We start from the raw sequence: 57671 nt of genomic DNA, 5'->3' as shown, positions 1-57671 counted from the left end.
ACATTGACTAGATAACATAAAAGAGTGGATACACGGGAATGAATTATCAAAATGATGACCTTAAAATAACACAAATTAATGAACTTTTACCGCCTGTTGCTTTATTGGAAAAGTTTCCAGCGACTGATAATGCGGCTTTTACAGTTCGTCATGCCCGTGAAGCTATTCATCAAATCCTGGCTGGAAAAGATGATCGTCTATTAGTGGTAATTGGACCTTGTTCTATTCATGATCCAAAAGCTGCGATGGAGTATGCACAACGTTTAAGCCTCATTCGGGAAGAGCTTAAAGATAAACTTGAAATCGTGATGCGGGTTTATTTTGAAAAACCACGTACAACAGTGGGTTGGAAAGGTTTAATTAACGATCCTCATATGGATCATACCTTTGATATTAATGAAGGTTTACGTATTGCCCGTAATCTTTTATTAACCATCAATGATAGTGGCTTGCCAACTGCTGGTGAGTTCTTAGATATGATAACGCCTCAATATGTTGCTGATTTAATGAGTTGGGGTGCAATTGGTGCACGGACGACAGAGTCTCAAGTACACCGTGAGCTGTCATCTGGTCTATCTTGTCCGGTTGGTTTTAAAAATGGTACAGATGGAACAATTAAAGTTGCTATTGATGCAATCAATGCGGCCGGATCGCCACACTGTTTTCTTTCTGTCACTAAATGGGGTCATTCAGCCATTGTGCGCACAGCAGGTAATGGTGATTGCCATATTATTTTGCGTGGTGGTAAAGAGCCAAATTACAGCGCTGAACATGTCGCAGCGGTAAAAGAAGGGCTTAAAAAAGCAGGTTTACCACAAAATGTTATGGTAGATTTCAGTCACGCCAATAGTTGCAAGAAATTTGAGAAACAAATGGAAGTTGGTGCTGATATTTGCCAACAAATTAGTTCAGGTGAAAAAGCATTAATCGGCGTTATGATTGAAAGCCATTTAGTGGAAGGTAGCCAGTCATTAGAAAGCGGTGAACCTTTGGTTTACGGTAAGAGTATCACCGATGCCTGTATTGGTTGGGACGATACTGAAACGCTGTTACGTCAATTAGCAGATGCGGTTGTAGCTCGTCGTAATAAAGCGTAATAATTAAATTTAGAATATAAAAAATGCCACTTTTGAAGTGGCATTTTTTTATGTAATTCAAAATAAATGTAAAATTATTTTGCTTTACCTTGGTTAGCAACAGCGGCTGCTTTTGCTGCGATTTCGTCAGCATTACCTAAGTAGTAACGTTTGATCGGTTTCATATTTTCATCAAATTCGTAAACTAAAGGCACAGCTGTTGGAATATTCAGCTCAAGAATTTCATCTTCACCCATGTTGTCTAGGTATTTAACCAGAGCACGTAGTGAGTTACCGTGAGCTGCAATAATAACTTTCTCACCAGAAGCAACACGTGGTTTAATCACTTCTTCCCAGTATGGTGTTACACGATCGATAGTTAATGCTAGGCTTTCTGTTAATGGCAGTTCTGCCGCAGTTAAAGATGCATAACGAGGATCTTTACCTGGGAAACGTTCATCATCTTTAGTTAATTCTGGTGGAGTGATAGCAAAACCACGACGCCATTGCTTAACTTGTTCGTCACCGTATTTTTCAGCAGTTTCAGCTTTGTTTAAGCCTTGCAGTGCACCGTAATGACGTTCGTTTAATTTCCAGCATTTTTCAACTGGCAGCCATTGTTGATCAACTTGATCAAGAATGTTCCACAGGGTGTGAATTGCGCGTTTCAGAACAGAAGTATATGCATAGTCAAAAACGAAACCTTCCGCTTTCAGCAGTTTACCTGCTTCTTGCGCTTCATTACGGCCTTTTTCGGACAACTCAACGTCAGTCCAGCCTGTAAAACGGTTTTCTTTGTTCCATACACTTTCACCGTGTCGAACTAGCACAAGCTTAGTTACTGCCATAGTTTAGACTCCTATAATTACTTTCTTAATATAAGTTTAAAATTAGCACTTCAATCATTATATGGATCATCGACAAGAACGCCAAACATAAGTGACAAAACAAGAGGGATTAAGTCAAAAATATCGTTTGTTCGATGAATTATTGCACAGTTGTCACACCTTTTGCTTAATCGTTCAAGCTATTAATCTAGCGGGATCGGCGTAAAAAAACAAAATATCCATTTTGTATGAAAAATAGACGAAAATAGCGTCTGTAAAAAAGACACATTTTTCATTTATTATTGTTCGAATAACAAGCAAAAAAGTGTCGGTTTAAATAAAAAAGTAAAGCTAAGTTTACCGTTAATTTCTAAAATCATTGCCCTGATTATGACAGTAAAAATCAACATTTAACAAATTTCTTGCTGGTAACGATAAATTTCGCCTTTTTTAATAAATGTCAATCGATGAGTAATACACGATGGCGCATCTTCTTGATGATGGCTCACAAATAAAAGTTGCGTATTACTGTGGCTTATCATGATATCAATAAAACGTTGGACTAAGAGCCGATTCGTTGTATCTAATCCTTGCAGTGGTTCATCAAGAATGAGCAAAGTAGGGTGCTTAACTAAGGCTCTAACAATTAACACTAAGCGTTGCTGGCCCCAAGATAAGGCATGAAATGGATGGTTAGCATGTGCGGTTAAGCCAATTAACGCTAACCATTCATCAGCGAGTTTAAGTTGCTTATCTGTAATCGCTTGATAAATACCAATAGAGTCATGAAAACCTGAAATAATGACATTCTTTACTGTTGAAGAAACTCGATAACTCTGATGCAGGGCATTACTGACATAGCCAATATGGCGTTTAATTTCCCATATTGTTTCACCACTTCCTCTTTTGCGACCAAATAGTGTTAAGTCATTGCTGTAACCTTGAGGATGATCACCTGTAATTAAACTCAATAATGTCGATTTCCCTGCACCATTAGGGCCTAAAATTTGCCAATGCTGTTGAGGCTTTACTTCCCAGCTTAAATGGTGAAGAACAGGTTTGTCGTTATAGCTCACTACACCATCTTTTAGCACAATAGGGGAAAGTGTCGGTGATAATTGAGGTATGGCATCCGGTGTATCTTGTTCAGGTAATGTGAGATTTTCCAGTGTTTCACTGTGAGATAATTGCCCTATTACAGAATCAGACAAAACCTGTTCTTTCTCACCGTTGGCGACTAATTCGCAATTAATTAGTAGACCTGCATACTGAATAAAATCAGGAATATCATTAAAACGATTTAAAATAAGTACGATAGTCAGATTTTGTTGATGTAATAGCGTTAATAACTCATTTAAAGCGTGCCGAGAATCAACATCCAATCCATCAAAAGGCTCATCTAAAATGATTAAATCAGGTTTATTCATTAAAAGCTGAATAAGTAATATTTTCCGAGACTCACCAGTAGAAAGATATTTAAACCGTCTTGATAGCAAGTATTCAACGCCAAATTGTTTAGCTAATAAAAAGCACCTATCATCATCTTTTACCTGCATTTGGATAACTTGAGCTACGGTTAAGCCAGTGTCTTCTTCACCTTCACTTAATAAATCTGTGTTATTACGACGCCACTCTTCTTCAATCATTTTTTGTAGTTTTTCAAAAGAGAGACTAATTGGACGAGAAAATGTATTGATAAACTCACCAGAGAGCAAGATACCTTCTTGGCATAATGCATTTGCTAAGGTGGTTTTGCCACTTCCATTACTGCCTACAAATGCCCAACATTCACCTTCATTTATGGCTAAATTATCAATTTGTAAACAGAGTTTATCGCTTAAGCGAAATTGTGTTTTGTTGAGTTGCAAGTGTTTCATTATTATTAGCCTTATTTTTTTAATGTAAGCTAAGCACAAGTTAAGTATCTAGCAATATAGGGTTAATAGAAACTTGTCAATAATTGTTGAGAGAACTTTTCCTAAATCCTTATACATCTACTATTTAATGATAATCTTTAAAATACGCTTCTTATGTAAATATATAAACATCTCTTTAAGGATGATTTATATATGCTTAAATTTAAAAAAATTAACCTATTCTACCTTGTACTTTTACTCTTTAGTAAAAATAGTTTTTCTTTGAATAATGAAAATGTAAACAGTAATTGCTTTCTTATTGATAAGATTGATCTTAAAGGAAGTAATCTATTAGATTATAGAAGTAAATCTAAAATAATTTCACCGTATCTACAACAGTGTCTAACATTAAATGAGATACAAAAGATAGCTGAATCAATTACTAATAATTATATTTAAAAAGGTTATATCACCTCGCAAGCGATTATTCCAGAGCAATACCTTTCTGATCATAGATTAGTAATAAAGGTAATTGAAGGCAGAATAAAAGATATTGTTATTGATGATGTTCCCTCTAAATTAGTTGATATTATTTTTCCCTCTTTTAAAGGGAAAGTTTTAAATCTACGAGATTTAGAACATGGCTTAGAACAACTAAATCGGTTACCAACAGCACAATATACCTTGGATATTAAACCAAACGATAATGTGGGATATTCATCTGTAAGCATTAATCGAAAATTTAAAAAGTTTCCTTTAAAAAATCAATTAACAATTGATAATTCAGGAGCAGAAACAACAGGAAAAATCTTACTGACTAACACTACAACAATAGATTCTTTATTTGGCTTAGGTGAACAGTGGATTTTTTCACTAAAAACAAATACAGATTTTCTTCGTGAACACTATTCTCGTTCTTATTTTGCAAGTGTGAATATTCCTTATGGTTATTGGTTTTATCAATACCAGTTATTTCACAGTGCCTCATCTTATTTCTTCCAAAATAATCAGAAATATAGTTATAAAAATAAAAATAGAGATCAACAATTTGATATTAGTCGTTTAGTCTATCGTGATAATAAACAACGAATAACTCTAAAAGGAACGTTAAAACATAAGAAAGCTAAAACACAATTGGCACAACAAAAATTATTAATAAATAGCCCTACATTAACTTCTTTATCATTTAGTCCTGAATATAATTTAAGTATCCATAATGGATATTTTAGCATTAATCCAATTGCCGAGTTTGGAATTTCTCTTTTTGGTGCGACACCTGATTATATTGCTGATAATTCACCTCGTAGTCATTATAGAAAATTGAGTTTAAATTTAAGTTATCAATATTTATTGACTGATCAGTTTTCCTATCTCTCTTCATTTCATAGTCAATATACGCCTGATAATCTTTATGGCTCAGAAAAAATAGCAATAGATGGAATAAAAGCTGTTCGTGGGTATAAAGAAAAAAATTTTAATGCTAATAGCGGATTTTATTGGCGTAATGAAATAAATATATCACCAATAACTTCTTCTTTAGGAAAGTGGAATTTTATTTTTGCACTTGATTATGGGGCCGTTAATTCAGATAAATATGAAACAAAAAAGGATAGCATAATTGGCAGTGCAATAGGCGCTTCTTTCTATCATTCCTTTTTTTCTTTTCAGATGCTAATTAATAAGCCTGTGTTTTATCCCGCCTCATTAAAGCCAGATTACTGGTCTTTTTATTGGTCCATTTCTTTTGCTATTTAAAATTTGGAGTTTTTATGTACGAAAAGGATATTTCTCGGAAACAGCGTTTAATTAGTTATAGTATTATTTATTTAACCGCTATTTATCCATTACATCCCGCTTGGAGTTCTACTATTACTCCAGCCGATAAAACGATAAAAATAAGTCAGCAAAATAAAGTTCCTATTATTAATATTTCAACACCCAATGATATTGGTATTTCTCATAATAAGTTTCATTCGTTCAATATTAGCAAACAAGGTGTTGTACTTAATAATGCAATAACATCTGTTAATACACAATTAGCCAAACAAGTGAATGCGAATACCCAGTTAAAAGGTAATACAGCTAATTTAATTATTAATGAAGTGGTGGGAAATGGACGCTCACAGTTATTAGGTAAATTAGAAGTTGCAGGACAACAAGCAGATGTTTTAATAGCCAATCCAAATGGCATTACGTGTGATGGTTGTTCGTTTATTAATACCCCTGCCATTACGCTAACAACAGGAAAACCTCTTTTTGGCCCTCAAGGTGCCTATTCGGCAATAGAAGTGAAAAAAGGCAGTGTTGTTATTGGCACGCAAGGTATAGATCTCCAAGCTCAGAATTATGCCGATATTATTAGTCGTAGTATTGAGTTAAATGGAAAAATTAACGCCAAAACACTCTCTTTGATGCAAGGGAATAACCGTATTGATTTTGATAAAGGAACAGTAAATAGCATTAATGGTGAAGGTGTTAAACCCACACTTTCTATTGATACGAAAGCGCTAGGTGGAATGTATGCCAATCAAATTCGTCTAGTCAGTACAGAAAAAGGTGTTGGTGTTAATTTAAGTAATATTCAGACAAATCAAAATAGTGTGAATTTAACCGTTGATGGAAAAATTATCTTTAATGGTAATATTCAATCTGATCAAAATATTAATGTTAGCAGTAAAGCGCTACAAATTAATAGTAATGCAAAGTTAAAAGCGAAAAGGGATATTACTTTAGCAACGAATACGCTGACTAATCATAGTGAAATTATCTCAGAAAAAGATATGCGTTTATTTGTAGATAAACTCACTAATAAAGGTGAAAAGGCACTTATTCAAGTAAAAGATAATTTATGGATACAGAAAAATGCCAAAGGTGAGCCAAGTAGTTTAATTGAAAATCAATCAGCTACGATAAAAACAGAAAAGGGTGATTTGATTATTCGAACCAAGAAATTGGTTAATACGTCTTTAAATGAATTGCCAATTTTTTCAAATGTTGAAGCAAACTCTATTGCTAGCAGACGTTTTGTTGCATCATATTGGGGAAGTAGCCAAGGTGTTGTTTCTATAAATACATATTATCCTGAATTGGAAAATTTTCCATATAAAAAATGGTTTGGTTATCTGGATTTAACAAGTACGGATATTATTAATACTGAAAGGTATAAATATAAGTATGATAATTTTATAGGATATATAGATTCAGGAAAAAATATTTATATTAATGCTAATGAATTGGTTAATAGATTAGGTGTGATACGTAGTAATGAAAATACTATATTAACAGGGAATAATGCTATAATTTCAAATTTAGGATCTGGAGAATTTAATTTATGGTATAGATATAAGACTACGTATGATCATTTAGGGATATATGTAGATGAAGAAGATGATGAAAGTGATTACGATATTCTTTATATAAGAGAACCATTGAAGTTTGAGTTAGTCAATAAGTTTTACTCTTGGTTACCTGATAGAAATAATAATTCAACAATATCATCAAAAAATAATTTAATTCTAGATTTTAAAAATAGTATTAATATAGAAACAACCTCCCCATCTAAATATTCACCAATAAAAAAATTAATAAATAAGTTACACTCAAGTTATAATATTTCAGCTAATAATATACTGCTTAATTCTGATTTTATTAATATATCTTCAGATGTCAAATCAAATAATGATCTATCTATTATCTCTAGTGGAGAGATTATAGTAAAAGATGCACATCTCTCATCTGAAAATTCATTAAGCTTAATTTCAAATAAAAATATAGCGCTTAATCAAGTAGATTTAACAGCAAAAGATGGTGTTGTTCTTGCTAAGAATGGAAATATTAATTATACATTAAATCCTATTTCTGCATTTAATGAAAATAATGTTTTAATCCCTCCTGTTATTAATGTTTCTAATTCTATTTTATTTCAATCTGGAGGGGGTGTTACTTTTAATAATATTGAGGTTAATAATGCTAACTCTTTAAATTTAATTTCATCTGGTGATATAAAAATCCAGAGAGATGAATCAGAACTTTTTAAAATATTACCATATTTTCATTTATATACTAAAGAGCCTGCATTATTCAAAACGGAAAGCTGGAAAACGCGAGGTGATATTACATTTACGGCTGGTAAAGATATTATTAGTCAAGGAATAAAATATCACAGCGATAAAGGAATAACCTTTAATGCAGGGCAGGATATTTTCCTTGCCTCAAAATCAATAAAAGAAGCCGATCCTTTTTTCAGTGATATTCATTACCCCCAACTACAATCTAAATTATTTTCAGATAATAACCTTATTTTAAATGCCGCGCGTGATATTGATTTAAGTTCAACAGTATTAAATTCAAAAGATAAAGTCATTGTATTAGCGGGTAGAAATATAAAACTGGGTGCAAATGCTTATTCCGCCATCAAAGATCCCCACGAAGATGCTCAAGACATTCAATATGTCACCACATCCATTATAGGAAATAAAGGCATTTCTATTGCGTCATCAGGTGCATTAATAACAGAAGGAAGCTCACTCAAATCAGAGGGGGATATTACGATATCCAGTGGTGGTAATATTCAATTGGGATCAGTAAGAACACATTTTCGTAAAGAGTCGGGTTCAGAGTTAGAAGAACTTCGTAAACAAGTCAGTACTGAAATTAATAGCGGTAATCATCTAACACTATTATCTGAGGGCAGTATTTTATTTCAGGCGTCAAATTTAACTGCCAATAAAAAGATGGATATTGCTGCTAAAGGTGGATTTCTTTATGCACAGGCAATGGAAGAATTTAGTTACTATGAAGAAGAAAAGAAAAAATGTAATTGGTGGACACTGTGTGCGACTAAAAAGAAATATACCAAAACATTTAATAACACAACGAATAAAGTTACCGAGTTTATTGCTAGTGACGATATTAATTTAATTGCTAAAGATGATATCACTTTAGAAGCAACTAAAATTGATACAGCAAAAAATGCCAAGCTAACAAGTAAAACAGGAAAAATTAATTTTAACGCAGTAAAAAATACTGCCTTTAAACAAGTTATTACCAATTCAAAAGATATTTATATCACTCAACGTAATCAGGGGTACATAAAAGGAACGTGGGTATTACCTGAACTCTATATTGGCGGAAAACTGACTATTGATGCCCCTAAAGGTATATCTGCTGATATTAAAGCTCAAAAAGGACAATCACTAGAACAAGCATTAACCGCTTTAAGTAACACTCCAGAATATGCATGGCTTAAAGATCTTCAACATCATCAAAACGTTAATTGGAATTTAGTTAAAGATACCTATTCTGATTGGGATGATAAAACAAAACAATTAAATCCTGTTGTCGGTGCCATTATTGCTATCGCAGTAGGGGTTGCCACTTACGGTACTGCAACAGCGGCAACCGTTGGTGGAATGGCAAGCAAAGCAACCATTGCGGCAGGTGCTTCAGCAAGCGTGGCTTCAACGGCATCAGTTGCAGCACAAGCAGGTTTTGCCTCTTTAGTTTCGCAAGCGGCGGTCTCTTTAGCTGAAAACCAAGGCAATATCTCTAAAACACTTGAATCACTGGGGCGTAGCGACACGGTCAAGTCAGTGGTGACGAGTATGGTGGTTGCGGGGGCACTTCAGGGTCTTGACCAATTTATGGGTTGGGATCAGGCAATCCAAGGTGGAACATTACCTTCAACAGGCAAGTTACTTGCGACCGATAGCGCAACATGGAATCAAGTTGCACAACGCGTAGCCTCTCATTCAGTCGTTAGTTCAACATTGGGTACTGCCATTCAAGGTGGCAGTTTTATTGAAAATTTTAAAACGGCGCTATTAAGCAATATCGGTAGTCAGCTTCATGCCGAAGGCGCCAATTTAATTGGTAATAATGGCGCTGTATTAGGTCATGCAGGAAAGGTTTTAAGTCATTCGGTAGTAGCAGGTGTTAGTGCAGAAATTGCGGGAGGTAGTGTAACAGGTGCAGTAGCTGGTGCCTTGGCTACAGAGATAGCGGCAATATCGCTCAACGATAATTTAGTTAAGACAGAACAGTGGAGAGAACAGCAAGCTCAAAGAAGTCGTCTAGTTGGTGCTTTTGCTGGCTTACTAGCAACAGGTAAAGCGGAGGGGGTTATTAGTGCTGCTAATTCAGCAGAGTTAGTAGAACGTTATAATCGACAACTTCATTTAGAAGAAACAAATGCAATTAATAAATTAGCAAATGGAGATAAAAATAAATTAGAGCGCTTATTAGCTTCTTCTTGCCGAAAAGTTTATTGCATTGCTCAGGAATCATTAGATTCATCTGAAAGGAATTATTATGAATCATTAATGAAAAAATACCCATATACACATGTAGAAGATTCATTACTTTCAGATTATTGGATTACAAAAGAGAGAACAAGAATAGGTGGAAACTAACCACTATTTAGTGGTTATGAAAAAATTAAATTATTTACTTACACTGAAGCCGATAAATTAACAGATAGTGAAACATTTTCAAGAAATCAATGGATTGAAAATGCGAGTAAGTTTACTGGATGGGATAAAAAAACACTTGAAAACTTAACTTCAGTAATTGCAATAGGTGCGTCAATAACTAGGCGTAATGGTAATAGGATTTATGGTCCTATAAGTTTTAATGCCAATAAAACGCAGTTTATACCAATAAATGATATTTATTTTATTGACAAATCAGGAAATAAAATCACAATGAAATGGATGTATCAAGGTACAATAGTAGAGCAAGGAATGACATTTGAGAATTACATTGGTCTATCAAATAAACGGCTTACACGATTACATCTTAATGCTAAAACTTTCGACTATTATGATGATAGGACAGATGAATACATTAGTGTAAAGACATTAAATACCCAAACAGCCTCAAGGATTAAAAATCCAAAATCAATAGAAAACACATTAAATACATATATTTCAACTATAGATAAATATAGTGGTGATCAAAAAGGGCTAATAAGAATTTCACCAAAACAAATTAAACAGAAAATATTGGAATTAGGTGTTCCTGAAAGAACAAACAAAGAACAATGGGATGCTATTAATGATTCTATTAAAAATGCATCTTCAAAAAATATAAAAGTTAACATCACTATTATTGAGGAATAATTAATGCTTTTATCTAAAAAAAATGAACTAGAGGCAAGTGTTTACTACAATGGTGATTACTATATTTTAGTCACCTTTTCTGGATGCTCAATTTATATAATTGATTTAAAAAAAGGCTATAAGGTTTTACCTAATGATATTATTGATGACGAATTAGGTTATTATGCCAAACTCGCTCTGATTAAAAGTGAACAAATAAAAGGAAATTCAGATAAGTTTCATCAAATGTATAATGATAAAAAAACTTATCAAGACTGGATAAAAAAAATTGTCAAAGAGTATGGTTATAAAAATAAAACAGCTCTATTTGAAAATATGAATTTGTGTAGTTTAAGTGTTGTAGGTAATGAAATTATCATTAGACCTCAAAATCATTTACGTATGGATCATTGGGTAGGTGAGGGAATATCTGATAGTGCAATTATTACATTAAAAACCAATTGTAGTGATGAGGTTTTAGGTGCTTCAATAAAAAAAGCTTTTACACGTTGTATTAGCAGTAGAGTTTAAATGGATATTAAATAAAATCACCTTATACTAATTATGGGGAAGGTGATTTTTTATTATCTATAAGATATTATTTTCGCTATATAGATAAAAATAATAATAATCCAAATAGGTATCATTGTAAAAATAAAATATAAATTATTTTTATAGAGGTGAATGTTAAAATAAAAAACAAATTTATTTTCTCGGAAAATGGAAATTTCAGGAGTTATTAATGCTAATGTATTTTATAATGTTGTAAAGAATAAAAATTTAAAAATTATAAAACAGATCTCAACAAGTGTGCGAGGGATAATGTATATTGAATATAAAATACCTGCGAAGCATCCCAAAACTGGAGAAATAACTCATTATAAAGGTAATGGTGCTCAACCTTTTAAAAAAACAATTTATGATCCCAAGATTTTTTCTGACCAAAAAATACTTGAATTAGGTCAAAAAGCGGCAGCTAATGAGTATAAGAATGCGTTAGATAAAAATTTGCAATCCTATGATGCAATGTCAGAAGGCATAACTTTTAGAGTATATTTAGATAAAGAAACAAAGATGGTTACTAATTTCCATCCTAAGTAGGAGCATTATTGATGAAATATTTATTTGAATTACCCTATGAAAAGAGTGAGCCTAATTGGACTATAAAAAGTTATTTTGATCTTATATATAATGATGGTTGTTTTTTAGATGCTGTTTCTAATATTGTACAAAAAGAATCTTTTGTCCTCGATGGAATATATTGCTTTTTTCCAGATATGAATAGCGCTGATGTATCTGATCATTTTTTAGGTGTTAAGTTTGGAATAGGATATCCTCTAACAGATAAAGATATTGTTATTGTAAGCGAAGATACTTGTTATCAATTTATTAGATTGTCTTGTGAAAAATATTTGTTAATGCATCCTGAAGATAAGATAAAAATTAAAATGATACTATCAAAAAATAGATTAAATCACGTTAGTTTATAAATAAAAAACCATTTACGTATGGATCATTGGGTAGGTGAGGGAATATCTGATAGTGCAATTATTACATTAAAAACCAATTGTAGTGATGAGGTTTTAGGTGCTTCAATAAAAAAAGCTTTTACACGTTGTATTAGTCGTAAAATTTAAATGGATACTAAGTAAAATTACCTTATGCTAATTATGGGTAAGGTGATTTTTCATTATATGAATTTATCTATGAATAATAATCAATTAATAAATTATTTACATACTGTCTATCCAGAGCTCCCTATCAATATTCATAAAATAAAGGGGTATTCTGATAATGAGATGAAAAAAATTGAACGTCTTTATGATATTAAAGTAACTGATCAACTTTATGATTTTTTGAATTATATAGGGCGTTGTAGTGGAGATTTTTTTGGGGATGATCCTCTCATTTTTTACAAAGAATGGTTTATACGAGGGCATGTTTTATTCCAATACGGCTTAAGAGAGGAGTTATATAATCTAGAGTTGTGGGATATGTTAGAGCAAAAGCCATTTTTTATTTCAATAGAATCAGAAACTCAATATTATTTTCTATTAACATACTCAGATCAGCCTAACTTAGTTTATCATTATGATGAAAATGAAGATAAGGTAAGAGCATTAGATAAGAATTTTAATGAATATCTAGGACATATAATTAGCTCTTATAACGAAAGCTTTATAACTCCTACACCAGTTTATTTTTCGGGTGATTTGTTGAGATTATAAAAAAATTAGCTTTGATATTGAGTGCAAATCACAAATAACATCTTACGTATGGATCATTGGGTCGGTAAGGGAATACCTGATAGTGCAATTATTACATTAAAAAGCAATTGTAGTGATGAGGTTTTAGGTGACTCAATAAAAGAAGCATTTACGCGTTGTATTAGTCGAAAAGTTTAAATGTATTATTTCTACTGATATTACTAAATAATTATTCTAAGAAATAGAACTAATTAGTATTAGCAATATATAGTTATTTTCTGCCATGTTAAATATAAAAAATAATCAATCAGTGAAGGGATATATATGTACAGCCTGCGTTTTTTAATTATTTTATTTCTACCTTATTTGCTATTTTCTTTTGTCTATGCAACGGATAAGCCTTTATTGATAAATAATGAAATTAATCCATTGTCTATAGTTAGGAACCATGATCGTGTGAATTACATGGTGTCATTAACGGATAATAATGGAGAAAAAACTCAACATTGGCATTCTGTTGATTGTAAGCAGAACAAGGCTCAGTTTTTATATAAGGATGTATTGAATGAAGATGGGCTAACCAAAGCTCGTTATTACGGTAATAGTTATTTTCGCTATGCACCAGCTCAAGATAATAAGCTGATGACATCAGAGAATATTCGTATGATTTGTCAATTTCCAATAAAAGAAGCGCTATGGGAAAAATTATCTGACACATCTATGAGTGGTATAACGGATCTTGTTGATATTAATAGTATTCAGCATATTGGCGACATATTATCAGTACGTACAGGATATGATTTTGCAGAAACCATCTGGGAACCTCCTTATGATGCACCTCTTGAGCTAAAGATTGAGCACTATTTATATAATTGTAAAACTCATCGGGGCGACGCTATAGTTGCAATGAACTTAGATCGTGAAGGGTACGTTACTGATTCGCTGATCACTGATGATATTATTCGTCGTAAAGATAGTTTCAAAATAGATCTTAAAATGAGACAACTTTTCAATCAATTATGTCAGTTGCCAGAAGGAAAAAAGTTCACTGCTGAAGGACACTTTGTACCTGCTATTAATAAGCCTGCATCAACATTGATGAGGTTAACAATGCCTGATTTAAGTAATAATAACCCGTACTGGTTTAATAAATTCCCACTTTCTACGGCAATTAATAATAAAACTCAATCATTGGTAAAACCATTGGCTCTTCCTCATTTTAAACAGATCAGTTATACCATAGTAAACGAGTACGCTAAGATTAATGTACAACTGGTTGCACAACCAGATGGCTATATACGTAAGCTAGAAGATTATGGTATCTGGACAGTGCAACGTTTAACACTAGTTAATCAATTACAATTAAAGTTTGCCATGTCTATTAGCCATGATGTTTCAGTGCTCCGTAAGTTGCAGACAGATCTGAGATTCCCATTAGTAGTTGGTCAACAATATCAAGCACAGTGGGAAAGCATTGATTCCAAAAAAAAAGTAATAGCTTCGTCAATACGTTGTAATGTGATAAGCGAAGGAGATGCACGTAACATAGCATCTGAGTTTAGTGGAAAATATCTGTTAGTTCAGTGTCACGAAACTCATCAAGGACAATTGAAAATCAGTAGCAAACAAGCTTGGTTACAAGACTTTAATGTTTTTGTTCCTGTTATCATACAATTAGGCGATAGACCTGAAAGTTCAGTCAAGCTGGAAAACGTTAACATCATACGTTAATTAGAAGCTTATTAGAATAAAATTGATTTATGTAAATGTTATTCCTAATCAAAAACCATCACTTAATATTTTTGTTAAAATAATCACTAAGTGATGGTTTTATTTTTTATTTAAAAGTCATCATATTAATGATTAACACAGTGTTGCGACAATCACCTGATCAGCATTAAATAAAGCCGTTACGCTGTCATTAATATGTAAATTTTGCTCTTTAACATGCTGATTAGAACATGTGGCACAAACTTCTTGTCCACCTTCTAATGTCACCACTAATTCGCTGTTTTCATTACCCGTCTCAATTTGAGTGAGTGTGCCTGAAAGCGCATTGTCATATTGCTGTGTTAAAGAAGTCCCTTTTTCAATATTGACCCAAGGTGCCTTAATTAAAATCAGTACTTCTTTACCTTTTTTAAGTCCTAGGCGATCAGCGCTTTTCTCTGTCAAAGCAGCATGAATGGTCGTTTTTCTATCTGCAAGTTGAACATTAACATGTTGTTGAACTTGCAGGTTATCACGCTCAATAATGGTACCAAAAAATTGGTTTCTGGCACTGGTTTGTAATGAAAAACGAGAAATAGCGGCTAAAAGACTATCCAGAGGGAGTGAATCATCTTTCAATACATCAAAGGCTTTTTGTTGAATTTGACCTAACAGATCGTAAAGTTGAAGTAAGCGCTCACAATAATGTGTGAGAGTTGCACCACCGCCACCTTTACCGCCTGTTGCTCTATCAACAAGAAGTTCGTCTGCGAGTTGATTCATTTCATTAATGGCGTCCCAGGCACTTTTATAACTAATACCCGCCATTTTTGCCCCTTGACTAATTGAACCCGTCGCTTTGATTTGTTTTAACAGCGCAACACGGCGAGGATCGGCAAAGAGCTTATCTTGAAGTTTAAGAGTTAATAATATTTCTGCTTGCATAATGATAGGCTTCTTCTTTTTTGTGTGTTTATCGCATTTTTTGTGCCGACACAAAGCGATAATTCTCTAGAATATAAACATCTATAGCGTTATTATTCGTCATTCGTGAAGAAATGCCAACTCTGGCTTTCCGAATATACCATGATAAAGAGGTTATCATGCTTGAATTGTTGAAAAGTTTAGGGTTTGCTCTCTTGATGGTACCTGTTGTAATGGTACTGATTATGGGCATCATTTATGGTTTAGGTGAAGTGTTTAACTTGATTTCACCAAGTCAGCCAAAAGCAGACAAAAAATCATAATTTCTCCCTCCCTGATTTAGAGCAGCCCTTTATTTTGTAAAGGGCTGTTTTTTTATCTACTCGTCATACTTCAAACCACAGCGTTGTTGACTGCGATTCTATCTCTATTTTTTTGCCCCTATTTTTATGGTTATATTTATTGATATATAACCAGTTTCTAACATCTAATCCTTTCATTTTACGCTATGTCTTGCTATATACAGCGTGTCATCCTTTAATTTAAGTGGAATTAGAACATGAAAAAATTATCAAGCAAGTTACTTGCTGGCGCAGTTATCTCTTGTGCTTTAGTCAGCCAAAGTTTTGCATCGGAAAAAGTAACGGTATTTGCGGCCGCTTCTCTTACCAATGCTCTTAATGAAATTTCGGCACAATATAAGCAAGAGAAACAAACTGAAGTTGTTGCATCTTATGCCTCTTCTTCAACGCTAGCTCGTCAAATTGAACAAGGAGCACCCGCAAATCTGTTTATTTCAGCAGACCAGCAATGGATGGATTACGCAATCGATAAAAATTTAATAGTTGCTGATTCACGCCATACACTATTAGGTAATGATTTAGTGCTTATTGCCCCTAAAGATAGTCAATTAAATGACGTTGTTATTAATAAGGAAACCAAATGGAAATCCTTACTTAATGGTGGAAAACTGGCTGTTGGCGATCCTGACCATGTACCTGTTGGTATCTATGCGAAAGAATCATTAGAATATTTAGGCGCATGGGATACAGTAAGCCCAGAAATGGCGCGTACAAATAACGTACGTAGTGGTATGGCGCTGGTTGAACGCGATGAAGCACCATTAGGTATCGTATACGGTTCTGATGCGGTAGCGAGTGATAAAGTGAAAGTGGTTGGCGTATTCCCAGCTGATAGCCACAAACCTGTTGAGTATCCAATGGCAGTTGTAAAAGATCAGGACAATAAAGCAGTTCGTGATTTTTATGATTATCTGAAAACACCTCAAGCCGCAGAAATCTTTAAGAAATACGGCTTTAGCCCACTGTAGGAATTATACTTTTGGAGATGTTAAGTGAATACGAATGGCAAGCCATCATACTAAGCCTTAAGGTATCGACTGTTGCAGTTATTATTAGTCTACCTTTTGGTATTTTTATGGCTTGGCTTTTAGTTAGGGTACGTTTTCCCGGTAAATCATTGCTTGATAGCATTATCCATTTACCTTTAGTTCTACCACCTGTTGTGGTTGGTTATCTTTTACTGATCAGTATGGGAAGACGTGGGTTTATTGGTGAATGGCTGTATGACTGGTTTGGTTTTAGCTTTACCTTTAGTTGGCGAGGCGCAGCACTTGCATCCGCAGTCGTTGCATTTCCACTGATGGTAAGAGCTATCAGATTAGCATTAGAAGCTGTCGATCAACGTATGGAACAAGCGGCGAGAACCTTAGGGGCTTCACCGATACGTGTCTTTTTTACCATAACGTTACCTTTGTCTATGCCAGGGATCATCGCAGGGATTGTGTTGGCATTTGCGCGCTCATTGGGAGAATTTGGCGCAACAATCACTTTCGTCTCCAATATTCCGGGGGAAACAAGAACTATTCCTCTGGCAATGTATACCTTGATTGAAACACCGGGAGCGGAAATGGATGCCGCCCGTTTATGTGTTATTGCAATTATTTTGGCGCTCGTCTCTTTAATGGCTTCAGAGTGGCTAACTCGTTGGGGTCGTAAAAGATTGGGGGGCGTATGCTAGAGATGAATTTTAAACAGACGCTAGGATCACTGCGTCTGGAAGTCAATACTGAGCTACCAACAGAAAGTATTACCGCTGTCTTTGGTTTATCTGGAGCCGGTAAAACCTCCCTAATTAATGTGATTGGGGGTTTAACAAAACCAGACTCAGGGCGGATTGTATTAAACAATCACACACTGGTTGATACTGAAAAGAAAATTTACCTACCCCCAGAAAAACGTAAAGTGGGTTATGTTTTTCAAGATGCTCGACTGTTTCCTCATTATACAGTAAAAGGAAATCTGCTTTACGGTATGTCGCCGACAATGAAAGTGCAATTTGATCGCATTATTCATTTATTAGGTATCGAACATTTACTCCCACGTTTTCCGATAACATTATCAGGTGGCGAAAAACAGCGCGTTGCTATAGGGCGAGCGTTATTAACAGCGCCTGATATTATGTTGATGGATGAGCCTTTAGCATCGCTTGATTTACCGCGCAAACGTGAGTTACTGCCGTATTTAGAAAAGCTCTCACAAGATGTACAAATTCCAATTTTGTACGTGAGCCATAGCCTTGATGAAATTATTCGACTTGCTGATAATGTCATTGTGATGGATGCAGGAAAAATTAAGGCGACCGGTAAACTTGAAGATGTATGGGCAAGTAGTGCATTACGTCCTTGGTTACAAAAAGAGACATTAAGCAGTATCGCGAATGTCATGGTAGTAGAGCACCATAGTCATTACGATATGACAGCAACGGCTTTTGGTAACCAAGTGCTATGGTTGCCTCAAATCGAGACTAAAATTGGTCGTGATGTACGGGTTCGTATTGATGCTTCTGATGTATCACTGACTACCACTCGTCCTTCAAATAGCAGTATTCGTAATATTTTGCATATGAAAGTGGTTGAAACCATCAAAAATGATGGCCAAGTCGATGTAAAACTTGTCAATGATGGTAATTATTTATGGGCAAGGATCACACCTTGGGCAAAAGATGAATTGAATATTCAAGAAGGGCAATGGCTTTATGCGCAAATTAAGAGTATTTCGCTAAGTCGCCATCTTTGATTTATCCGCTGTATTTATCGATAAAAAAGACCTTGTTTAAAATAAGGTCTTTTCTTTTTGATGAGGCAATAATAAGACTAAGACAAAATATATTTATGAATAGTCTCTGCAATGCCCGGCAGTGAATTCACTTTGGTGACCATTTTAGCGCGAGCTTTTACTTCGTCAGAGGCATTACCCATTGCAACACCTAAGCCAACATGTTCTAGCATGCTAAGATCATTAAAATTATCACCAAAAGCAATAACATCACTCATATTCATGCCATTCGCTTCAACCCAACGTTGTAAACGACGACCTTTACTGTTGCCCTTTTTGGCGATATCAACTTGATCAACCCAAGACCATTCACACTCTAAACCGACTTGTTGCTCAATTTTTTCAACTAAAGCGCGTAATTCATCGTGATCGGGCGTAGTTGTCGCAATTTTCCAAATAGCATTAACATCATGCATGGCCTTATAAAAATCATCGACTTTGATTAAGTTCGGGCGCTGTGCAGTGGGTAATGTTTCTGACCATTTTAAGGTGCGTTGTACAGGGGCTGATAGTTGGTCATACATCATTGCATCATCAGCATAAACTAAGTGATGTACATCTGTTTGCTTAACGAGATCTAATACTGCGCTGGTTTCTTGAGTCGTTAATGGATCGGATTCCAGTACCTTTTTACCAATATAGTCATAAAGGTAAGTCCCATTACAGCAGATCGCAGGGGTATCAAGATTGAGCGCTTGATAGAATGGATGAATAGCAACATGATGACGACCTGTTACAATTAAGACTTTAACACCTGCTTTTCTTGCAAGATTGAGTGCTTCTAAAGATTCTGGCAGGATACGTTTTTGGTCATCAAGCAGTGTGCCATCAAGATCCAAAGCAATAACGCGATATGACATAAATAAGCCCCTTGATAGTATTAAGATGCAATGTTGCTGATGGTACACGTTAACCAATAAAAGATAAACTAGCTTAATCGTGACAAGTAAAGGCTAGTTATTCTATTATTCTTTATAAATCAATGGGTAATCGGTTTTAAGGAGAAGGGATGAAACAGGTAGTCTACGTAGCAAGTCCAGAGAGTCAGCAAATCCATGTTTATACATTAAATGCTGTAGGTGAAATGGATTTATTGCAGGTTGTTGAGGTTGCAGGACAAGTACAACCAATGATTGCAAGTGCGGATGGAAAATACCTTTATGTTGGGATCCGCCCTTGTTTTAATGTCGTGACATTTGCGATTATGGACGATGGGCAGTTAGAACAAAAGGCAATGACTTCAATTCCAAGCACACCTGTCCACTTATGCCTAGATAAAACAGAGCGCTTCTTGTTTGTTCCTTCTTATCATCAAGGCAATTTGGCAGTTTTACCTATTAATGAGAAGGGGATCCCTCAATTACCAATTCAAATTATTGAAGGATTAGATAAACCTCATTCATCTAATATTGATTGGAATAATAAACAACTGATTGTGCCTTGCTTAGGTGAAGATCATATTCGTTTATTTAATTTATCAGAAGATGGGCATTTAACAGAAGCAGGTACTGAAGAGCTGACAACAGCGCAAAATGCAGGGCCTCGCCATATGGCATTCCATCCTAATGGTAATGTATTTTATTGCCTTAATGAATTAGATGCGACTATCAATGTTTATCGTCGTATGGGGGATTTATATCGTTTAATGCAAACGGTTGATATTGTGCCTGAAACTTTTAATAGCACCCGTTGGGCATCAGATATTCATATTACACCAGATGGTCGCTTCCTTTACGCCAGTGAGCGCTCTGAAAGTTTTATCTGTGCGATGGCAATTTCAGAAGCGGGCGATTATCTGCAACCTGTAGGATACTACCCAACACAAATACAGCCTCGTGGCTTTAATATTGATAATACAGGAAATTACCTGATTTCTTGTGGTCAGAAATCAGATTTTGCTTCAGTTTCTCGTATTGATAAACACACTGGCGCATTAACTGAATTAGCGTGTTACCCAGTAGGTAAAGGTGCTATGTGGGTTACCGTCGTTACGAAATAAAAATCACTGTATAAAAAACACAGTAAACCTCTAGCAGAATCTTACCTTGCTGGAGGTTTATTTTTTATGAAAGGTTTAGGAGAGATTAACCACTTTCTTAATAGCTTGAGTGAGTTTAGTGAGGCTTGCTGGTGGCATAATAAATGGTGGCATTATATAAATCAGCTTGCCAAAAGGTCTGATCCAAACCCCTTCATCCACAAAGATTTTTTGTAGTTTTGCCATATTGACTGGCTCATTCATTTCAACCACACCAATGGCACCTAAAACCCGCACATCTTTGACACTTTTAACCTGTTTTAGTGGTAATAGCTCTTTTTTAAGTTGAGCTTCTAGTCGTGCAACTTGGTTTACCCAATCACCTTTTGCTAATAGAGATAAACTGGCATCAGCAACAGCACAAGCCAAAGGATTTCCCATATAAGTAGGGCCGTGCATAAAGCAACCCGCATCACCTTGGCTGATGGTTTCAGCAATATGACGTGTAGTTAAGGTGGCTGATAAGGTCATGTAACCACCCGTTAATGCTTTACCTACACACATAATATCAGGAGATATTCCCGCATGTTCACAAGCAAAAAGCTTACCTGTTCGGCCAAAACCAGTCGCTATTTCATCGGCAATGAGTAACACATTAAACTCGTCACACAGTGCTCTTGCGTGTTTTAAATATTCAGGATGGTAAATCCGCATTCCACCCGCGCCTTGAACAATGGGTTCAAGCATAACGGCAGCAATTTCTTGATGATGTTGCTCTAACGTTGAGCGTAATGAGTGGATATCTGCTAGATCCCACTCTTCATAAAAACCTATTTTTGGTGCATCCACAAAAAGATGATTAGGCAAGTAACCTTTGTAAAGACTGTGCATGGAGTTATCCGGATCACACACTGACATCGCGCCAAAGGTATCACCATGATATCCCTGCTTTAACGCCACAATACGTTGACGTTTTTCACCTTTAGCCTGCCAATATTGCAAGGCCATTTTCAGTGCAACTTCAACGGCAACCGAACCTGAATCTGCTAAAAATATGCATTCAAGAGGCTCTGGTGTTATCTCTAATAATTTTCGACAAAGTGATACTGCGGGGGGATGAGTAATGCCACCAAACATCACATGAGACATATTGCTTAGTTGTGTGGTAACCGCATTATTAAGTTCAGGATGATTATATCCATGAATTGCGGCCCACCATGAAGACATTCCATCTACCAGTTTTCTACCATCAGCCAAGATTAATTCAACGCCTTTTGCACTGATTATAGGGTAAGCAGGTAACGGATTGCTCATAGAGGTGTATGGATGCCAAATGTGGCGTAAGTCAAAAGCGATATCTTCGGGTGTCATTCTATTTTTCACTTAATCATGTAAACCAGTGGTGATCAATTTTAGTTGACATGATAACCCTATTATTTAAACTGGCAATCACTTTTAAACAGGAGATTGTATTGTGAGCTCATTAAAACGCTGGACATTAAAAGAAGCCAGAGCATTGTTTGATATGCCATTTTTAGATTTGGTTTTTCAAGCACAACAAGTGCATCGTCAACATTTTGACCCTTCACAAATCCAAGTCAGTACGTTGCTTTCTATCAAAACAGGGGCTTGTCCTGAAGATTGTAAATATTGTGCTCAAAGTGCACGCTATAAAACGGGATTAGAAAAAGAGCGTTTAATGGAAGTCCAGCAAGTGATTGAATCGGCAAAAAAAGCGAAGGCTGCGGGTTCAACGCGTTTTTGTATGGGAGCGGCTTGGAAAAACCCGCATGAACGTGATATGCCTTATCTTGAACAGATGGTGAAAGAAGTTAAAGCATTAGGCATGGAAACCTGCATGACACTAGGTAAGTTAGATGATTCACAAGCTAATCGATTAGCTGATGCGGGGCTGGATTTTTATAACCATAACCTTGATACCTCACCTGAATTTTACGGCAGTATCGTGACAACGCGAACGTATCAAGATCGTTTAGATACACTTGATAAAGTTCGCAATGCAGGCATTAAAGTCTGCTCTGGCGGAATTTTAGGGTTAGGTGAGGAAGTGAAAGACCGCGCTGCAATGTTGGTGCAATTAGCCAATTTGCCACAACCTCCAGAAAGTGTGCCAATTAATATGTTAGCCAAAATCAAAGGTACGCCATTGGCTGATAATGAAGATGTCGATCCTTTTGATTTTATTCGTACTATCGCCGTCGCTCGTATCATGATGCCACGCTCTTATGTGCGCCTTTCTGCAGGGCGTGAGCAAATGAGTGAACAAACACAAGCATTCTGCTTTATGGCAGGGGCGAACTCTATTTTTTATGGTTGCAAATTATTAACGACAACCAATCCAACCGAAGATAAAGATCACCAATTATTCCGTAAATTAGGCTTAAACCCTGAACGATTAGCAGTATCTATGGGCGACAATCAGCAAGAAGACGCTTTAATACAAGCGGTTGCTAATAAAGACACTGAACAATTTTATAACGCGGCACTGTAATGAGCTGGCAAACCTATTTAGATGAACAACTTAATGCGCGTAGAAATACGCCATTATGGCGAAAACGCAAAGTGATCAAACAGGCGGATGGTCGCTTTTTGATCACAATATCAGGTGAAAAATACCTTAATTTTTCAGGTAATGATTATTTAGGTATCAGTCAACATGCGGAAGTCATTAAAGCGTGGCAACAAGGTGCTAATGAGTACGGTGTAGGTAGTGGTGGATCAGGGCATATCACCGGGTTTACACAAGCTCATGAGCAATTAGAACTGCATCTCGCAGATTGGTTAGGTTACGATAATGCACTGTTATTTTCATCTGGCTATAGTGCTAATCAAGGTGTTATTTCGGCATTGTTTGAAAAAGACGATGCCATTATTGCGGATAAACTTTGCCATGCCTCGTTAATGGAAGCCGCTGTATTATCACCTGCCACATTATGGCGCTTTTTACACAATTCTTCTGATTCGTTATCTCAACGACTTAATAAAATATCGGCTAATAAAACCTTGGTGGTGACAGAAGGGGTATTTAGCATGGATGGAGATCAAGCGCCATTAACAGAAATAGCGACAATAAGCAGGCAACATGATGCATGGTTAATGGTCGATGATGCTCACGGTATTGGTGTTTTAGGTAAAGAAGGTAGAGGCAGTTGTGATGAAGCGGGTATCAAACCTGAGCTATTAGTGGTGACTTTTGGTAAATCTTTTGGTGTCAGTGGAGCGGCTGTGCTTTGTGACAAGCCAACCGCGGAGTTTTTTGAACAATACGCTCGTCACCTTATTTATAGTACATCAATGCCACCTGCACAGGCAGTCGCGTTACATTCAGCACTGAATGTGATTAAGCAAGCTGAGGGTGAACGAGCATATCTTCAAGAATTAATTGATACCTTTCGCCAAGGTGTTGCTTCGCTTCCTATTAAATTATTACCTTCACAAACTGCAATTCAGCCATTAATTATTGGTGATGAACTATTATGCCAAACACTTGCAGATTATTTGCAATCTAAAGGGCTTTGGGTAAAAGCTATCTTTCCACCCACAGTTCCACCTCAAAGTGCACGTTTACGAATAACGTTTACCACTCGCCACCACTTTTCAGATATTAAGCTGTTAATCGAGACGCTTCATGCATTCTTTAGTCAAAACAGATAAACAACGTATAGCACAAACATTTGGTAAAGCGGCTATTCATTACGATAATCACGCTAATATTCAGCGCTACAGTGGCAATAAATTAATGGATTTAGCGCGTTATGATAGTGGCAATATTGTCTTAGATGCAGGATGCGGAACAGGGTATTTCAGTCAAAAATGGAAACAACGCGGATGTTTTGTTATTGCACTTGATTTATCACATAAGATGCTACAAGTGGCAAAACAACAGCAACGGGCAGATGGTTATCTACAAAGTGATATAGAACATTGTGCAATTACACCACAAAGTATGGATATCGTATTTAGTAATTTAGCGTTGCAATGGTGTGATGATTTATCCGTTGCGATTAACACACTCATGAAAGCGGTAAATAAAAAAGGTGCGCTTTATTTCTCAACACTCGCTACGTTGACATTGCAAGAAGTCAGGGAAGCTTGGCAATTTCTTGATCAACACCCACATGTTAATCCTTTTTTATCTTTTCAAGAAATTGAGAACGCGTGTCGTGGCTTTCATTGTCAATTTTCTACTGAAACAGTCACAGAACACTATGATTCATTACATGCACTGTTTGCTTCTTTGAAGGGAGTTGGTGCCAATTTTGTGCAAGGCGATCGCCAAAAAGGGTTAATGACACGGCAAAAACTTCGTGCATTAGAAAGTGTGTGGAAAACAGACTCAGGAAAATATTTACTCACTTATCAAATTGTTATAGGAAAAATATCACATGACTAAAGTATGGTTTTTAACAGGCACAGATACCGAAGTGGGTAAAACGGTTGTAAGTAGTGCACTATTGCAATGTGCGTCACATCAAGGATATCAAACTGCGGGCTATAAACCAGTTGCATCGGGAAGTGAGTGGTTAAATGAAGGTTTGCGTAATTCTGATGCATTAACACTGCAAAAATTCAGTACGGTAAAATTGGATTATTATCGCGTTAATCCTTACTGTTTTGAAACGCCTACATCTCCTCATATTGTTAGTCAAGAGATGCATCAGCCTATTGATTTTAATGTGATGTCAGAAGGATTGTCTTACTTAAAACAGCAAGCCGATTGGGTTTTAGTCGAAGGGGCTGGTGGTTGGTTTACGCCACTATCAGAAAAGCAATTTTTTTCTGATTGGGTTATTGGTGAACAACTTCCCGTTATTTTAACGGTAGGTGTAAAATTGGGTTGTATTAATCATGCGTTATTAACGCAACAAGCAATTATTCAATCTGGTTTAACATTGGCGGGTTGGGTTGCCAATGAGGTTGAACCCGCAGGACGATATCAGAAAGAATATCTGGCAACATTAAAACAGCATATTAACGCACCGTTTTTAGGCAAAATACCCTACTTAAATGAAGTAAAAGAGCATAATTTTACGCCTTACCTCGATCTTTCTTGTTTAAAACTAGGTTGATAAGCCATTATTTGGTAAATGATAAAAGTCTATTTTTTAAGCCAATAAAAAAATAAAAAAAATAAATTTCGCCAATTTTGAGGGGCATTTTAAGGCGAAAAAAAAGACGTAACCTACCGAGACATAACAACTTTGTGTAGTTATCCACTATTCCTGTGGATAACCTTGTGTATTACCATTATAAAAATACTCTGAATAGAGAGAATACAAGGCATTGCTAAAGATTGGTGTTATTCTCAACTTTTATTTTTAACTCTTATATATCAATTAATTAAATAAAATCAATAGAGCAAGTGATGTCAGCGTGTCTCTCTGAATAATTCACAAAATAGGGGGTTGCTTTTTGAAAAAAATCCAGTTCCAAAACTGGGGATAACTTATGCTAATTATTCAGACAAATTTTAGTAGATAGAGATTGAAGCTGGATTTTTATCCAGTATCATAAGGAGTGTCAGCGAGGAGAAGAAAATATGAGCAAAGTTTTTAAACTGCATTCTGAATTTAAGCCTGGTGGTGATCAACCTACGGCTATTACTTCACTTTGTGAAGGATTAGACGATGGGCTTGCACATCAAACCCTCTTAGGGGTAACTGGTTCAGGTAAAACTTTTACTATTGCTAACGTGATAGCTAACTTAAATCGGCCTACGATGGTGCTTGCGCCAAATAAAACCTTAGCAGCACAGCTTTACAGTGAAATGAAAGAATTCTTTCCTGAAAATGCAGTGGAATACTTTGTTTCTTATTACGATTATTATCAGCCAGAAGCCTATGTACCAAGTTCTGACACCTTTATTGAAAAAGATGCCTCAGTTAACGAACATATCGAACAAATGCGTCTGTCCGCGACTAAAGCTTTATTAGAGCGTAAGGACGTGATTGTGGTGTCATCCGTTTCTGCGATTTATGGTCTAGGTGATCCTGATAGTTATTTAAAAATGATGCTTCACCTGACAAACGGCATGATAATCGACCAACGTGCGATTTTACGTCGTCTTGCTGACTTACAATATACTCGCAATGATCAAGCTTTTCAGCGCGGGACATTTCGTGTCCGTGGTGAGGTTATTGATATTTTCCCTGCTGAATCTGATGATTACGCTTTACGTGTTGAATTATTTGATGAAGAAGTCGAACGTCTTTCACTATTTGACCCTTTAACTGGGCAAATTCATTACAATGTGCCTCGTTTTACCGTTTATCCAAAAACGCACTATGTCACCCCACGCGAGCGTATTCTTGAAGCGATGGAAGAAATCAAAAAAGAACTTGCAGAGAGACGCAAAGTGCTTTTAGCGAATGATAAACTCGTTGAAGAACAACGTGTGACACAGCGTACCCAATTTGATCTTGAAATGATGAATGAGCTCGGATATTGCTCTGGTATCGAAAACTATTCACGTTATTTATCAGGTAGAGGGCCCGGTGAACCACCCCCAACCCTATTTGATTACCTTCCTGCTAACGGTCTATTAGTGATTGATGAATCACACGTTACCATTCCACAAATTGGCGGAATGTATAAAGGCGACCGCTCTCGTAAAGAAACCTTGGTTGAGTACGGTTTTCGTTTGCCTTCCGCCCTTGATAATCGACCGTTACGCTTTGAAGAATTTGAAGCCTTAGCACCACAAACGATTTATGTCTCAGCAACGCCGGGTAAATATGAGCTTGAAAAATCAGGTGATGAAATTGTTGAACAAGTTGTAAGGCCTACAGGGTTGCTCGATCCGATTGTTGAAGTGCGCCCTGTTGCTACACAAGTTGATGATTTACTCTCTGAAATTCGTATTCGTGCATCAAAAAATGAACGTGTATTGGTTACTACATTAACAAAACGGATGGCAGAAGATTTAACGGAATATCTAGAAGAGCATGGTGAGCGAGTTCGCTATTTACACTCTGATATTGACACTGTTGAACGTGTCGAAATTATCCGTGATTTGCGCCTCGGCGAGTTTGATGTATTAGTCGGTATCAACTTACTTCGAGAGGGCTTGGACATGCCTGAGGTCTCTTTAGTGGCCATTTTGGATGCAGATAAAGAAGGTTTCTTGCGTTCTGAGCGTTCATTAATTCAGACTATCGGTCGTGCGGCTCGTAACCTTGAAGGTAAAGCAATTTTATATGGTGATAGAATTACCGATTCAATGGCAAAGGCAATTGGTGAAACCGAACGTCGTCGAGAGAAACAGCAACAATTTAACCTTGAACACGGTATTGTGCCGAAAGGATTAAATAAAAAAGTGGGGGATATCCTTAAAATTGGTCAGCCTTCTCAAGGTCGTAACAAGAAAGGGCACAAAACAAAAGATATTCATGAAAATTACCCATTATTATCGACGGCTGAACTGGAAAAAGAGATCCAGCGTTTAGAAGCTGAAATGTATCAACATGCCAAAGATCTTGAGTTTGAAAAAGCAGCAAATACGCGAGATAAATTGCAGGCGTTGCGTGCTCAATTTATTGCGAACTCTTAATAACAGAATTTAAACCAGCACAATAAAGGGATATCTGTATATTTACTCCAGATTATCCCTTTTTCCCTTTTATCTTTCACTTTTCCCTAATTTTATATTCCCTTAATGGCGTTCAACTGTTTAAATATCACCACAAACAAAGCGTCAATTATTTACAAAGATAAAAAGATATTAAGGACAGTGAATGAGTGGTTATGTTTATGCAGGGTTTCCCAGCTCTGCAGGGGTAATTATTGGTGTTATTCTTCTTATTTTGCTTTTTAAATGGCTACGCAAATTTGCTGTACAAGATAGTGAATTATCAAAACCATCAACAGCAGGGCAGGAGCCCATTTTATCTGAAGCAGAAAATACAACAGAACAATTATTACCTCATGAATGGGGATTATATGTAGCGGCGCCTTACGCTGTGATGAATGAATGGGCATATAACGAGTATGACCAAGGCAAAGATGATGGTGGATTATCTGCGGGCTGGGGAATTAACGATCGTTGGGATTTAGTGTACCAACTGTTTTGGTTACTTACTCAGGGTCATACCAATGACTTTTATCAACTTCGCGATCAGATTTTAGAAGGCAAAGAAGAAGATATTCAATCGTTAAAAAATGATATTTTGCTTTCAGAGTTAACGGAACATGATAAAAACGAGCGTTTATGGCAAATCGATATGATGAGCACTAATCGCATGAATATTCAAAATGTGAAATATCTTATTTGGGATCTCTGCCGTTTTAACAAGCTCTGTTTAGAAGGTTGTCAGCAAGGTTATATTACCCAGCAAGAAGCACAAACATGGTCGCTAATGAGTGCCTCAATGTTACGTCGAATTTATGATGGCTGGGAAGATATGTGGAAAAACTTTATTGCAGCGCGTTGGTTTTGGGCGAGTGGCGATCAAGATTGGGTTTCTTCTCATCAAGCTTTTACGGATGTTATACAAAATATTCTTAGTGCAGAAGACACGTTGGCAACAGAAGAAAACTGGATAATGGATTTACCGCCATTGGATTTAACATCTTTCTCTCGTACTGTGGCTGGCCTCGGTTTAATGAAAAATGACGTACCAATGACACTTTCCGAAATTGAAGAAACCATTAGCCAACGCATTACGTTAAAACACCTTAATAGTTAATTACGCGCTGAAAACCAATAGCGATATTGCGTTTTTATCAACAAAAACCGCACTTACTGTTTATTGCAGATGCGGTTTTTTAATGAAGTTAGGTAATTAATTTTTATTTAACGGTTTGAGTTGATGCGTTACGTTGCCCTAATTGTTGCAGTGTTAACTCAATAGCTTTACCTAATAGATGGCGATCGTGACGATAAGGAATATCTTTGGCTTCCAATTGAGCCTGTACAATTAATCGTCCTTTCATCGATTCATATTGTGTTTCGGGGCTAATAATCACTGCATCTATTGTTTGTAAACCGATATAGTTTTCCATCATGGCGATTTTATCTGACATCGTCATACTAGCGGCTGCAGGACTTAATTCTTTGCCTAAATTACCAATATAAATAGTTGTTGCACTACTACGGCGTAATGCTTGCGCAAGCTCTGGTAATAATAATAAAGGCATTAAACTGGTAAAAAAGCTACCAGGGCCAATTAAGATAAGATCAGCTTGCTCGATGGCTTCAATGGCTTCTCTCGTTGTTGGTACTTTAGGATAAAGATCAAGTTTTTGTGGGATCTTAGGCAAAATATCAACATTAACTTCACCATAAATCTCATTACCTTGGTCATCTATTGCCATCAGATCAACAGCTTGTTCAGACATTGGAATAAGATGCGCATTGACTCTTAATAATCCACGAATAAGATTAATGGCTTCTAAAGGTCGAACACTTAAGTTATCTAACGCCTTTAGCATTAAATTTCCTAAATTGTGCCCAGCCAGTTCACCTGTACCTGAAAAACGGTATTCAAACATTGCAGAAGCCACCGAAGGCTCAGTAATTAACTGATTAATGCAATTGCGCATATCACCCCACGCAATACCACCTTCTTCTTGGCGAATACGGCCAGTAGAACCGCCATTGTCTGTTGTTGTGACAATACCAGTAAGGCGAGAACCTAAGTAGGAGAGTGCTGAAAGCACACGTCCAAGGCCATGACCACCACCAAGGGCAACAACACGATCTAAATCACTTAGCGTGCGATTTCGCATATTTGTTCTACTCATCTTTAAAAATTTGTCGCTAATTTATCACAATTAAATTTTAAGCCTATGATCACGACGTGATTTCATCACATTCCTAATTTAATTTCACTTTTGATAGGCTAATATTTAACCAATAAAGTGTTTTTGTTTATGTTATTAGCATGACTAAAGTGTTGTAAGTCGTTGTATTTTAAATTATATAACGAAAACATTATTCGCTTTTTACATAATTAGCAGGTAGAATCCACAATAAATATATAGGTATTAGAAACCTGTGAAAAACAGGTAAAGATAAACTCCTAGCCTTAACGTCTAAGTCATGTGTTGACAAGATATGATGTTCTGGCCGTGACGAAATAAGTCACCAGGGTGCAAGGTAGAAATGTCTGCATCTCCCGATTTGGAAAGGTGTTATTATGCAACAACTCGTTGATGCGTTTTCCCGCAAGTTCTTCTATTTACGTCTTTCAATTACAGACGTGTGCAATTTCCGTTGTACTTATTGCCTGCCTAATGGTTATAAGCCTAATGGGCACAAATCATTTCTTTCATTAGATGAAATCGGCAGACTCACCCAATCTTTTGCTGCACTCGGCACAGAGAAAATCCGCTTAACAGGTGGAGAGCCGACAATGCGCCGTGATTTTACAGATATTATCGCAACGATTAATGAAAATACGTCCATCAAAAAAATCGCAGTGACCACAAATGGTTATCGAATGGCGCGTGATGTTGCTCAATGGCGTGATGCTGGATTAAGTGCGATTAATGTGAGTGTTGATAGTCTCGATCCCCGTCAATTCCAAGCTATTACTGGACAAGATAAATTTAGCCAAGTAATGGAAGGTATTGATGCTGCATTTACCGCAGGGTTCGAAAAAGTCAAAGTTAACGTTGTGTTGATGCGCAATGTCAATGACAAAAACCTTCCTGATTTTCTTAATTGGATCAAAGACAGGCCTATTCAGCTGCGCTTTATTGAATTAATGGAAACAGGTGACGGTAGTGATATTTTCAACCGTTTTCATTTGTCTGGTGAAGTTATTCGCCAGCGCTTACTCAATGAAGGTTGGTTACAAATTCCTCGCGCCCGTAGTGACGGGCCTGCTCAAGTATTTACCCATCCTGATTATCAAGGTGAAATTGGTCTGATCATGCCTTATGAGAAAGACTTCTGCCTAACCTGTAACCGGTTACGCGTTTCAGCTATTGGTAATCTCCATCTTTGTCTATTTGGTGAAAATGGTATTCCATTACGTGACCTACTTGCTGACGATAGTCAACAAGAGGCATTACAACAACGTATTCAGGGTGGTCTTCTTCATAAACGAGAAACTCATTTTCTTCATCAAGGTGATAGCGGTATTACACCGAACTTATCTGTTATTGGTGGGTAGTTTTTCGCTCTGTTATTTCGTTAATTTCAGGAGTTGTGCATGTCTCAACTAACTCATATTAATGCTGCCGGTGAAGCTCACATGGTGGATGTTAGTGCTAAAGCTGAAACAGTGCGAGAAGCGCGTGCTGAAGCCTTTGTTGAAATGTCAGCAGAAACATTAAGCATGATCACCGAAGGTAAACACCATAAAGGTGATGTATTTGCGACTGCAAGAATTGCAGGTATTCAAGCAGCAAAAAGAACATGGGAATTAATCCCATTATGTCATCCGCTGTTATTAACTAAAGTCGAAGTGCGTTTAGAAGCACTCACGGGATCTAATCGCGTACGCATTGAATCTGTTTGCCGTTTAACCGGTAAAACAGGGGTTGAGATGGAAGCATTAACTGCGGCATCGGTAGCTGCGTTAACGATTTATGATATGTGTAAAGCCGTTCAAAAAGATATGGTGATAGGGCCTGTACGTTTATTAGAAAAAACAGGTGGTAAATCAGGTCACTTTAAGGTGGAAGCATGATTAAAGTTCTTTTCTTTGCTCAAGTCCGTGAATTAGTCGGTGTTGATTCTCTCGAATTAGATTGTGAATACCACACAGTAGACGATTTACGTAATGCATTAATTACTAAAGGTGAACGCTGGTCTCTCGCATTAGAAGATGGCAAGTTGCTCTCTGCGGTAAACCAATCTTTTGTTCAAGGTTCTCACGTTATTAACGATGGTGATGAAATCGCTTTTTTCCCACCTGTTACAGGAGGATAAGATGAGCGCATCAACCCGTATTTCAGTACAAACCGAAAATTTTAACGTTGGTGATGAATATCAATGGCTATCAGAGTGCGACAGTGATGGTGCCGTTGTGACCTTTACGGGAAAAGTACGTAATCACAATTTAGGTGATGAAGTGAGTACGCTCACGCTTGAACATTACCCAGGTATGACTGAAAAAGCGCTTAATGACATTGTCAGTGAAGCGCGAGGACGTTGGCCTTTGCAACGTGTAAGCGTTATTCATCGAGTAGGTACATTGAATATCGGTGAAGAGATAGTGTTTGTGGGTGTCACTAGTTCTCATCGTAATAGCGCGTTCGAATCTGCTGAGTTTATTATGGATTTCTTAAAAACCCGCGCGCCATTTTGGAAAAAAGAAGGGCTTCCTGAAAATAAAAATAGATGGGTCGATGCACGCCAAAGTGATTATGATTCAGCTGAGCGTTGGGAATAAATCATTACGCTTAATTAAACGCTACATTACTTTACCTAAATTTATTTTCTGATGACATTTCATACGGTTTATTTCATGGAAATGTAAAATCAGTGTGATAAAATTAAACTCTAATGAGTCCATAATGGACTCTTTACTGAAATAAACGTTATCGTTAAACCTAACGTTATCACTATGATTAAAGGGTAATCATCATGGATCGATTTTCACGTTCTAATGATTCAATCGTACAGCGTACAGGTTCTGGCCTACAAACCTTTATGGCTCAGGTTTATGGTTGGATGACTGTAGGTCTATTATTAACTGCGTTTGTTGCATTTTATGTTGCATCAAGCGAAGCATTGTTATCAATGATTTTCTCAAGCAAGATCGTCTTCTTTGGTCTGATCATTGCTCAATTAGGGTTAGTTTTCGTGTTATCAGGTATGGTTCATAAAATGAGTGGTGCCATGGCAACCTCATTATTTATGCTCTATTCCGTGCTAACGGGTGTGACTATCTCTAGCGTATTACTGCTTTACACCGCATCTTCAATTGCGAGTACATTCTTTATTTGTGCAGCAATGTTCGGCGCATTAAGCATTTACGGTTATACGACTAAGCGTAGCTTAACAGGTATGGGTAGCTTCCTGTTTATGGGACTTATCGGTATCATTATTGCTTCTATCGTTAATATCTTTATGCAAAGCTCAATGATGAGCATGGTTATCTCTTACGCGGGTGTGTTAATTTTCGCAGGTTTAACTGCTTACGACACACAAAAATTAAAAGATATGGGTAATGAGATTAACCAAGAAGATAAAGAAAATATGCGTCGTTACTCAATTATGGGTGCATTAACGCTTTATTTAGATTTCATCAACCTGTTCTTAATGTTACTGCGTATTTTAGGCGACCGTCGTTAATTTTAATGATATTTGCGGATAAACGTAGTTTAAAAACAGCATAAAAAATAAATCCCATAACTTTATAAGTTGTGGGATTTTTTTGTGCTTTTATTAAGAGATTTTTTTGTTATATACAATTGAGATAAAATGAAGTTTAGTTATCTCGCAACCAAGGTGTAATAGTTAAACCGACTAAAGCACCTTCAGGACTTAATAAGCGAGTGACTGTTTGTCCCCAGGGTTCAATTCGATTATCAACCAGCAATTGGTAGCCTTTTTGTTTTAGAGTTTGAGTTGCACTATCAATATCCTCCACCTCAAATTCAACCCAGTATTGTGGTATTGGTAGGGAGTCAGCCCATTTATTATCACCAAAGCAAGACATTGCCACCTGCTCTAAAGGCCACAGTGCAAAATGTTTAACACCGTCTAATTCGCTTTCTGATGTTGATAAATAATCACCATTACCTTCCATTGATTTTAACGGCAGATTAAGCACTTCTTTATAAAATTCTTGGCTTTGTTCATTATCGTGGGTAATAGGGCCAAAACCCGCAACAAAGAGAGTGTTGATACCAGAAATAAAAGGGGGCATAAAAGTTCCTCTAATTAATGACTCTTGTTTTAAGCAATCTTTCGCTGGAAAAGATAATACGCAAAGGAGCCTGTCCCTGCTGTAATCACTAATAAAGGCCATAAACTGTGCCATATCACTGTGATATCAGCATTTTTAAGGTAAATCTGTTTTGTAATATCGGTAAAATGACGAATTGGGTTTATCCAAGTCGCATGTTGTAGCCAAACAGGCATGTTTTCTACGGGCGAAATATAACCTGATAATAAAACGGCAGGCATCATAAACACGAAGACACCAATAAAAGCCTGTTGTTGTGTTGAACTTAATGCCGATATTAATAAGCCAAAACCCACCAGCGATAAACCATAAATTAGCATGGTAAAATAAAACAGTAATAGTGAGCCTGAAAAGGGTATTTGATAACCAAATATCCCAATAATCAATACAATAGAACCTTGAATGGCGGCAACAACCATGGCCGGAACTGCCTTACCCACAAAAATTTGCCATGTTGATAGAGGGGAAACTAATAATTGATCTAAGGTACCTTGTTCTCGCTCTCTAGCAACAGAAAGCGAAGTGACTATCATCACCCCAATGGTGATAATCAACGCTACTAATGAGGGTACAATAAACCATTTATAATTTAAATTAGGGTTATACCAATTACGAACAACAAGTTCTGTTTTATTCAGTAAAGAAGGTTTATGTCCTGCTAATTCAGTTTGATAATTTTGTACGATTTGTTGTACATAATTGGCCGCAATTTGCGCACTGTTAGAATTTCGTCCATCTAAGATTAATTGCAATTTAACAGGGATTTGGTTTTCTAAATTAGCACTAAAGTTTTGTGGAAATCGAACTAATAAAAGTGCTTTACGATTATCAATAGTCTCTTTTATTTCATGTTCATTTTTCAGTAATAATGTTTGAGAAAAGGCACTAGCTTTGGCAATACGTTGGGTTAACTCAATGGATTGTTTACCATTATCTTCATCAAAAATTGCGATAGAGGCATTGGTAACATCTAATGTTGCGGCAAAAGGAAATAAGATCATCTGAAAGATAACAGGCATTATCAAAATAATACGAGTCTGAGGCTCTTGTAATAATGACTGTAGTTCTTTCATTATTAGGGTGAGAAGACGATAAAACATAAATACTCTCCCTTTAATCTAATCGACGTCGTGTTGCTAATGCCGTTAATCCAATAAAAAATAGGGCAGAAACGATTAGCAACCACATATCTAATATTAATATCAATGGAATATCGCCCGCTAAAAATAGCGTTTGTAAGCTACTGACAAAATAACGTGCAGGAATGAAATAAGTTACCACTTGAATAAAAAATGGCATGCTATCAATTTCAAACACAAAACCTGACAACATAATCGCGGGTAAAAAGGCAGCATTTAGGGCAATCATGGCGGCATTAAATTGATTGCGCGTCAATGTTGAAATAAGTAGTCCCATTCCTAATGCGGTGGCTAAAAAGAGCGAAGTGATCCCCCCTAAAATCCACAGTGATCCTCGATAAGGTACACCGAGTATAAAGACTGTTACCACCATGCAAAGTACCATGACAAAACTGCCTAAAACTTGGTAAGGAATAAGTTTTGAAAGTAAGAGTTCGGTACGTGTGATTTGAGTTGAAAGTAGAGCTTCCATCGTGCCACGTTCCCATTCACGAGCTATCACTAACGAAGTAAGAATTGCACCCACGACGGTAATAATAATAGTAACGGCACCCGGAATAATATAGTGCTGACTAATTGCCGCGGGGTTAAACCAATAGCGAGGTTCTATTTCAATTAATGGTGTAGTATCAATACCCTTGCTGATGGCTTGTTGTTGTAACCAGATTTGCCAAACCCCTTTGGTATAAGCTTGTACAAAGTTTGCCGTGTTAGGCTCACTGCCATCGGTTATCACCTGAATTGGCGCTAGGGTATCTTGGCGGGTCAGCAATTCAGCAAAATTCACAGGAATAACCACAATGCCCCGAATTTGCCCCGCTTGCATTTTATCAATCAATAATTGACGATTATCGCTAATGGTTGCGTTGATATAAGGTGAATTTGTAAAGGTGTAAACGAGTTCTTGTGCAGGTTGGCTTTGTTGATTAGTCAAAATACCAATATTTAATTTACTTGAGTCCAAGTTAATGCCGTAGCCAAAAATAAACAATAAGGTTAGGGGGATCACAAAAGCGATGAGGGCGCTACTGGGATCACGGGTGATCTGTTTTGTTTCTTTTAAGCATAGCGCGAACAAACGTCGCCAAGAAAAACGATCATGAGAGGATTGAGCTGAATTACGCATGTTTTTCGCTCCCTTTATTATTTTCACGTTCAAGTTTTTTATCGTAATCCAACACTAAACCTATAAAAGCATCTTCCATTGAAGGCGTTGGGTTATCGTCGCTGGCAACCATTTTTTTGAGTGAATCAGGCTCTCCGGCAGCAATGATTTTTCCGCGATAAACCAAACCAATACGATCACAATATTCTGCTTCGTCCATAAAGTGAGTGGTCACCATTACAGTTACTCCCTTATCAACCATGCCATTAATATGTAACCAAAACTCTCGTCGTGTTAAAGGATCAACGCCTGATGTGGGTTCATCTAAAAAGAGAATATCGGGTTCGTGCATTAATGAACACGCGAGGGCAAGGCGTTGTTTATAACCTAAAGGCAAGGTTTCAGTGATTTGGTTTACCATCGACTGTAAACCAAAGGCTGTTATCATATCGTTGATTTTATATCGCTGTTGTTTGCCATGCAGACCATAAACACCAGAGAAGAATTTTAAGTTTTGTCCCACTTTAAGATTGCCATAAAGTGAGAATTTTTGTGCCATATAACCTAAATGTTGACGTGCTTTACCAGAGCTCTCTTTTAAGTCCATACCTAATACCAGCGCTTTACCACTGGTGGGAACTAATAAGCCACACATCATCTTAAATGTCGTCGATTTGCCTGCACCGTTAGGTCCCAATAAACCAAATATTTCACCTCGTTTAACTTGAAAATCAACGTGATCGGTTGCCGCAAATTGACCAAACATTTTGGTTAGTTGCTGTGCTTCAATAACGGTTTCATTGGGTGCAGGAGGAATTTGAGGCATAATTTCAGCTAATTCAGATTTATGAGAAGGGCCTCCTCCTAATAAATCAATAAAAGCATCTTCAAAGCGTGGTGTGGCTGGAATAAGTTTAGCATCAGGTTTACCCAAGGCATTGAGTAATTCGGATTGATTGCTTTGCTTTTTCAATATCAAACGGACAGATTGTCCTTGAATAACACCATCTGTCACTTGAGGTTGAATAATGGCTTGTTGTAATACTTTTCTTCGCTGATGGCCTTCAACATCAAGTAGAAAAGAACGACCTGCCATTTTCGCTGTTAAATCTTGCGGAATACCACTATAAAGTAACTCCCCCTTGTTAAGTAAGAGAATGTTTTTACATTGCTCTGCTTCATCAAGATAAGAGGTACTCCACAGTATCAACATACCATCACTGGCTAAGGCATGTACCATTTGCCAAAGCTCACGACGTGCAATGGGATCAACGCCGACCCCTGGCTCATCAAGTAGTAAGACTTTAGGGTTACCTAATAAAGTACAAGCCAACCCCAGTTTTTGTTTCATCCCTCCTGAAAGATTACCCGCAAGGCGAGAGGTGAAGCGTGTAAGATCGGTAAAAGAGAGCAACTGTTGGTAAACTTTTTTGCGCTCTTCACCAATGACATTTTTTAAATCAGCATAAAGATTAAGGTTTTCTAACACCGTTAAATCTTCATAGAGGCCAAATTTTTGAGGCATATAGCCAAGAATAGCTCGGACATCCACGCTTTGTTTTTGCGGATCCATTCCTAAAATACGAATATCACCTGCATCTGGTTTTAATAGCCCCGCAAGCATACGAATTAATGTTGTTTTACCCGCACCATCTGGGCCGACTAAACCCGTGACAGAGCCACCAGTAATGGTGGCTGTTAATGCAGAAACCGCCGGGCTTTCTAGTCCGGTAAAGCGTTTTTCAACACCTTGTAGTTCGATAGTGTAATCAGTGTGTTCCATTTCGCCTCCCACTTAATGAGTGGGTGCAAATTTTAAAGTCACGGGCATCCCTTGGCGTAATGCGTTATCCGCATCCGTCACAACAACTCGGAGTCGATAAACTAAGTCAGTTCTTAATTCCGGTGTTTCGACACTCTTTGGTGTAAATTCTGCTGTCGGTGAAACAAAACCGATAGTGCCATGATAAGGCTTATCTTTACGTCCATCAGTGTAGAGATAGACTTCTCGATTAGGAATTGCTTCACTTAAGTGGGTTTCACTAATATACGCTCTAACCCAAACAGGGTTAGTTAAAGACACCGTAAATACAGGATTACCAGCAGATAAAATAGTGCCAGGTTCAACGGCCCTTGTTAATACTGTACCTTGTGAAGGTGAGATTAACTGTGTGTCTTGAAGGTTTAACTCCGCTTGAGCAACGGCGGCTTTTGCCTGCATAACTTGCCCTTTAGCTGCATCAATATCTTCTTTTCGATAACCATTTCGATATTGATTTAATTTATCTTGGGCTGCTTTTAAGGCCGCGGCTGCTTGATTACGATTATTTCTTGCACTGTCTAAGTCATTGACTGAAATAACGTTACGATTAGCCAAATCTTGCTGACGTTTATAAAAATTGTCGGCATATTGCCAAGCCGCTTGTTTTAATGACACGTCAGATTGGGCTTGTGCAATTTCTTCACTGCGATAGCCCGCTTCCATTAACGCTAATGCAGCAATAGCACTATCACGCTCACCATAAGCTTTATTGAGTGCATTACGATAGGGGGCATCATCAAGCTTTCCTAACAATTGCCCTTGTTTGACGGGGGCACCTTCATCAACGAGTAATGAATCTAATTTCCCTGCAACACGAAAACTCAGATTAACAGTACGTATATCGACATTACCATAGAGTACTAATTCAGACTCTTTGTTTTCTTCGTAATAATAGATACCTGCAATAACACCGATAATAATCATTAAGATGATAAAGAAACTGATTTTTTTAGTTTTCATAATAACTCTATTTATGCATGATGTGGGTGAGTGTAAATCTCTCTTAATCCATTGAGTAATAACGTAATATGCGTTTTTAAAGTATTGGAAATGATTTGATACTCATTCTTGCCAATTCTATCCCATCCCGTTTGTCTTAGAATAGTTTCCCTCACTAAGCGAAATGATAGCACTTCTCCTAAAATAGCGTGAGTGTGTAGCATTGTCGTCGGAAGTGTGGGATCTAAACCAATATAGATAGCTAATAATTTATTTACTCGTGTTAAAAGTGGTGATAACGCTTGCTGGTGGATAAGGGAATATGCTTCGGTAGGAACAAGCTGTTCTCTTGCCATAATACGACTGAGATGAATATTGGCTTTATCAAGTACCAGTTGAGCATATTGTAAAAAGCTATCTGTGATCAGCGTTTGTAGCAATGGTAGATGCTCTGTGGGATTGGGTCGCTCAAGAAATTCGTCAAGAATGGCAACAGTAGGTTCAAAATCAAGGCGGATAAGATCAGCAATATGCTGTGCAACGGCGAGATACAACCCTTCTTTAGAACCAAAATAATAAGCGATAGCGGCAATATTTTGTTGAGCAGCTTGTGCAATTTGGCGTGTGGTGGCGGCATCAGGGCCATTTTTACCAAAGATCTCACATGCCGCTTCCAATAATTGTCGTTTTGCTAGTTCACCACGAGTCGTCTTCTGATGAGTTTCTGACATAATAGAAGATACCTTACTTAAGTAAAATGTAACAAAACCAATGATATTAAAAACAGCGATAACAAGGAGTATTATATTAGATGATATTGAACAATAGGGAAATTTTGTAATAAATAATCAAATAAAGGCGTATTGTAATAAAAAAACACCATCTATAATTGAAAATTATTTTTGTATTCTGAATATAGCAAAAACTGTTAAAATAGGGGTTATTAGGTTAACCTAGCAAGGTTCATTCTCTTTCATCACTGTCTTATCACTAAATGATAGTACCTATAGAGTAATAATACCTATAGATTGACAGCATGAAAGCCCGTCATTTTTAATTTCAATCACCGTGTTATACGTTCTGGTTGTAGGAGACTACTGTTTTGACCGATTTTACATCGCTTGGCTTAAGTGAGGCGCTTCTCCGCGCTATTGATGAACAAGGGTATAAAACCCCGACCCCTATTCAACAGCAGGCGATTGAGCCGATTTTGGCGGGTAAAGACGTATTAGCCAGTGCGCAAACAGGGACGGGGAAAACGGCGGCTTTTACATTACCGATCTTGGAAAAGCTGACTCAATCCGCAGAAAAAACTAAAGGTCGCCAACCGGTTAAAGCGCTAATTTTAACGCCAACCCGTGAACTAGCTGCGCAGATTGCTGAGAACGTAAAAGCGTATAGTCGCTATTTACCAATCCGCTCACTTGTGGTTTTTGGAGGGGTAAGTATTAACCCACAAATGATGAAATTGCGCGGTGGCGTCGATGTATTGATAGCAACGCCTGGACGTTTACTCGACCTTGAACATCAAAATGCAGTCGATCTTTCTCGTGTTGAAGTCTTAGTGCTTGATGAAGCTGATCGTATGTTAGATATGGGCTTTATTCATGATATTCGCCGTGTGATTAATAAATTACCTAAAAAACGTCAAAATTTATTGTTCTCCGCGACATTCTCTAAAGAGATCACAGGACTTGCCAACTCTTTGTTAAACAACCCAGTGAGTATTTCTGTTGCACCAAAAAACTCAGCGGCTGAATCTGTTGATCAATATGTCCATTTAGTGGATAAAAAACGTAAAACAGAGTTGTTATCACATTTAATTGGTTTAGAAAATTGGTCACAAGTGCTTATTTTTACACGTACTAAGCACGGTGCTAATAAGCTTGCTGAACATTTAAATGCCGATGGTATTAAATCAGCGGCTATTCATGGTAATAAAAGCCAAGGTGCGAGAACGCGTGCTTTAGCTGATTTTAAAGACGGTAAATTAAAAGCACTGGTGGCAACAGATATTGCAGCTCGTGGCCTTGATATTGACCAATTGCCTTATGTTGTCAACTTTGAATTACCACAAGTTGCAGAAGATTATGTTCACCGTATTGGTAGAACAGGTCGAGCAGCCGCAACAGGTAAAGCTATTTCACTGGTTTGTGTTGATGAACATGGGTTATTAGCTGATATCGAGCGTTTATTAAAACGTGAAATTCCACGTTTAGCATTAGAAGGTTACGATCCTGATCCTTCGATTAAAGCGGCTCCATTGCATAAAAAGCCAAAAAACAATGCACCACGTAGAAGTGGTGGTGGCAGTAGCAGTAGCCATGGTCGTGCAGATATTCGTGGCAAAGATAATCGCAATAATGCTCGTAAAGAGAATGATAGCGAAGGCAGTAAAGAAGGCGGTCGTAATAAAAGCAAAGAAAACTACCGAAATAAAGATGGCTCTCGTACTGGTAAGTTAGGGCCTCGTCGTTCACGTAAAAGTGATGAAGGTAGTGATAATCAAAGCCCTTGGTCAAAAGCTAGAAAAGAGTTTTGAGGTTAAAAAGTGCGAGTTTTATTAGCGCCAATGGAGGGGGTTTTAGACCCCCTTGTGAGAGAGTTACTCACCTCGATTAATGATTACGATCTCTGTATTACAGAGTTTGTACGTGTTGTTGATTCATTACTACCAACAAAAGCATTTTATCGCTTATGTCCTGAATTGCAGACAGAGAGTCGCACAAAAAGTGGCACGCTTGTACGGGTGCAATTATTAGGACAACATCCTCAATGGTTGGCTGAAAATGCATTTAGAGCCATATCATTAGGCTCTTGGGGGGTTGATTTAAACTGCGGTTGCCCTTCAAAAACAGTTAATGGTAGTGGTGGTGGTGCTTCACTTTTAAAACAACCTGAAACTATTTATCAAGCAACTAAAGCAATGCGTAATGCAGTACCTTTAGAATTACCCGTATCAGTAAAAGTTAGACTTGGTTGGGATTCTTCTGCATATAGCCATGAAATTGCCGATGCCGTAGCGCAAGGTGGCGCAACCGAAATCACGGTACATGGCAGAACAAAAGAAGATGGTTATAATGCTGAAAAAATCAATTGGCAGGCTATTGGTGATATTCGTCAAAGACTCTCAATACCTGTAATTGCCAATGGTGAAATCTGGAACCGTGAAGATGCATTGGCCTGTTTAGCCATAACGGGTTGTGATGCGATAATGATTGGTCGTGGGGCAATGAATACGCCTAACTTAAGCCGTGTTGTAAAAGGCATAGAAACAAGAATGCCTTGGTCTGAGGTTATTGAATTATTAAAGCGCTATGTTCGTTTAGAAAAGCGCGGTGATACGACAATTTATCATGCATCACGTATTAAACAGTGGTTTAGTTATTTACGTAAAGAGTATCCAGAGGCCGATGAGTTATTTAGGCAAATCAGAACATTAAAAACGTCACCAGAAATCGCCGTAGCAATAGAGGCTCTGTAGTTTAAAAATAATCTTATCCAATAAAAAATAGCGCTAATTAATCAGCGCTATTTTTTTGTTCATTAAGAAATAACCCATCTATTTATCCTAAATATTATGTAATTTATTTCTAATAATTGGAAAAAATCACTTTTTCGACTTACACTCAATAAGTGACAATTTTAGGTATGTTGTTTATATCATGACTATTTTAGGGGGAAATATGGGAATTCTTTCTTGGATTATCTTTGGTTTGATCGCAGGTATTTTGGCGAAATTCTTAATGCCGGGCTCTTATGATATTGGTCTGATATGGACTTGTATTCTAGGTATTGTAGGTGCGGTTGTCGGTGGTGCAATTAGTAGCTTCTTTGGCAAAGGTAAAGTGGATGGTTTTAACTTTGGTAGCTTTATTGTCGCTGTGATTGGTGCCATTGTTGTGCTCTACCTTGCAAAAATATTTGCAAGTTAACATCTTCACACCGAATAGATATTGATAATAAACCCGCGTAATGCGGGTTTACTTTTTTTAAAGCGTAGAGTGATTAAATTAGCATTCACAAGGAAGGGCACTTTCAGCACCCCATTGCGCCCAAGAGCCATCATAAAGTGCAATGGATTGGCAACCTAATACGGTTAACGCTAAAAATAAAATTGCCGCAGTCATACCGGAGCCACAGGTAACAATAATGGGGTGTGATAAATCAACACCGGCTTGTTCAAATATTTGCTTTAATTCGGTTTTATCTTTTAATTTTCCATCTATAACTAATTCATTCCAAGGCACATTTTTACTGCCGGGGATATGCCCGCTACGCAAACCTGGGCGAGGTTCTGGTGCTCTACCATAAAAACGATCTGCTGAACGTGCATCAACCATCTGTTTTTGCTTTGTCGCTAGATTATCAAGAAGTTGTTGTTTATTGGCATAACGTTGGGCGTGACGTTCAACCACAAATGGAGATTGTGCTGGTGTCTTGATGGCTTCACCTTGTTCTATAGTAAATCCAGCATTAATCCATGCTTGTAGACCACCAGCAAGAATACGCACATTACGACAACCTAGTGTTGTTAATGTCCACCAGCCTCTAGGTGCGGAAAATAAATTGCCTTGATCATAAAGAATAACCGTCGTGGTATTAGAAATACCTAATTGCGTCAGCGTTTTTGAAAATAGTGCATCAGATGGCAGCATATGTGGCAATGTTGTCGTTTTATCTGCGACTTCATCAAGATCAAAAAAATGAGCGTGTGGAATATGACGTTCAAGATAAAGCGCTTGATAGTCAATCAGTTGAGTTGGCATTGGTGCGCTAACATCAAGGATCACAAGATCAGCATTATGTTGGTGTTCAAATAGCCATTTTGGTGTAACAAAGTAATCGTATTCCACGGTGCGACCTCATTTATTTAGCAGAAGGTGAGCTGTCTGGGATAGCTGGAAATTGCTGTGCAGGTGAAGTTTCAGGTTGAGTTTGTTCTGTTTCTATTGGTGTGGTGGAGCGTGTATAGATATTTAAGCCCGCAAGGAAAACACCACCGATAGAACCGAAGGCAAGTAGTGCGATAATAACAATAATTATTTTTTTCATAATGTTCATTTGCAGATGAATGTTGCGCAAAAGTATATCTAGATATGAAGCTGAAACAAGTATTAAGTCGGTTTAATCGGCAAATGATAGTGATTAAAAAATCTTATTTTTAGTCCAAAAAAAGGGAAAATAGATAAATAAACAGACTATTTGTTTTTTATAAATAGTCTGTTTAGAGTTAATGTTGACGTTAATTATTTCAATCAAAGGTTACAGTCAATGATAAGAAAAAACCCCTTAAACTCAGGAGTAAATGAGTTTAAGGGCAAGGGGTAACGCAACTTAATTAAGAATATAAAAACCAGAATGTCATTGCTAAGTTTACAATAGCCGCGACAGCCATAGGAATGGCGGTACGTTTAACTATTTGGAAAGGTGAGACATTCGCAATACCCGCAATGGCAACAATGGCGGCGGTAATTGGTGAAACAGTACGACCAAAGCTTGTCATTATTTGCATTGGTAAAATTAAGGTAATGACATCTACTTTTAAGAAGGCAGCAATTTTTGGCGTTAAGGCTGCAAATGAGAAGAATGCAGCATTACCTGAACCCATTAAAAAGGCTGCTAATGCAAGAATGGCACTCATTACAATAATCATAGCTGCAATGCCAAAACCTGCATCTTGAGCAGAGCTAATTAATGTATCGACGGCACCACTTTTAAGTAAACCATTGGCAAAGAACTCACCAGATACAATTAACGATACCACTAAGACAAATTGCTTACCCATTCCTTCAAAGAACAACATAAAACTATTCATTACCGCTTTTGCATCGCGTAAGCGAACATATTCAAAAAGAAGCGCAATTACGGTACTAATAATCATTGCCGTGGTGACTTCTAATTTAATATATGGGTGTAGTAAAGGACTGAAGCCGATAATCAGAATTAAAGGGATCACAGGTAATAAGGCATAAGACAGTGGAATTTTATTGCCTTCTTCTTTTACGGCATCAATTGTTGTTGGGTCAAAAACAAAACCTTCACGTTTATCCCACCAGCGTTGAATAAAGAAGTGAGTGATCGCAACAGCAATAATAATAGGGATAGTGATAGGTAACTGGTGCTGAACAAAATAGACGGCAGGTTCAATATCTGCTGTTTTTGCCGCCATAATCACGTTACCAGAGCCGGGACCATGGTCGATAAATTGGCAACATCCAATAACGGCTAAAGCAGAAAGTGGGCTAATCCCAGAACGAATTAATATCGGATACATGGTGACCATTAACAGCATACCTAAACCTGCATGGCTAGGAATAAAGATAACCAAGATTTGGGTGACTAGAAATGAAATCACTAATAATAAGTAAGGTGATTTTATGGCTTTTAATGGTTTTTCAAAAATAGCAAATAAAGCACGGCTTGCACCAACGTGTTCCATATAACGAGAGAACCCCGCAATAGCCATTAATGTTAAACCAAGACCCGCAAGGCGAGAACTCATAATATCCGTGAAAATTTGGAAAACATCAAAATACTTAAATTGGGTAGATTTATTTTCTGGTAATAACGGATTAAGATCGAGAGAAGCGGTTAGGAGCAATAGTAACAAGCCCCCGAGTAATAATACTGGCTGAGGTTTATAACCCCGCGCCAGTAAATAAACCACCAACGCTGTTACCAGCGCGGCAATGATTAAACCTGTCATAGTGAATTCCCCGGTAATGATGCAATATTTTTTGTTATTGGTTTAATGCTGAAAAAGCCTGTGTAATATCTGCAATGAGATCGTCTGTTGCTTCAAGGCCGATATGTAAACGCACAAAAGGGCCATGACCTTCACGCCAATTAGACGCTGTTCTTGCGCCAACAACATTGGCGGGTAATGCAAGGCTTTCAAATCCGCCCCAAGACGCGCCAATACCAAATAGTTCAAGCGCATCAATAAATTGCTCTGATTGTTTTGTGGTAAACTCTTGTTTAAATTCAATAGTTAATAGGCCGTTACTGCCTTTGCAGTCACGTTTCCATAAATCATGGCGAGGGTGATTAGGTAATTCAGGGAACCACACTTTTTCAACTTCAGGACGTGTCTCTAACCACTGTGCGATAGCCAGAGCTGATTTGCCATGAGCGGCAATACGTTGACCCAGTGTTCTCATTCCGCGAAGTACTAGTGCGGCATCATCAGGGCTGCTGGCCTGGCCTAATGCTTCAGGTAAAGCACCAATTTTTTCCCATGCCTTTTCATTCGCAACCATAATGCCCATCATCACATCAGAGTGACCGCATAAATATTTAGTTGCCGCGATAACAGAGACATCAGCACCGAGTTCTAGCGGGTTATAAAGCCATGCAGAGCCCCAAGTATTATCAACACCAACAGGAATATTTCTTTCATGAGCAATACGACAAATTTCAGGCAAGTCGAGCATTTCATAAAGAAGTGAACCTGGAGATTCGACAAAAATAAGCTGTGTATTTTGCTGAATTTTTTGCTCAAAATCTGAGCCATCTGTTTTAAAGAAACTATAAGCAATGTTATTGGGTTCAAGGAAAGCAGATGCGATTTTACGTACAGGTTCATAAACAGAATCTGCAAATAAAACATGTCCACCACTACGCGCATATCCCATGATAGTTACAGCGATAGCTGCCAATCCAGTAGGGAACAACTGCGCACGATGTCCACCTTCTAACTCGGTCACTAACGCTTCTAATGCAAAAGCGGTTTCGGTACCTCGAGCGCCATAACTTAATACACGTTCTGTCGCACGACGATCACGCACTTCACGCCAACTTTTAATTGAGTCAAAAACAATAGTGCTGGCTCTCATAACCGGTGGATTAATCGGTCCAGAAGTTTTAATTTCTTGGCGTCCACGGTGGATCAATTTTGTTTGTTTATTTTGTTTCATTATTAATATCTCCAAATATAGAAATAGAGTTCCCCGGTAATTAAATAAAATGATTAATTACTGTTTGCGCTTATTTTGTTTCTATTATTTATAACAAACTTATTTATTTTTAAAATAGCTATTTTCTAAAAATGATGATCTTCCTCTAACTTTTTAGCATTAATTATTCTAATTAAATCTTAAATGTTATTTAAGATTCAAAAGTTATAACTAATAAATAAAGAGTTATTTATAACATATTGAATTAATGTTACTTTTTAATTGATTAGAAATATTTGAATTTAGATTAAAATTATCAAAGTGTTTTTTTTGAGATTATATTGCATAAATAAAATAACAATCTAACAAGTCGTTTGATTAAAAAAACGATTTTTTTATTATTTTTTTTAACAGGGGAAATAATTATGGGAACCAGCGTTTTTGATTCAGTTTTATTAAAGAATTTATGGTCAACAGAAGAGATGAGAACTATTTTTTCTGATAAAACGAGAATGCAAAACTGGCTTGATTATGAAGCTGCATTAGCGATTGAACAAGCCGAATTAGATTTGATCCCGAAAGAGGCAGCAAAAGTTATTGCAGACACAGCGAAACTTGAAAAGCTCGATATGGATTATGTATTAGAACAAGTGCGCCTTACTCGCCATCCATTAGTGCCAACAATTCGTGGTTTAGAACATGCTTGTCCAGAGCATTATGGGGAATATGTTCATTTTGGTCCAACAACACAAGATGTTATTGATACTGGTCTTGTACTACAACTAAAAGACGCTCATCATACTTTTTTACGTGATATCAAAGTATTAGGTCGTGCATTGCTTTCATTAAGTGAACAACATCGCAACACGCCAATGGTTGGACGTACATTAGCATTACAAGCTTTGCCAATTACGTTTGGACATAAAACCGCAATTTGGTTAACTGAATTAGCGCGTCATTATCAACGTCTTAAAGAGATTGAACCTCGCTTATTTGTTGGCAGTGTTGTCGGTGCGGTGGGTACAAAGGCTTCTTTAAGCGATAAAGCTGATGAATTAGAAGCCCGTGTATTAAAACGCTTAGGTTTAGGTGTACCTGAAATTTCATGGCAACCTTCACGTGATAGATTCAGTGAATATGGCATGTTAATCGGTTTAATTAGTGGAACTCTAGGTAAAATTGCCAATGAAATTCTGCTATTAGCACATAACGAAATTGATGAATTATCTGAGCCTTTTAGTAAAGGACAAGTGGGCTCTTCGACTATGCCACATAAGCGTAATCCTGCCATTGTGGAAAATGCGGCCTGTGTGAGTAATACCCTAAAAGCGAATCTTTCTGTTTTAACGGATATGATGAAACACCAACATGAGCGTGATGGTGCAATCTGGAAAATGGAATGGAAGATCATGCCAGAAATGTGCCTGATGCTGTCTGTTATTTTCGATAATATGAAAACAGTATTAGGTGGATTAAATGTGCATGTGGAAAAAATGCGTGAAAATATGGATATTTTGGGTGGTTTTATGTTGGCAGAGCGTGTGATGTTTGCGTTATCTGATAAAGCGGGTAAACAAACTGCACATGAAATTGTGTATGAAGCATCAATGTCTGGGCAAGAAGAAGGCATAACCTTCGTTGAAGCGATTAATCGTGATACCCGTATTCGTGATCACATTACTCAAGAAGAACTTGATGCACTTTTAGATCCAACAACTTATGTAGGAAATGCGCCGGCCCAAGTTGATCGAGTTATTGCACAAACTAAAGCCTCTGGCTGGTTAAATGACTAAGTGACCTGATTGAATTCAACCTTCTACTATCTAAAAGCCGGTGAAATGCTGGCTTTTTCTTATCTATTTCGAGGTGTTTATGACATTGAGTCAGCAATTAGCCCAATTTATTACCACAACAACATTTTCTGATTTACCTGCTCAAGTTGTAGAGCGCGCTAAAATTCATTTATTAGATACATTAGGCGTTGCACTTGCGGGTAGTGCGCAACAAAGTGCGATCCAAAGTCGTCAGGGCATCGCTTTTTTACCCGATAGCCAAGGTACTATTCCAATTTGGGGCAGTTCACTCACAACAAGTACAACCGTTGCTGCATTGACAAATGGTATTGCATCACATGCATTAGATTTTGATGATACACATACCGATTCGATTACACACGGTAGTGCGGTGTTAACGCCGATTGCTTTTGCATTAGGTGGATCCATTGATGCATCATCACAAGATATTTTAACGGCGTGGGTGATTGGTTGGGAAGTGGCCGCACGAGTGGGATTAGCAAGCCATAGCGGATTTCATCAGCGAGGCTTTCATGCAACTGCAATTGCAGGTATTTTTGGCGCAACAGCTTGTGCTGCCTCGTTATTAAAATTAACACCAGAGCAGACGGTGAATGCATTAGGACTCACAGGAAGTCAAGCTGGTGGTGTGGCTGAATATCTTACTAACAGCTCTTCTTCTAAATGCTTTCATGCGGGATGGGCTGCGCAATCAGGTATTATTGCTGCATCATTGGCAAAAGGTGGAATGACTGGCCCTGAAACTATATTTGAAGGTCGCTATAGCCTTTATCAAACCCATGGTATTCGAGAGCAAGCACAACCCGAACAAGTAGCATTGGGATTAGGTGAAAAATGGGAATTTTTAAATGTTTCTATTAAGCCTTATCCTGTGTGTCATTTTGCTCATGCTACTATTGACTGTAGCCGTAATTTGCTGAAAAAAGGGATCACGGCTGATGATATTGAAAGCGTAGAGTGCGTGGTTGATCCTGTCGCTGCTGCTTTAATTTGCGAGCCACTTGAAACAAAATGGGCACCTAAAACAGCTTATGGGGCAAAATTTAGTTTGCCGTGGTTATTTGCCGCAGGATTTTTAGATAATGCGCTAACATTATCGTCGTTATCTCCAGAAAATTTACAGCGTGAAGATATTCAAAGGTTAGCGAAAAAAGTGAGTTATCGTTATCCCGAAAAAGGCGAAATTCCATTCCCAACGTATTTTCCTGGATTAATTTTTGTGACATTAAAAAATGGTGAGAAGATCACTGAGAGATTAGATATTCAATACGGTGATCCACAAAATCCAATGACTGATCAGGATGTGATCAGCAAGTTTTACGATAATGCTTCATTAGTAATGGAGGATAGACAATCGGATCAACTCGTTGAAAAAGTATTGGATTTTGAAAATGTTACTCTTTCTGAAATAACGCAATTATTGCGTATTGAAGAACTGCCCCATTAAGTTAAAAATAACGTCAATAAGATGATGATATGAAGGATTGGTTGAGCTACCAATCCTTTTTTATTGCCTTGCACACATAAATTCAGATGTACAAACAATCTTTTCACCAATGCGAACAACACCAGAAAAGCTAACAATAGTACGGCGCTGCCGGCGAAATTGAATATCCAGATGTAGCTGATCGCCTGCTTTTACTGCATCATAAAATCGTGCGTTTTTTATACTGGCAAAATAACATTGCTGGCCTTCTTCCATAGGGGAAAGATAATAATGTGCAAGAACTCCAGCTGCTTGGGCCATGCTTTCAAGGAGTAATAAAGGGGGATAAAATTCGCCAAACACAACGGTATCATTGGTGGTAATATTTTTAATTGCGATTAATTTGCCACTAGCAAGTTCAGCCGGTTCAGAAATAACGCCATCAATTAATAAGAATGGATAACGATGAGGCAATATTTCCATTATTTCACTGACGGAAATGGGCATACATTTTCTCCTCGTTATGGTGATAGAACGAACACGGTTTTGTAACAATGGTGGCTATTATTTCATTCTTATTCAATGCAGTACAGTATTGGCCTGCATTTAGAATGAGAAACTTGAATTAAACAGATAACAAAGGCCAGAATAGAGAAAAATCCAGTCTTTGTTATTTCTAAATAAGAATCGTTTATTAATCAAGGCGAGCAATAATTTGGCGCAGATCAGCCATTGCGACATCGTTTAGAGGCTCTTGAGGCAAAATAGGTGAGCCCACATCAAAACCTTGAATATTTAGAGAGGCTTTAATACATGATGCCAACGAATATTTAGTAAAAGCCTCGTTGATTTGCCACATCTCTTTTTGTTTTGCTAATGCCGTATCAAAATCACCTTTGGTGGCTAATTCATAAAGTTCTACGCATTGTTTTGGTAATACACAAGCAGGACCAGCCATCCAGCCTACGCCACCAAGTTTTAATACAAGTAGTGGAATATGTGCAGAGGCACTGAAGATTTTAACACGCTCACCAAAAGTATTGATCATGGTGAGTAAGCGACCTGTATTGCTTGATGCATCTTTAATATATTCGATATTCGGGATATAGCTAAGTTCATTAAATAAAGAGATAGGAAGAACATCACCCAAAAGCCCTGGATTGGTATAAATTGTCATGGATTTTTCAGGAAATGCTTCTGCTATAGTTCGGAAATAACCAGCTTGTGCGGTTTCACTTAATGGGTACATTTTTTGTGAAATCAGTACCATGCCATCTACACCTAGTTGGGCGTATTGTTCAGCTTGATGACAAGCATCCGCGGTTGAAAACCCTGCAACACCCGCAATAACAGGAACACGCCCCGCGGTTTGATCAACCGTAATACGCACAATTTCATTACGTTGCGCTTGAGAAAGATAAGCGTATTCACCTGTGCTACCTAACGGGCTTAAACCATGAACGCCACATGAGATCAAATGTTCGACCAATTGACGTAATGAAGATTCAAGAATGGTACCTTTAGTTTGATCAACAGGGGAAACAAGGTAAGGAAAAATGCCATGGAATTGGGTCATAATCGGTGTCCTGTTTTATGGTTTTAATATTTTATTGCTTTGGTTATCAACACTATTTAAGGGTTTGAAAATCTCTATTCTTGTTGAAGTGTAATATCAGCATGATTAATCACTTCATTTTGTTCATTTTTTAATGAATCAAACAGTATTTGTGCGGCTTTCCCTGGGCTATTAGCATTGAGATACAAGTTATAACTAATCGCAGGTAAAGGGGGTAAGCCTTCTTTTTCGCCTAAAATACGCAAATCATCGCCTGAAAGCTCAATCGAACGCGCCATAATACCTAAGCCCGCACGTACAGCAGCTCTTGCACCTGAAAGTGTTGTAGCAATATAAGCGATTCGCCAACGAATACCTTGTTGATCAAGGTGATTTATCATCATATCGCGGTATGTGCTGGGTTCATCTAATACGACTAATGGCAAGGGTTCATCAAGATCAAACCTGAAATGTTTTCCGCAATACCATAAGGAAGGGGAAACACGTAGCACAATTTTGGGATAACCCACATGTTCTTCGGTAGAAATGGCTAAATCAAGTTCGTTGTTTTCTAACATCGACATTAAAAACGGACTACGTTTAACAATGATTTCCATAATAAGACGGGGATACGCCCCTGAGAAACGTGCAAGTAGATCAGGTAAAATTGTGTTTGCCGTATCATCAGGGGAGCCAATTTTTAAGATCCCATCAATTTCTTCATGCATCAATGAAAGACAAGCTTCATCATTTAGGCGCAAAATACGACGAGCATAATTAAGAAGTTGTGTACCAGCTTCTGTCAGTGTTTTGTTTCGGCCTTGGCGAGCAAATAACTCTTTACCGATAAGGGATTCGAGTCGTTGCATTTGCTGACTTACAGCAGATTGAGTACGGCAAACAGATTCTGCGGCTGCGGCAAAGGTATTTCCATCGACAACAGCAACAAAGGTTCGGAGTAAATCAAGTTCTAAGTTAAAAATAGGGCGCTTTGCAGAGGTCATTATGGTATCTCTTAACTGGTGTTATTGTATTTAATCAAACAAAAAAATATTATTTTTTATAAGGCTATTTTTAGACATTACGTAATCAATACTCATACTATGAAGAGTTGAATTAATAATCTATAACAAAGCTCAATAATTTCGAGGCGTTATCCATTCTTTGATGAAAAAAGAGAGCAAATGAAGGTAACTACTGATTTTTATACAGTGTTATGAGACAATAGCGCCCTTCTTAAGATCAGTTACAGAGTAGTTATGTCTCTTTCTCAATCAGTCAAAAATCAAATAAGTCAGTGGTATAAAGCCCTACCAGAGCATATTGAAGGGTTTATTCCGCGTGCACCACAGCGTGAAATGATAGCTGAAGTGGCCAAGACTTTTTCTGATGAAATGGGACGACACTTAGTGATTGAAGCGCCAACTGGGGTAGGTAAAACTCTTTCTTATCTTATTCCGGGTATTGCAATCAGCCGTGACGAAAAAAAACCGTTGATTATCAGTACGGCCAATGTGGCACTGCAAGATCAGATCTTTAGCAAAGATCTCCCATTACTTAAAAAAATCATTCCAGATCTCACGTTTACGGGGGCTTTTGGTCGTGGGCGCTATTTATGCCCACGTAATTTAGATGCGATTTGTGCAACAGAAGGTGAACAAATCGACTTAATGTTTTTGCTTGAAGACAAAGTAGATGTGGCGACCAGTGCAGAAAGAGAAATTTGCCAAGAGCTAAAAAATGATTTTACCAGTTTCGGTTGGGACGGTTTGCGTGATCACCATAAACGGGCATTAACAGACAGTTTATGGCGCAAAATTAGCACCGATAAAATGAACTGCTTAGGGCGTAATTGCCAATATTATCATCGCTGTCCTTTTTTTATTGCACGCCGTGAAATTGATGAAGTGGATGTGGTTATTACCAATCACGCTTTGGTTATGGCGGCAATGGAGAGTGAATCGGTATTACCTGATGCTAAAAATCTGCTATTAGTATTGGATGAAGGCCATCATATTCCTGATGTTGCGCGAGATGCACTTGAAGTTGAAGGGGAAATTACCTTAGTTGCTCTTAATAATCAGTTGGATAATATTACTCGCCACGTTAGTCAGTATTTAGCGCAATTTATTCCTGTAAGACCACCTAAGTTGGCTGATCCTATTCGTTTTGATGCTCATATTGCTAAGTTACGTGAAGCTTATCAAGAAGTTGATACATTTACGCGTGCGTTATTACCAGAACGTAGTGAACAAGATGAATATCTGTTTCCATTAGGTGAATTACCTGAACAACTTCTATTAAGTTGCCAAACCTTATTTAAGCTAACGGATGGCTTAAAAATGTTAGGCGAAGCTATTTTGAATGATTTGACAGAGCGTACCGCAAAAGAAGATGTTGTGCGTTTACATCGTGCCATTTTAACCACCAGCAGAATGGTCGGTTATTTAGAGAATATGGCCAAATTGTGGCGTTTAGCAACATTAGAACAGACGTCAAAAGCCCCTGTATCAAAATGGCTCACACGTCGCTACGATAAAAAACAGTCTCATCTCTATTTTCATTGTGCGGGTATTCGAGTCAGCGAACAATTGACGCAACTATTATGGAAAAATATTCCTCATGTTGTTATTACATCTGCGACATTGCGTTCACTAAATAGTTATTCTCGTATTCAAGAATTAACGGGATTAAGTGAGCATTTTGATGATCGTTTTATTACGTTATCTTCACCTTTTGAACATAAAGAGCAGGGTAGATTAGTTATTCCTAAAATGTGTTATGAACCAACTATGAGCCATGAGCGCGAACATTTAAAAGAGATGGCGCGTTATTTTCGGCAAAGTATGGAAGAGAATAACCATCGAGGGCAATTGATTTTATTTAGTAGCCAACGGGCGATGGATGGCTTTTTAGAAGAAGTGAAAGATTTACGTTTATGTTTATTGGTGCAAGGGGATCAGCCTCGTTATCGATTGGTAGAAACACATTGTAAGCGTATTGATGCAGGAGATAATAGTGTATTGATAGGTTTGCAATCATTTGCTGAAGGGCTTGACTTAAAAGGCGATTATTTAACACAAGTGCATATTCATAAAATTGCTTTTCCACCTGTGACGGATCCAGTGATTGTGACAGAAGGTGAGTGGTTAAAATCACTGAAACGCTATCCTTTTGAAGTGCAGAGCTTGCCAAGTGCATCGTTTAATTTAATTCAGCAAGTTGGACGTCTTATTCGTAGTCATCAATGCCGAGGTGAAATAGTTATTTATGATAGACGTTTATTAACCAAAAACTACGGCTCGCGCTTATTGACGGCACTACCCGTTTTTCCTATTTATCAACCTGATATGCCTAAAGAGAAATAACTAAAAAGGCTACCTAATTAAAGAGAGGTAGCCTTTTCTAAGTTATAATTGAAATCTGTTATTACGAATTAATTCTCAATATTGGCTTCAATGAACCATAAGAATTTATCAAGATCACGCGATGCTGCAGTAAACATATCAGCAGTATCTTCGTCTTCAACTTCATCAATGGCTTTACGGATATCATTTGCAACGATAGCGTAACGATCAGCCAGTGCTTTTAAGTGGTCTTGTACATCGTGAATATCCAGAGGATAAGCTTTCAATGGGGTTTTCTTGCTGACAACTTGTGCAGTGCCTAATACAGTGCCACCTAATTGAACAATACGCTCTGCAAATTCATCTGTGTGCTCATTAATGGTGTCACGGAAGCCGTCAACCATTTCATGAACAGAAATAAAGTTTCTGCCACGCATATTCCAGTGCGCTTGCTTTGTGATGAGAGATAGGTCGATAAACTGCGTCACCATTTGTTGCAGTAATTCGATAGCGTGCAGTTTTACGCTGTCATCGAGATTATTACGGGTATAAAGCAGGGCTGAAGGTGTGGATTTGACTAATTTAGCAGTACTCATAATCGTTCTCCCTAAATAATTAATAAATCAATATCTTAATTTCTGTTAATCATGATAGTGAATTATTAATGGTTAGTCTTATCGATTGATACTATTAAATTGATAGGTCATCTATTAAAAAAATCTAATCTATCTAAATAGTCTATTTAGGGTAAGACAATGAGCGTAAAATAGCAATGATAGGTCAGTAAAGTTATTATTTAATAAGTAAAAAGGATCATATGATCCTTTTTAAATTAATATTTATTTCTTACTGAGTAAAATGAGTTAAATATCTATTTTACTTCCTCAATTTTGGTTTTGCTTTTCATTGTCGTTGTTGAACCAATAGAGGCTAAAACAATAAAGGCTAAGGCAACCCATTGTATTAACGTCAAATGTTCATGTAAGAAAATAATACCAATAAAGGCACCCATGCAAGGCTCTAAACTCATTAAAGTACCAAATGTTTTGGCTGGTAGGCGCGTAAGTGCGATCATTTCTAAGGTATAAGGGAATGCGGTTGATAAAATCGCAATGGCTAAAGCAACAGGTAAAATAGACCAGCTAAACATAATATCAGGGCTACTTTGTAATATACCGATAGGCACAAAAATAAAAGCTGCTACTAATGAACCAATTGATACGGTTGCCGCACCATAGCCTTTTCCTGCACGTTGTCCAAATACGATATATAATGCCCAACCCACACCCGCGCCTAAGGCATAGAGAATACCAAGTGGATCAAGTCCATGAATGTTATCACCAATAGGTAGCAATAATCCTAAGCCAGCAATGACTAAAATTATCCATAAAAAGTCGATAGCTCTGCGTGATGAAAACATTGCAACGGCTAAAGGGCCTGTAAATTCAAGGGCTACAGCAATACCTAGTGGGATAGTTTCAAGTGCGAGGTAGAAAAGGTAATTCATCGCCCCTAAAGATAAACCATATAAAAACAGTGGCATAATTGACTCGCGGTTAAATTTGAGTCGCCATGGCTTAAAGATAAAAAAGAGGATCAACGTCCCCAATAATAGTCGTAATGCCGTTACTGCTGGGGCACCAATAACTGGAAATAGGCTTTTAGCAAGGGATGCGCCACTTTGTATCGAAAGCATAGAAAGAAGCAAAAGAAGCACAGGGTAAAACACCTGTAATTTAGCTGAGTGTCTGGCTGACAACATCCTATAAAACCTCGTCAATAATCAATCGTATGTGTGCTCTGTTAGCGAGATAACAAAGGATCGCATAATATAAGATAAAATTACGAGCATTAATATAGTTATTTATTAATAAATATATTTAGTTAAATTTAGTTGAATAAACTTAGCTAAAATATAATTTAATTAATAT

Annotated in this window: 54 protein-coding genes, 1 pseudogene and 1 riboswitch; of the genes and pseudogenes, 34 read left to right on the top strand and 21 right to left on the bottom strand. The window is 37.3% G+C overall.

What is annotated here, in order from left to right:
- Window positions 1-38 precede the first annotated feature (38 nt).
- The gene (gene aroG / locus JEP40_RS06880) at window positions 39-1097 is read left to right on the top strand and encodes a 3-deoxy-7-phosphoheptulonate synthase AroG (RefSeq protein WP_198622966.1); all 1059 of its coding nucleotides are present in this window, start codon (window positions 39-41) and stop codon (window positions 1095-1097) included.
- A 74-nt stretch (window positions 1098-1171) separates the two neighbouring features.
- Here the strand turns inward: aroG and gpmA are convergent, their stop codons facing one another.
- A complete protein-coding gene (gene gpmA, locus JEP40_RS06875; RefSeq protein ID WP_198622965.1) occupies window positions 1172-1924 on the bottom strand; it encodes a 2,3-diphosphoglycerate-dependent phosphoglycerate mutase in 753 nt (250 codons plus the stop codon).
- A gap of 389 nt (window positions 1925-2313) precedes the next feature.
- Window positions 2314-3780, bottom strand: a complete 1467-nt coding sequence (modF, locus tag JEP40_RS06870) for a molybdate ABC transporter ATP-binding protein ModF (protein ID WP_198622964.1) — start codon at window positions 3778-3780, stop codon at window positions 2314-2316.
- Between the two features lie 192 nt (window positions 3781-3972).
- Between modF and JEP40_RS19070 the strand changes: the two genes are divergently transcribed.
- From JEP40_RS19070 to JEP40_RS06825, 11 genes and pseudogenes are all read left to right on the top strand, one after another.
- Window positions 3973-4218 carry a POTRA domain-containing protein gene (locus JEP40_RS19070; RefSeq protein WP_232799187.1) on the top strand — a complete coding sequence of 82 codons (246 nt, stop codon included), beginning with the start codon at window positions 3973-3975 and terminating at the stop codon, window positions 4216-4218.
- A gap of 9 nt (window positions 4219-4227) precedes the next feature.
- Window positions 4228-5514, top strand: a complete 1287-nt coding sequence (locus JEP40_RS06865; protein WP_332873065.1) for a ShlB/FhaC/HecB family hemolysin secretion/activation protein — start codon at window positions 4228-4230, stop codon at window positions 5512-5514.
- 14 nt (window positions 5515-5528) lie between these two features.
- Window positions 5529-10169, top strand: a complete 4641-nt coding sequence (locus JEP40_RS06860) for a DUF637 domain-containing protein (RefSeq protein ID WP_232799185.1) — start codon at window positions 5529-5531, stop codon at window positions 10167-10169.
- Between the two features lie 291 nt (window positions 10170-10460).
- Window positions 10461-10877, top strand: a complete 417-nt coding sequence (locus JEP40_RS19060) for a hypothetical protein (protein WP_232799184.1) — start codon at window positions 10461-10463, stop codon at window positions 10875-10877.
- 3 nt (window positions 10878-10880) lie between these two features.
- Window positions 10881-11387, top strand: coding sequence for a contact-dependent growth inhibition system immunity protein (locus tag JEP40_RS06855; RefSeq protein WP_198622963.1), 507 nt, complete (start codon window positions 10881-10883; stop codon window positions 11385-11387).
- A gap of 189 nt (window positions 11388-11576) precedes the next feature.
- On the top strand, window positions 11577-11957 hold the full coding sequence (locus JEP40_RS06850) for a CdiA family toxin C-terminal domain-containing protein (RefSeq protein ID WP_198622962.1): 381 nt from the start codon (window positions 11577-11579) through the stop codon (window positions 11955-11957).
- Window positions 11958-11968: 11 nt separating this feature from the next.
- Window positions 11969-12346: a ribonuclease toxin immunity protein CdiI gene (gene cdiI / locus JEP40_RS06845; protein WP_049220035.1), complete on the top strand. Its 378-nt coding sequence runs from the start codon at window positions 11969-11971 to the stop codon at window positions 12344-12346.
- Window positions 12347-12352: 6 nt separating this feature from the next.
- Window positions 12353-12493, top strand: a pseudogene (locus tag JEP40_RS19185) (contact-dependent growth inhibition system immunity protein); the annotation flags it as partial.
- A 69-nt stretch (window positions 12494-12562) separates the two neighbouring features.
- Window positions 12563-13084, top strand: coding sequence for an SMI1/KNR4 family protein (locus JEP40_RS06835; protein ID WP_198622961.1), 522 nt, complete (start codon window positions 12563-12565; stop codon window positions 13082-13084).
- A 21-nt stretch (window positions 13085-13105) separates the two neighbouring features.
- A complete protein-coding gene (locus JEP40_RS06830; RefSeq protein ID WP_198623044.1) occupies window positions 13106-13261 on the top strand; it encodes a hypothetical protein in 156 nt (51 codons plus the stop codon).
- A 126-nt stretch (window positions 13262-13387) separates the two neighbouring features.
- Complete coding sequence (locus JEP40_RS06825) at window positions 13388-14794, top strand: hypothetical protein (protein ID WP_198622960.1); 1407 nt, start codon at window positions 13388-13390, stop codon at window positions 14792-14794.
- Window positions 14795-14926: 132 nt separating this feature from the next.
- Here JEP40_RS06825 and modE read toward each other — a convergent pair whose 3' ends face one another.
- Window positions 14927-15718 (bottom strand): molybdenum-dependent transcriptional regulator, encoded by a 792-nt coding sequence (gene modE / locus JEP40_RS06820; RefSeq protein ID WP_198622959.1) that lies wholly within the window; start codon window positions 15716-15718, stop codon window positions 14927-14929.
- A gap of 158 nt (window positions 15719-15876) precedes the next feature.
- Here modE and JEP40_RS06815 point away from each other — a divergent pair, with 158 nt between their 5' ends.
- The 4 genes from JEP40_RS06815 to modC all read left to right on the top strand — a co-directional run bounded on the left by JEP40_RS06815 (window position 15877) and on the right by modC (window position 18795).
- Window positions 15877-16020 (top strand): AcrZ family multidrug efflux pump-associated protein, encoded by a 144-nt coding sequence (locus JEP40_RS06815; RefSeq protein WP_071788544.1) that lies wholly within the window; start codon window positions 15877-15879, stop codon window positions 16018-16020.
- Between the two features lie 236 nt (window positions 16021-16256).
- Window positions 16257-17027, top strand: a complete 771-nt coding sequence (gene modA, locus JEP40_RS06810; RefSeq protein WP_198622958.1) for a molybdate ABC transporter substrate-binding protein — start codon at window positions 16257-16259, stop codon at window positions 17025-17027.
- A gap of 17 nt (window positions 17028-17044) precedes the next feature.
- Window positions 17045-17737: a molybdate ABC transporter permease subunit gene (gene modB, locus JEP40_RS06805; protein WP_036938363.1), complete on the top strand. Its 693-nt coding sequence runs from the start codon at window positions 17045-17047 to the stop codon at window positions 17735-17737.
- Window positions 17731-18795 carry a molybdenum ABC transporter ATP-binding protein ModC gene (gene modC / locus JEP40_RS06800; RefSeq protein WP_194952076.1) on the top strand — a complete coding sequence of 355 codons (1065 nt, stop codon included), beginning with the start codon at window positions 17731-17733 and terminating at the stop codon, window positions 18793-18795. The genes modB and modC overlap by 7 nt, the downstream gene beginning before the upstream one ends.
- A 77-nt stretch (window positions 18796-18872) precedes the next feature.
- Here modC and JEP40_RS06795 read toward each other — a convergent pair whose 3' ends face one another.
- Window positions 18873-19694 (bottom strand): pyridoxal phosphatase, encoded by an 822-nt coding sequence (locus JEP40_RS06795; RefSeq protein WP_198622957.1) that lies wholly within the window; start codon window positions 19692-19694, stop codon window positions 18873-18875.
- 149 nt (window positions 19695-19843) lie between these two features.
- Here JEP40_RS06795 and pgl point away from each other — a divergent pair, with 149 nt between their 5' ends.
- Window positions 19844-20833, top strand: coding sequence for a 6-phosphogluconolactonase (gene pgl, locus JEP40_RS06790; protein ID WP_198622956.1), 990 nt, complete (start codon window positions 19844-19846; stop codon window positions 20831-20833).
- Between the two features lie 75 nt (window positions 20834-20908).
- On the opposite strand, the gene bioA is transcribed toward pgl, so the two are convergent.
- On the bottom strand, window positions 20909-22183 hold the full coding sequence (gene bioA, locus JEP40_RS06785) for an adenosylmethionine--8-amino-7-oxononanoate transaminase (RefSeq protein ID WP_198622955.1): 1275 nt from the start codon (window positions 22181-22183) through the stop codon (window positions 20909-20911).
- A 103-nt stretch (window positions 22184-22286) separates the two neighbouring features.
- Here bioA and bioB point away from each other — a divergent pair, with 103 nt between their 5' ends.
- From bioB to JEP40_RS06755, 6 genes are all read left to right on the top strand, one after another.
- Complete coding sequence (bioB, locus tag JEP40_RS06780) at window positions 22287-23324, top strand: biotin synthase BioB (protein WP_198622954.1); 1038 nt, start codon at window positions 22287-22289, stop codon at window positions 23322-23324.
- Window positions 23324-24487, top strand: coding sequence for an 8-amino-7-oxononanoate synthase (bioF, locus tag JEP40_RS06775; protein WP_198622953.1), 1164 nt, complete (start codon window positions 23324-23326; stop codon window positions 24485-24487). The genes bioB and bioF overlap by 1 nt, the downstream gene beginning before the upstream one ends.
- The gene (bioC, locus tag JEP40_RS06770) at window positions 24462-25226 is read left to right on the top strand and encodes a malonyl-ACP O-methyltransferase BioC (RefSeq protein WP_198622952.1); all 765 of its coding nucleotides are present in this window, start codon (window positions 24462-24464) and stop codon (window positions 25224-25226) included. Before bioF ends, bioC begins: the two co-directional genes overlap by 26 nt.
- On the top strand, window positions 25219-25902 hold the full coding sequence (gene bioD, locus JEP40_RS06765) for a dethiobiotin synthase (RefSeq protein WP_198622951.1): 684 nt from the start codon (window positions 25219-25221) through the stop codon (window positions 25900-25902). Before bioC ends, bioD begins: the two co-directional genes overlap by 8 nt.
- Window positions 25903-26372: 470 nt before the next feature.
- The gene (uvrB, locus tag JEP40_RS06760; protein WP_198622950.1) at window positions 26373-28382 is read left to right on the top strand and encodes an excinuclease ABC subunit UvrB; all 2010 of its coding nucleotides are present in this window, start codon (window positions 26373-26375) and stop codon (window positions 28380-28382) included.
- A gap of 184 nt (window positions 28383-28566) precedes the next feature.
- Window positions 28567-29517, top strand: coding sequence for a DUF1266 domain-containing protein (locus JEP40_RS06755; RefSeq protein WP_198622949.1), 951 nt, complete (start codon window positions 28567-28569; stop codon window positions 29515-29517).
- A gap of 103 nt (window positions 29518-29620) precedes the next feature.
- Here the strand turns inward: JEP40_RS06755 and yvcK are convergent, their stop codons facing one another.
- Window positions 29621-30559 carry a uridine diphosphate-N-acetylglucosamine-binding protein YvcK gene (yvcK, locus tag JEP40_RS06750; RefSeq protein ID WP_198622948.1) on the bottom strand — a complete coding sequence of 313 codons (939 nt, stop codon included), beginning with the start codon at window positions 30557-30559 and terminating at the stop codon, window positions 29621-29623.
- Between the two features lie 278 nt (window positions 30560-30837).
- A riboswitch (molybdenum cofactor riboswitch) is annotated at window positions 30838-30980 on the top strand.
- Between yvcK and moaA the strand changes: the two genes are divergently transcribed.
- The 5 genes from moaA to JEP40_RS06725 all read left to right on the top strand — a co-directional run bounded on the left by moaA (window position 30970) and on the right by JEP40_RS06725 (window position 34079).
- A complete protein-coding gene (gene moaA / locus JEP40_RS06745; protein ID WP_198622947.1) occupies window positions 30970-31950 on the top strand; it encodes a GTP 3',8-cyclase MoaA in 981 nt (326 codons plus the stop codon). Its footprint overlaps the riboswitch before it by 11 nt.
- Before the next feature lie 39 nt (window positions 31951-31989).
- Window positions 31990-32469, top strand: coding sequence for a cyclic pyranopterin monophosphate synthase MoaC (moaC, locus tag JEP40_RS06740; RefSeq protein ID WP_023581221.1), 480 nt, complete (start codon window positions 31990-31992; stop codon window positions 32467-32469).
- On the top strand, window positions 32466-32711 hold the full coding sequence (gene moaD, locus JEP40_RS06735; protein WP_198622946.1) for a molybdopterin synthase sulfur carrier subunit: 246 nt from the start codon (window positions 32466-32468) through the stop codon (window positions 32709-32711). The genes moaC and moaD overlap by 4 nt, the downstream gene beginning before the upstream one ends.
- A 1-nt stretch (window position 32712) precedes the next feature.
- Complete coding sequence (gene moaE / locus JEP40_RS06730) at window positions 32713-33174, top strand: molybdopterin synthase catalytic subunit MoaE (protein WP_198622945.1); 462 nt, start codon at window positions 32713-32715, stop codon at window positions 33172-33174.
- A gap of 194 nt (window positions 33175-33368) precedes the next feature.
- Window positions 33369-34079, top strand: coding sequence for a Bax inhibitor-1 family protein (locus JEP40_RS06725; protein WP_072070555.1), 711 nt, complete (start codon window positions 33369-33371; stop codon window positions 34077-34079).
- A 136-nt stretch (window positions 34080-34215) separates the two neighbouring features.
- Here JEP40_RS06725 and JEP40_RS06720 read toward each other — a convergent pair whose 3' ends face one another.
- The 6 genes from JEP40_RS06720 to cecR are packed head-to-tail and all read right to left on the bottom strand — an operon-like array spanning window position 34216 to window position 40431.
- The gene (locus tag JEP40_RS06720; protein WP_198622944.1) at window positions 34216-34656 is read right to left on the bottom strand and encodes a VOC family protein; all 441 of its coding nucleotides are present in this window, start codon (window positions 34654-34656) and stop codon (window positions 34216-34218) included.
- Between the two features lie 29 nt (window positions 34657-34685).
- On the bottom strand, window positions 34686-35795 hold the full coding sequence (locus tag JEP40_RS06715) for an ABC transporter permease (protein ID WP_198622943.1): 1110 nt from the start codon (window positions 35793-35795) through the stop codon (window positions 34686-34688).
- Window positions 35796-35808: 13 nt separating this feature from the next.
- Window positions 35809-36960: an ABC transporter permease gene (locus JEP40_RS06710; RefSeq protein ID WP_198622942.1), complete on the bottom strand. Its 1152-nt coding sequence runs from the start codon at window positions 36958-36960 to the stop codon at window positions 35809-35811.
- Window positions 36953-38722 carry an ATP-binding cassette domain-containing protein gene (locus tag JEP40_RS06705; protein WP_198622941.1) on the bottom strand — a complete coding sequence of 590 codons (1770 nt, stop codon included), beginning with the start codon at window positions 38720-38722 and terminating at the stop codon, window positions 36953-36955. The genes JEP40_RS06710 and JEP40_RS06705 overlap by 8 nt, the downstream gene beginning before the upstream one ends.
- 12 nt (window positions 38723-38734) lie before the next feature.
- Entirely contained in the window at window positions 38735-39721 is a 987-nt protein-coding gene (gene hlyD / locus JEP40_RS06700) for a secretion protein HlyD (protein ID WP_198622940.1), read from the bottom strand.
- A gap of 11 nt (window positions 39722-39732) precedes the next feature.
- On the bottom strand, window positions 39733-40431 hold the full coding sequence (gene cecR / locus JEP40_RS06695) for a transcriptional regulator CecR (RefSeq protein WP_198622939.1): 699 nt from the start codon (window positions 40429-40431) through the stop codon (window positions 39733-39735).
- A 371-nt stretch (window positions 40432-40802) separates the two neighbouring features.
- Here cecR and rhlE point away from each other — a divergent pair, with 371 nt between their 5' ends.
- The 3 genes from rhlE to JEP40_RS06680 all read left to right on the top strand — a co-directional run bounded on the left by rhlE (window position 40803) and on the right by JEP40_RS06680 (window position 43635).
- A complete protein-coding gene (gene rhlE, locus JEP40_RS06690; protein ID WP_198622938.1) occupies window positions 40803-42242 on the top strand; it encodes an ATP-dependent RNA helicase RhlE in 1440 nt (479 codons plus the stop codon).
- A gap of 9 nt (window positions 42243-42251) precedes the next feature.
- Window positions 42252-43184 (top strand): tRNA dihydrouridine(16) synthase DusC, encoded by a 933-nt coding sequence (gene dusC, locus JEP40_RS06685; protein WP_198622937.1) that lies wholly within the window; start codon window positions 42252-42254, stop codon window positions 43182-43184.
- 202 nt (window positions 43185-43386) lie between these two features.
- A complete protein-coding gene (locus JEP40_RS06680; RefSeq protein ID WP_198622936.1) occupies window positions 43387-43635 on the top strand; it encodes a GlsB/YeaQ/YmgE family stress response membrane protein in 249 nt (82 codons plus the stop codon).
- Between the two features lie 78 nt (window positions 43636-43713).
- On the opposite strand, the gene sseA is transcribed toward JEP40_RS06680, so the two are convergent.
- From sseA to metC, 4 genes are all read right to left on the bottom strand, one after another.
- Window positions 43714-44556, bottom strand: a complete 843-nt coding sequence (gene sseA / locus JEP40_RS06675) for a 3-mercaptopyruvate sulfurtransferase (RefSeq protein WP_198622935.1) — start codon at window positions 44554-44556, stop codon at window positions 43714-43716.
- Window positions 44557-44569: 13 nt separating this feature from the next.
- Window positions 44570-44755, bottom strand: a complete 186-nt coding sequence (locus JEP40_RS06670; RefSeq protein WP_109409697.1) for a hypothetical protein — start codon at window positions 44753-44755, stop codon at window positions 44570-44572.
- 286 nt (window positions 44756-45041) lie between these two features.
- A complete protein-coding gene (gene dcuC / locus JEP40_RS06665) occupies window positions 45042-46409 on the bottom strand; it encodes a C4-dicarboxylate transporter DcuC (RefSeq protein WP_198622934.1) in 1368 nt (455 codons plus the stop codon).
- A gap of 34 nt (window positions 46410-46443) precedes the next feature.
- Window positions 46444-47619 carry a cystathionine beta-lyase gene (metC, locus tag JEP40_RS06660; protein WP_198622933.1) on the bottom strand — a complete coding sequence of 392 codons (1176 nt, stop codon included), beginning with the start codon at window positions 47617-47619 and terminating at the stop codon, window positions 46444-46446.
- A 404-nt stretch (window positions 47620-48023) separates the two neighbouring features.
- Here metC and purB point away from each other — a divergent pair, with 404 nt between their 5' ends.
- Both purB and JEP40_RS06650 read left to right on the top strand, forming a co-directional pair.
- Complete coding sequence (gene purB, locus JEP40_RS06655; protein ID WP_198622932.1) at window positions 48024-49391, top strand: adenylosuccinate lyase; 1368 nt, start codon at window positions 48024-48026, stop codon at window positions 49389-49391.
- Between the two features lie 79 nt (window positions 49392-49470).
- Entirely contained in the window at window positions 49471-50859 is a 1389-nt protein-coding gene (locus JEP40_RS06650; RefSeq protein WP_198622931.1) for an MmgE/PrpD family protein, read from the top strand.
- Window positions 50860-50919: 60 nt separating this feature from the next.
- On the opposite strand, the gene fabZ is transcribed toward JEP40_RS06650, so the two are convergent.
- The 3 genes from fabZ to JEP40_RS06635 form a co-directional block, all read right to left on the bottom strand.
- A complete protein-coding gene (gene fabZ / locus JEP40_RS06645; protein WP_198622930.1) occupies window positions 50920-51345 on the bottom strand; it encodes a 3-hydroxyacyl-ACP dehydratase FabZ in 426 nt (141 codons plus the stop codon).
- A 187-nt stretch (window positions 51346-51532) separates the two neighbouring features.
- Window positions 51533-52414 (bottom strand): dihydrodipicolinate synthase family protein, encoded by an 882-nt coding sequence (locus JEP40_RS06640; protein ID WP_198622929.1) that lies wholly within the window; start codon window positions 52412-52414, stop codon window positions 51533-51535.
- A 74-nt stretch (window positions 52415-52488) separates the two neighbouring features.
- The gene (locus JEP40_RS06635; protein WP_098943808.1) at window positions 52489-53397 is read right to left on the bottom strand and encodes a LysR family transcriptional regulator; all 909 of its coding nucleotides are present in this window, start codon (window positions 53395-53397) and stop codon (window positions 52489-52491) included.
- Window positions 53398-53652: 255 nt separating this feature from the next.
- Here JEP40_RS06635 and dinG point away from each other — a divergent pair, with 255 nt between their 5' ends.
- Window positions 53653-55761: an ATP-dependent DNA helicase DinG gene (dinG, locus tag JEP40_RS06630; RefSeq protein WP_198622928.1), complete on the top strand. Its 2109-nt coding sequence runs from the start codon at window positions 53653-53655 to the stop codon at window positions 55759-55761.
- Between the two features lie 68 nt (window positions 55762-55829).
- Here the strand turns inward: dinG and dps are convergent, their stop codons facing one another.
- Both dps and rhtA read right to left on the bottom strand, forming a co-directional pair.
- Window positions 55830-56336 carry a DNA starvation/stationary phase protection protein Dps gene (gene dps, locus JEP40_RS06625; protein ID WP_198622927.1) on the bottom strand — a complete coding sequence of 169 codons (507 nt, stop codon included), beginning with the start codon at window positions 56334-56336 and terminating at the stop codon, window positions 55830-55832.
- 275 nt (window positions 56337-56611) lie between these two features.
- A complete protein-coding gene (gene rhtA / locus JEP40_RS06620) occupies window positions 56612-57502 on the bottom strand; it encodes a threonine/homoserine exporter RhtA (RefSeq protein ID WP_198622926.1) in 891 nt (296 codons plus the stop codon).
- Between the last annotated feature and the right edge of the window lie 169 nt (window positions 57503-57671).

Source organism: Proteus vulgaris, from assembly GCF_016239305.1.
GTDB classification, from domain to species: domain Bacteria; phylum Pseudomonadota; class Gammaproteobacteria; order Enterobacterales; family Enterobacteriaceae; genus Proteus; species Proteus vulgaris_C.
This window is presented reverse-complemented; position numbering and strand designations above follow the sequence as displayed.

Coding starts and splice junctions, on each gene's coding strand:
- JEP40_RS06855 (WP_198622963.1), top strand. CDS start 10,881: ATGCTTTTATCTAAAAAAAATGAACTAGAGGCAAGTGTTTACTACAAT.
- dps (WP_198622927.1), bottom strand. CDS start 56,336: ATGAGTACTGCTAAATTAGTCAAATCCACACCTTCAGCCCTGCTTTAT.
- JEP40_RS19060 (WP_232799184.1), top strand. CDS start 10,461: ATGAAATGGATGTATCAAGGTACAATAGTAGAGCAAGGAATGACATTT.
- moaE (WP_198622945.1), top strand. CDS start 32,713: ATGAGCGCATCAACCCGTATTTCAGTACAAACCGAAAATTTTAACGTT.
- JEP40_RS06825 (WP_198622960.1), top strand. CDS start 13,388: ATGTACAGCCTGCGTTTTTTAATTATTTTATTTCTACCTTATTTGCTA.
- pgl (WP_198622956.1), top strand. CDS start 19,844: ATGAAACAGGTAGTCTACGTAGCAAGTCCAGAGAGTCAGCAAATCCAT.
- aroG (WP_198622966.1), top strand. CDS start 39: ATGAATTATCAAAATGATGACCTTAAAATAACACAAATTAATGAACTT.
- uvrB (WP_198622950.1), top strand. CDS start 26,373: ATGAGCAAAGTTTTTAAACTGCATTCTGAATTTAAGCCTGGTGGTGAT.
- JEP40_RS06835 (WP_198622961.1), top strand. CDS start 12,563: ATGAATAATAATCAATTAATAAATTATTTACATACTGTCTATCCAGAG.
- JEP40_RS06635 (WP_098943808.1), bottom strand. CDS start 53,397: ATGACCTCTGCAAAGCGCCCTATTTTTAACTTAGAACTTGATTTACTC.
- yvcK (WP_198622948.1), bottom strand. CDS start 30,559: ATGCGAAATCGCACGCTAAGTGATTTAGATCGTGTTGTTGCCCTTGGT.
- cdiI (WP_049220035.1), top strand. CDS start 11,969: ATGAAATATTTATTTGAATTACCCTATGAAAAGAGTGAGCCTAATTGG.
- bioA (WP_198622955.1), bottom strand. CDS start 22,183: ATGACACCCGAAGATATCGCTTTTGACTTACGCCACATTTGGCATCCA.
- moaC (WP_023581221.1), top strand. CDS start 31,990: ATGTCTCAACTAACTCATATTAATGCTGCCGGTGAAGCTCACATGGTG.
- modB (WP_036938363.1), top strand. CDS start 17,045: ATGTTAAGTGAATACGAATGGCAAGCCATCATACTAAGCCTTAAGGTA.
- JEP40_RS06670 (WP_109409697.1), bottom strand. CDS start 44,755: ATGAAAAAAATAATTATTGTTATTATCGCACTACTTGCCTTCGGTTCT.
- rhtA (WP_198622926.1), bottom strand. CDS start 57,502: ATGTTGTCAGCCAGACACTCAGCTAAATTACAGGTGTTTTACCCTGTG.
- JEP40_RS06860 (WP_232799185.1), top strand. CDS start 5,529: ATGTACGAAAAGGATATTTCTCGGAAACAGCGTTTAATTAGTTATAGT.
- JEP40_RS06720 (WP_198622944.1), bottom strand. CDS start 34,656: ATGCCCCCTTTTATTTCTGGTATCAACACTCTCTTTGTTGCGGGTTTT.
- modA (WP_198622958.1), top strand. CDS start 16,257: ATGAAAAAATTATCAAGCAAGTTACTTGCTGGCGCAGTTATCTCTTGT.
- bioF (WP_198622953.1), top strand. CDS start 23,324: ATGAGCTGGCAAACCTATTTAGATGAACAACTTAATGCGCGTAGAAAT.
- gpmA (WP_198622965.1), bottom strand. CDS start 1,924: ATGGCAGTAACTAAGCTTGTGCTAGTTCGACACGGTGAAAGTGTATGG.
- bioC (WP_198622952.1), top strand. CDS start 24,462: ATGCATTCTTTAGTCAAAACAGATAAACAACGTATAGCACAAACATTT.
- JEP40_RS06725 (WP_072070555.1), top strand. CDS start 33,369: ATGGATCGATTTTCACGTTCTAATGATTCAATCGTACAGCGTACAGGT.
- dcuC (WP_198622934.1), bottom strand. CDS start 46,409: ATGACAGGTTTAATCATTGCCGCGCTGGTAACAGCGTTGGTGGTTTAT.
- JEP40_RS06755 (WP_198622949.1), top strand. CDS start 28,567: ATGAGTGGTTATGTTTATGCAGGGTTTCCCAGCTCTGCAGGGGTAATT.
- purB (WP_198622932.1), top strand. CDS start 48,024: ATGGGAACCAGCGTTTTTGATTCAGTTTTATTAAAGAATTTATGGTCA.
- moaA (WP_198622947.1), top strand. CDS start 30,970: ATGCAACAACTCGTTGATGCGTTTTCCCGCAAGTTCTTCTATTTACGT.
- JEP40_RS19070 (WP_232799187.1), top strand. CDS start 3,973: ATGCTTAAATTTAAAAAAATTAACCTATTCTACCTTGTACTTTTACTC.
- JEP40_RS06715 (WP_198622943.1), bottom strand. CDS start 35,795: ATGTTTTATCGTCTTCTCACCCTAATAATGAAAGAACTACAGTCATTA.
- fabZ (WP_198622930.1), bottom strand. CDS start 51,345: ATGCCCATTTCCGTCAGTGAAATAATGGAAATATTGCCTCATCGTTAT.
- metC (WP_198622933.1), bottom strand. CDS start 47,619: ATGAAACAAAATAAACAAACAAAATTGATCCACCGTGGACGCCAAGAA.
- JEP40_RS06640 (WP_198622929.1), bottom strand. CDS start 52,414: ATGACCCAATTCCATGGCATTTTTCCTTACCTTGTTTCCCCTGTTGAT.
- hlyD (WP_198622940.1), bottom strand. CDS start 39,721: ATGAAAACTAAAAAAATCAGTTTCTTTATCATCTTAATGATTATTATC.
- JEP40_RS06680 (WP_198622936.1), top strand. CDS start 43,387: ATGGGAATTCTTTCTTGGATTATCTTTGGTTTGATCGCAGGTATTTTG.
- modE (WP_198622959.1), bottom strand. CDS start 15,718: ATGCAAGCAGAAATATTATTAACTCTTAAACTTCAAGATAAGCTCTTT.
- JEP40_RS06795 (WP_198622957.1), bottom strand. CDS start 19,694: ATGTCATATCGCGTTATTGCTTTGGATCTTGATGGCACACTGCTTGAT.
- modC (WP_194952076.1), top strand. CDS start 17,731: ATGCTAGAGATGAATTTTAAACAGACGCTAGGATCACTGCGTCTGGAA.
- JEP40_RS06850 (WP_198622962.1), top strand. CDS start 11,577: ATGGAAATTTCAGGAGTTATTAATGCTAATGTATTTTATAATGTTGTA.
- dinG (WP_198622928.1), top strand. CDS start 53,653: ATGTCTCTTTCTCAATCAGTCAAAAATCAAATAAGTCAGTGGTATAAA.
- JEP40_RS06710 (WP_198622942.1), bottom strand. CDS start 36,960: ATGCGTAATTCAGCTCAATCCTCTCATGATCGTTTTTCTTGGCGACGT.
- cecR (WP_198622939.1), bottom strand. CDS start 40,431: ATGTCAGAAACTCATCAGAAGACGACTCGTGGTGAACTAGCAAAACGA.
- JEP40_RS06705 (WP_198622941.1), bottom strand. CDS start 38,722: ATGGAACACACTGATTACACTATCGAACTACAAGGTGTTGAAAAACGC.
- JEP40_RS06815 (WP_071788544.1), top strand. CDS start 15,877: ATGCTTGAATTGTTGAAAAGTTTAGGGTTTGCTCTCTTGATGGTACCT.
- JEP40_RS06650 (WP_198622931.1), top strand. CDS start 49,471: ATGACATTGAGTCAGCAATTAGCCCAATTTATTACCACAACAACATTT.
- moaD (WP_198622946.1), top strand. CDS start 32,466: ATGATTAAAGTTCTTTTCTTTGCTCAAGTCCGTGAATTAGTCGGTGTT.
- modF (WP_198622964.1), bottom strand. CDS start 3,780: ATGAAACACTTGCAACTCAACAAAACACAATTTCGCTTAAGCGATAAA.
- bioD (WP_198622951.1), top strand. CDS start 25,219: ATGACTAAAGTATGGTTTTTAACAGGCACAGATACCGAAGTGGGTAAA.